We start from the raw sequence: 57,489 nt of genomic DNA, 5'->3' as shown, positions 1-57,489 counted from the left end.
TGGCCAGAAATCATCACGAACGGTATGATGGAAATGGATATCCAGACGGGCTTTCCGGTGTCGAAATTCCCATTCATGCACGCATCACCGCAATGGCAGACAGCTATGATGCCATGAATTCCCGCAGAATTTACCGAAATGCACTTCCTCCGGAAATGATCCGGGAGGAAATCAGTAAGAACCGCGGGAAACAGTTTGATCCGGAAATTACAGATGTATTTTTAAAGCTATTAGATGAAAAGCGTGTTGTTCTCCACAATATCCGCATACAGGAAATAACAGCTCCACCAGAGGCTGACCACACCATTAACAAATTCATTTCAGAAGTAGTCAGCACCATAAAGAACCAGGAGGATTCAAAGAATTATGATTTCCTGACCGGTCTTCCTATGAGAAGCCTTGGAGAGCGGCTTATTGCAGAATTCATGCAGGAACATAACGGCTGTCTTATTTTCCTTGATATGGATAATCTGAAAAAAATCAATGACGTTTATGGACACATGGCCGGTGACCGCGCCTTAAGGAATCTGGGAACCCTGCTTTCACGCTATACAGCCAACGGTATTGCCTGTCGTCTTGGTGGAGATGAATTTCTTCTGTTTCTGCCAGACATAAGTGCTGAAAATGTGTCGAAACTAACGACACGGCTTTTCCACCACTTCCATTCCATCGCAGAAGCTGATCCTGAAATCAAAGATGCTGCTCTGTCTGCCGGTTTGTATATGTGCACTACCAGCGATACCTTTGCAGACTGTTATTCCAAAGCAGATAAGGCATTATACAATGTAAAGCAAAATGGTAAAAATCACTTTTCCTTTTATCATCAGATCAGTCATTCCTCTTCCGATTCACCAGGTACTGCCAGGGATCTTCAGCAGGTGGCAGACGCGCTTCGCAAAAGTGGCAGCTATGCAGGTGCTCTTGAACTGAATTACCGGGATTTTTCCAGACAGTATGAATATATGCAACAGCTCATTATCCGAAGCGGAAGCCGCTGCTACCTGGTAATGCTCACACTGGAAGCCACTTCGGACACTCCCGCTCATATTGAAGAAATTGAGCAGACACTTTCCCATATGGAACAGGCTATCCAAAACACCATCCGGCGTGTGGATATCTGTACCAGATACAGTTCCATGCAGTATCTGATCATCCTGTTTCAGCCGGTTGAATCTCAGATTCCCAATATTATGGAACGTATTTTTATGCAATACTATAGAAAGGCAAAAAGCACTAACTTTCTGCCCACATATAAATATCTGTCTATGGCAGAAAATAATATGGATACAAATCAAAAATAAAAGCTTCTGACAGATACAGGATTTTTCAGTCCTGTGTCTGATTCAGAAGCTTTTATTTTTGGGGGATGACCATATCACTTTGAATATTTCTCTACTTTTTCCTCATACTCTTCCTGACTTGTTATCTCATGCTTCACAATATGCCCATGGTTCTTTTTCTTTGCAGTCAGATTCCTGCCAGGTCTTGGTGCATACTGATCCTCCGGAATCTCCAACGCATTTGCCACTGCATGAATAACCCCATTGCTGCTGTAGGTTGCTCCACTTACTGCATCTACATTCAGACTCTGCTCAGCCTTCATCTGTTCGATTACAGCTGGTGCTGCCCTGAAAAAGTATTCCTCTGTATCACAATAGGAAAGAATGGAAATATCCGTTACCTTCTGTTTTTCAACTGTAACCTGAACCTCCACATCCCCTCGAAATGCATCGGCCGAGCCGGTATAAATGCCATCTGTCAGATTCTGAAAACGTCCAGCCTCTATAAAGGATTGCTTATCTTCAGATTCTTCCTGTTCAGGTTTCTTCCCTTCACCTTCGTCATTTCCCAGTGCTTTATTCACAGCTTCAATCAAGCCGTTACTGCTGTAAGTCGCTCCGGAAACTGCATCTACATCTGTATTCTGCCTGCTGATCATCTCCTGGAAAATCCTGTTTTTCGCTCTCTCCATATAAGACTTATCATCTGCATAATCATCCAGTACAAGCTCCGTTATCTTCCCATCGGCAACCTTTACCGTAACCGTCACCTTGCCTCTGTAGCCCTCACCGGTTCCTGTGTAAATACCATTCTGAAAGTTACCTCCAGCATCATTTTCTGCCGTTTTTTTCACTGAATCTGCCGTTTTCTCTTTAGCCAGATTTCCTGCTATAAGGAGCTGTGACACCATGATGGTAGCACAGGTAACGCCCACTCCGATCAGCACTCCATATCTGCTTCTAAAGTGCGCATTCCCTTTCGGACACCAGCTTACACACTTCTGACAGCTGATACATTCTCCTCCGGCAATCCTGTCTTTCTTCGTAAGATCCATCCCCATGGTGCATTTCGAGGTACATAAATGACACTTTCCGCACTCTTCCCGCGGCTTATCAATTTTCAGGAAAGATGTCTGTGAAATCAGTGAATAAATTGCTCCCATAGGGCAAAAATATCTGCAAAAAAATCTCTGTACAAACAGTGAGCCAATAAAGATTAAAAGAAGCAGAACTCCTCCAACTGAAAGCAAAGGCTTCAATCCTGGCCAGTGTCCAAATGAAACATACTGCCCAAACACCTGCCACGGGCCGGCTGTTTTCACAGCTGTTACACCACTCCATATGAATATTATAAAGTAAAAAAGCACTGCATACTTGGCAAATCTGAATATCCGGTCAGCCTTTTTCAGGTTTCTTTTTCCCGGAAATAATGCCCGCAATCTGTGTGATCCAAGCCATAGCAAATCCTGCACTGCTCCAAAACTGCAGAAAAATCCACAGAAAAACCTTCCCACAAGTACTGTTGCCGGCACAGTTGCCAACAGCATCCATACCGAATACTTCACACTTTCCCATGAAATATTTCCCTTGTATATGCAGGAAACAATATTTCCCACAGCTGCGAATTCCCCTTCAAATAAGCCCGGAATTAAAGCGAAGGACAATATCTGGATAACCACTTTGATCCAGTTGATTTTCTTATTTTTCAGAAAGTTTTTTCTGTTCATTCTTTATACTCCTTAGAGCGGGTCTGAAAAAGACTCTAATACAAGTCTTCGATTGTAAGCAGCACCGCATTTTCTCGCGCCGCCCTTTCCTTTACTGACTCTGTGAAACCAGATTTGCTGAAAAACATAAGATACTTTTCCTCTGCATTTTTAAACATTTCTGCAGCCATAACCAGGTCATCATACTCTTCCATAGGCATTGGTTTATTTCGAAACTTACATTCACAGAGCAACACTTTCTTTCCCGTTTTATCAAACGCAAGTATATCAACATCATCCTGCGCTTTTATCAATAGATTATTCCCCCACCATTTTCCCATTTTATATGGAATAAACGGAAGTTTCTTCGCAGGAAAGCTCCAGGCCCAGCATGGAATAATAATTCTGATTTGTAAAAAGGAATCTGTACCAGAACTTATAATAATTATCTGTTATCTCATAAATCCCTTTTTTACTTGTTTCTGGCTCGGTACAGGGAACACACTTCTCAATTAATCGCAGAGTCTGCAATGTAAGCATATATTTGCTGCACTTGCTTTTCTCTTCATGAATTCGATCTGCAATCTCACGAATCTTATTACATCCATTGGAAATCGCCTCTAAAATGGAATTGTATACCGAAGGCTCTCTCAATTCAATCCTCAAAAGTGTCTGGGGTTCATCATTCAAAAAAGTCCCTTCCGTAAGCAGATTATTTTTTATATTTTCCTCCAGTGAAATCTCAGAGGAAAACGCCTCCAGATGTCATTGAAGGATTCGGTTCTGCCAGAAAAGGAAGTTCATCAATAATCAATACCAATTTTTCGTCTGAAATTTTTCCTGTAATATATTCAAATGCAGCTTCCCAATTTTGAAAAGAAGATATAAAAGAGCCTTCGAAAAATGTTTGCACCATCTTGGAAAAGTTCAGAAGATTCAAAGAATCATTCTTCTCTGTGCAGAAAAAAACAGGGCTTTATGTCTGCCGGCAAATTCTCTTAAGCAGCCTCCTCGTTGTCAAATCATAAGCGCCGTAAACAAAATATACTACTTGCAGTAGTATACTTATAAATAGTATATTTTATTCTGTGATATTTTCAATCGATTTTCCATATTATTTTAAGAAAATATGTTCGCCAGTTTCCATATCCTCTACATCCAGGTAAATTGCCCTGCACTTTTGGGGCAATTCTTCCATGTGCATAAGCTCAAGCCAGTTTTTGTTCCAGTCGGTGTGCCAGTGACCGAAATACCAGTGTTTGAAAGATCTGCCCTTCTTGTCGCCGCTGCCATCTGCAAGCATCTCATTAGTCTGGTTCAACTTGTCACATACCCATTGAAAATAGTTCTGAAGGGGTTCTTCTTCCCTGGCTACGTGGTAGTAGCCAAGCGTTTTCACTCGGTATAATGGGCAGGTGTGTGTGATCGCATAGTCTACTTCATAATCTTCTGCTTCCAGATTCTTATTGGAATTGGCGTAATCAGAGTCTGTAGGAAGCTTTTTGGCCATCATCGCAATGTAGTCTCCATTTTTTTCTGCAGCTGGTAATAATTACTCTCTTTTCTTCATATACATTGTTTTGCGTCCTGCGCCAGTTCGTATTATAGCACCCTCATCAACCAGTTTTTTTAATGCTGATTCTACTGAGGAACTTCCAAGACTAGGACATGCAACCAGTGCATCATGTTTCGAAAACTTTCCGAGCGTGTTTTCTGAATATGTCTTTACAACATCATATGCCTTGCTTTTTTTTCCTGTTTTTTCAGCTAATACTATTCTTGCCTCAAACTCTCTATAGCACGATAGAATAATTCCTAACATATATTTAATAAATGGCTTGGGATCATTCTCTCCCTCATACCAGTTTTGATCCGCATTTTGCAAAACTTCATAATATGTTTCTTTTGTATCCGCAATAGCTTTTTCTATACTGATATACTGTCCAACAATATATCCACTTCGATATAGGAGCAATAATGTTAATAGTCTGCTCATTCGTCCATTTCCGTCATTGAAAGGATGAATACATAGAAAATCTAATATAAAATTAGGTATCAGAATGAGCGGATCTACAATACCATCCCCTATAGCTTTGTTATACTCATTGCAAAGTCGTTCTACTGCATCTGGGGTTTCGTAAGGTTCTAATGGCTTAAACAACACCACTTTCTCTCCATTTTCAAGCATCATATCAATCTCATTTGGAGTGGTCTTATATTTACCAGCATAAGAAAATGCAGTATGTTTTAACATCTCACCGTGAAGCTGCAAAATATAATTACTTCGAACAGGAATTGCTTCGTAAGCTTCATGGACAATATTTAGGACATTACGATATCCAAGTATTTCTTCTTCATCTCTATTCCTGGGCGTTGTTTTATCTTCCACAAGCTGTTTTAATCTTGCATTTGTTGTCACAATACCTTCTATCTGATTCGAACTTTCTGTACTCTGTATTTTCGCAATTTCAATCAGGCGATTAAGTTCAACGGGCTTTTGTCTTAGATACAGATCTTGTTTTCCTTTATACTCATGGATTTGTGCAACATATGCCAGAATCTCATTATCCCAGGTCCTTTCCTTAAGTTTGGAATAATCAAATACTCTCATTCCAACTCCTTTCTCCCAAGCTTCTTTTCTTTCTCCCAATATTGGCGCATTTTTGGGAGATATTCAAATATGTTGGGATAATAATATTATTGTCCTTTTTTCTTATCCTTTCAGCAACTGCACTGCCCCGCCACAGACCTTTTCGTGCACATATGCATCTCTGAATTTAATTTAAAGCTTATACTCTTCAATCATGCATTCATGTACTTTCGTTCTCTTATTATAATTCACTCCAACCAGAAGTGCATTTCCAGCATATTCTTCCAGACTTCTGCAATATTCTTTTCTTTTAATCTGGCTGATTGCCCCATCTGCACTCTTGTCCCATTTCAGCTCTACCACAAGTGCCGGTTTATCCTGAAATTTCTTACGTGGAATAAATACAATATCCGCAAATCCCTTTCCGCCAGCCAATTCCCTGTGCATTGTATAAAAATTCCTTGCAGCATATAAAGCAAGAGAAATCGTATAACTCAAGGCGTTTTCATCATTATACTGAATATGAGACGTTTCAAAATGAGCCAGTTGTATTCCTTCCGCAACCTGTTGTGGCCGTCTCTGCCAGATTGCATTTAACGTGTCAGCAGATTGCTTCAGCGCAATTGATACCTCGCCCCAGTCCGATGCAGCTACACTGTTAACATACTCATTTCGCACTTCATTATTCGGAATCTTCACCACCTTATTCTCCGAATCATAAGCCAGATACCCCAGATGAATCAACAATGTCAATACATCATCCTCTGTTCGGAAGGTTGTCATATCGTTGGTAAAGCTTCCCGTATTAACCGGAATCCTTTCCCCTGCAATCATGCTCAAAACATCATCCTTCAGGCCATCAAAATTCATATCAATATAAACCTGCAGGGCCTCGAATGTTTCCGTCTGATTCCAGTAATTCTCTATTTTTCCGAAGAGCATACTGTTTACAACAGAACGCGGACTATAAACAGATGCCGCCATAGAAAATGAATATCCATCATACCAGGCTTTTACTTCTTCCATATCCATCCTGTATTTATGGCACAGATATTCCACTTCCACCTCAGTAAAACCCACATACGGTGCAAGAGGGCCTGGATTTATCATGGAAAATTCATCAAACATATTTAATGCAGAATGGGTTCCATATTTCTTTATTGGCAAAATACCCGTCATATACGCTAAGTGAATACATGCCTTATCCTTCAGCAAGTCTCTCAGGAAATCCAGGTATTTCTCCTGTGCTTCCTTATTCTGCCTGAACTCCCTGAAAATACAGTCCCACTCATCTATAATAACAACAAATGGACACTTCTCAGTCTCATAAATATCCTGCATGGATTCCACCAGATCCGTATCGTCAAAATAATCCACATCCGGATATTCTCGCTTCAGATCCCGCAAAACAAGTTTTTTTACCCGGTCAACCAATGCTTCAACACTATCGCTTCTACTCAGAAACTCCTGCATATTCAAAAAAATGGTATTATACTTATTTCTGTACTTTTCAAAATCAGGACTCTCGGATATTTCAAATTTGGAAAATATTTCTCTGGAATCACAGCCTCTGCTGTAATATGCCGTAAGCATATTCGCAGCCATGGATTTTCCAAACCTCCGCGGGCGGCTGACGCAGACATATCCCTGCACTGTATTCATTACCCGATTCGTGTATCCGACCAAACCAGTTTTATCTACGTAGATTTCAGAATTTACGCTTTTTTCAAAGCTCTCCATTCCCGGATTCAGATATCTGCCCATGGTTACCTCCTGTGTCCTTATCCGTTTCCATATTCTCATAGCATAAGTATATAACATTTTTTTGCTTTTGACTACCTTAGAGCCTGTTTGAAAAGGATTTCCGCAAGATGTGCGCCACACTTTGATCTCCATTCTCTTTTTAGAATATGTTTGAGAAAGGGTTCGTCTATAAACTTCATTTCGCAAAGTTTAATTACACCATCTTTTCTGATATCTTGTTGCCGTAAACATTAAAACAATATTACAATTATTCTTTCACACTATTCTTGTCATGTAGTTCCTTATCTTGCTTCAAAAAACATTTCTGTTCCAGAAGATTTAACTGTTATAAGCTTTGATAATTCCAATGTAACCAAATTGTATGATTCAACCCGAGTTCCTAGTATTAACCACCCGAAAGAGAAGCTTGGAGAAATGGCTGCAAATTTATTGCTTCAATATATTGAAGCTCCTACATCTATTCCTTCCGGACATCCGCAAATTATTTTTCCAGTTTCCAAAGAACAAGAACTTACAATTTTAAACGGAACAATAAACTCTGATTTTTTATAACATCTTTCATTTTAAAATTTCAAAATTATATTTTAAAAGTTAAAATAACCCATACCGCACAAAAGGCAATGAACCATTTCTGATTCATTGCCTTTTACTTTACATACACTGTAATTGCAAATAATAACAACAAAATTTTTCTCTTTCTTCTCAAAAGAAACCATAATGCGTCACCTCAATTTGACCTCTACAGCCGTAACCCTTTAATATCTTTAATCCGTGATAAGATCGTATTGCAGCTACAGCTGATAATGCCGGGCAGTGTATCAATGACGTTGTGCAGGAAGTGCTCCATTTCATCACTTGATGAAGCAACAGCATGTACATGCAATTTGTCTCTTCCTGTGACACGGTAAATCTGTGTGACTGTATCATCTTTGTATAAGATATCTGTCACCTGTGACAAATGATCTGGTTTTATTTCAAGTTCAAAATAACTGGATACAGCACCACTGATTTTTTGAGGATTTATTATTGTTGTATATTCTTCAATTACCCCCTTTTTCTCCATAGCCTGAATCCGGGCTTTTACTGCCACTCTGGAAATGCCGGTTTCTTCACCGATATCTGAGTAGGAGATACGTGCATTTTCTATAAGTAACTGGATAATCTTCTGATCCAGTTCATCTAAATTATCCAGGTACATAAGTGCCCTCCTGCAAAATAATATACGTCAGCTTTATTCGATTTCCCAACCAGCTTTACGGCACAATCTCAAGCCAGTAACCATCTGGATCTACGATGAAATAAATTCCCATTGCTTCATTTTCGAAGCAAATGCAGCCCATCTCTTTGTGCTTCTTGTGCGCAGCCTCGTAATCCTCCGCTTGGAATGCCAGGTGGAATTCGCATTCACCCAGATTATATGGCTGTGGATGATCCTTAAGCCAGGTAAGTTCCAGCTCAAAATCACTTACATCGTTGCTCAGATACACGATGATAAAATCATCGGTAGTCTTTCTTCTTACCTCGTGCAGATCAAGGGCCTCATTGTAAAATTTAATAGATCGGTCCAGGTCTGACACATTATAGTTTTCGTGAATCATCTTAAATTTCATACTTCTTCTCCTTTTGTACATTCTGTGTTTTTAATGCGTGACTTATATTGCGGATATTCAGTAATGAACCGCTTAATTACACTGGCATCATTCCAGTAATGCATTGGAAAAATGACATTGCAATCTACATTTTTAAGGAAATACAGGATCCCGTCAGCATAGTGATCTTCCTGTCTCGGATCTAAGGGAACAAATGCAGCATCAAAATGTATACCCTTAATTTTCCTGATCTCTGCACGATATGCAGAAGTAAGTCTCTGGTTGTCAGCTTTCAGCTCACCATCCCAGTACCAGTCGTTTAAGTCGCCGGCATGATAAATGGTGCCTTCCTTTGTTTTGACAATGAATGCGACACCACTATCGTTAGACAGCAAGGTATCAACTTCAGTACCATTATCCAGATTATAAGTCTGATCATGATAAACATATGTGATCTTCAGATCCGATAAATGATTCCTTTTTCGTATATCATTCGCCAGGACTGCCTGATAAGTCATCCCCATATCATCAAGAATCCCAAAGATTTGTGGGTTAAAATGATCCTTGTGGAAATGACTGCAAAAGACGATTACTTCTTTTTCCTTGTCAAGGTGCGGCAATTCACCCTTGTAATAATCAAAAATATAGTAGCAGTCTCTGGTCTCAATTAAAAATCCACTGTGGTTAATGTAAGTAATTTTCATGATACCTCCCTCATTTCCCGCGTTCTCTTTCGCTATTTCTGACGCAACACGTTGAATGAAAAACTTTTTCCTGTAGCATGTTTGAAAAAAGCTTTCTGCAAAATACAGCCGGATACTATAGACTTGATGATCTTCTGAGCGCCACATAGGATATTAAAAAGTTCGCAAACCAACCTGCTGGTACAGCAAGCCAGACGAATTCAATACCAAAACGCGGTGCAAAAATCAAGGCAACAGACAGGCGAATCGCCAGGTTTACCATGTTTGCAATAAGGAACGGACGCATGATTCCGAGACCACGAAGGACTCCATCGGTTGCCATTTTGATTCCCATAAAAATGAAGAAATAACCAAGCCATCTCATATAATCCCCGGATACCTGATAGGCCAGAGCGGTTCCGTCTTTACCAAGAAACAACGAGGAAATTTGCGTATGCAGCGTTTCAATGACGATGAAGGCAATGGCTGCAAAGCACACATCCAATACCAATGCAGCCTGGTAGCCTTTTTTGATACGCTGGGGTTTGTTCGCACCGAGATTCTGTGAAACATATGGTGAAACTGCATTACCGATAGATACAAAAATCAGGGAAAAAACATTCTCCACCCGCATCGTCGCCGCATATCCCGCAAGCGCCTGTGTGCCGAAAGGATTTACAACTGCCTGCACGATCATCATACCAATAGACACTGTAGACTGCTGGAGAACTGATGGAACCGCAATCTGAAGCATGGAATGCAGCTCCCGCCAGTCAAATCGTTGAAAAGGGCTCTTATATCGCCGCATCCGATATAAGAAAATCAGAAGCGAAAACACGGCGGAAATACCTTGTGCAATCAAGGTTGCAAGCGCCGCACCCAACACGCCGAGATCAAGACCAGCCACCATCCAGAGATCCATAAAAATATTTAAGACTGACGAAAATATCAGGAGTCCCAGTGGAATTTTTGATTCGCCTATGGAAGTAAACATCGTTGAAAGAATGTTGTACATAAACAAAAAAGGAAAGCCCACGAAATAGACCCGCAAATACAGCACTGCGTCATCCTGTATATCTGCAGGGGTTTGTAACGCGCTCATCATCCAATGGGAAAAGCAAAAGCCAAAAATACCAAGGACTATGCTTAGGATCAAAAAACTAAACAAAGACGTTGACACGATGGTTTTCATTTTTCCATACTCCCTGGCACCGAAATAACGGCTCACGAGCACACCGGCACCCACACCGGCACCCAGTGCCACACAAATGAAAACATTGGTCAGCGCTGCACATGCACCGACAGCTGCAAGTGCGGAGGAGCCCACAAACTGACCGACGATAATGGAGTCAGCCATATTGTATATTTGCTGAAAAAAACTGCCAAGAATCATCGGCATTGCAAAGACCGTCAGCGCTTTAAGAGGCGCATCTGTGATTAAATACTCATCTTTTGACATTATCATATGCCTCCACATGTTTCATAATTTCATTTATTCTTCCTTTCATAGGAATTTATTTGTGTATTCGAAATGTAAGTTTTAAGTTACGTTCCGAAACAATTATATGTGGTTGCAACGAATAAGTCAAGTCGCCGTTTACTCTTAGTTACGGTTCCCCCCGTGACCAGTAACACACTTCGCGATGCACAGAAATCATGCATTCGCATGATTTCGCGCTGAGATTCTCGGGTTTTCTGTGAACTTTGTTCACAAAAAACACCTCGCGGAACGTTACCAATAAACAGTAACACTGATCTTTCACCTTATATACTTTGCTATCACCGGTAAAAGTACATTCATATCAATTGGTTTTGCCACATGATCATTCATTCCCATCGATATTGCCTTCTGCCTGTCCTCTGCGAAGGCGTTTGCCGTCATTGCAATAATGGGTATGGAGGCTTTCTTCTCATCTTTCATTCTGCGTATCCTGGCTGCAGCATCATATCCATCCATCACCGGCATCTGAATGTCCATAAGAATCATATCATAATATCCGGAATCTGCTTTCTCCAGCTTATCCAGACACTCTGCTCCATCCTTCGCACGGTATGCAATGATCTTTTGTTCTGCAAGCAGTTCTATCGCAATCTCTGCATTCAGATCATTATCCTCTGCAAGAAGAATACGTTTTCCTTTCAGCTTTTCTAATATATCTGGCTGTTCAGATATCTGATTCCTATATACATCCTCTTCTGAGGCTGTATCAAAAGAAATATCTACAGTGAATTTTGTCCCGGCACCTTGCGTGCTTTCTACCTGAATACTTCCGCCCATCAACTCAATCATGGATTTTACAATAGGAAGACCCAATCCTGTACCAGCGACCTTGTTCTCTGTGGTTGTATGCTCTCTGGAAAATTCTTCAAAGATATGTGGAAGATATTCCTCGCTCATGCCAATGCCTGTATCTTCACAAGTAAAAATAAACCGGGCTTTCCGGGGATCCTCTGAATCTTTCTCATATATCTTTACATGGACCGCATGCCCATCGGACGTGTACTTTATTGCATTGCTGATAATATTCAGCATTATCTCCTGAAGTTTCACTCTGTCACAAAAGATAAACGTATGATATACATCCAAATCTGCCGAATACTGCAGGTTCTTCTTCCTTATATCTTCCTCAAATACTGTGTTTACCGTATGAAACACTGCGTTTATATCCTCAGCTTTCAGCTGCAGCGTTGTAGTACCGCTTTCAATACGGGCTATCTCCAGAATCTGGTTAATGATCGTCATCAGCAGATTTCCGGAAGAACAGATTTTTCCCAGATATTCCTTTGCTTTTTCCTCGTTCTGAAGATTCTTTTCCAGTAATCCGGAAAAACCTATGATCGCATTCATCGGCGTCCGTATATCATGACTCATATTAAACAGAAATCGCGTTTTTGCTTCGTTTGCACTTTTCGCCAGCTCCGCTGCATTCTTAAGATCAACTGCATATTGTTTTTCTCTGTGCTTTTTGCTGGATATCTGATAATAAATTGTAGCGACCAATAATGAAAATATATAAGAAGCGGCAATAGCGAGGAGCCAATATGAAACCGGGATCCACCCATTCGAAGGCACAATATCAAAATACCATGTGTTATTCGGGATCTCACATTCTATCGTCAGGCTGTCTTCCGGCATATCGTCCTGACTCTGGGCAAAAATAACCTTATCTCCACTGCTTCTGTCATAAGACCAGATTTTATAACTGAAATCCGCCTCACTTAAGGATTGCAGATTTATGTCACTCATAAAACGGTCCCAGTCAATCACCTGGAGTACAAATCCCCAGAAACTACTCTCTCCGGAATCATCGGTTCGATAAACCGGTTTAAAAAGTAATGCTCCGGTTCCTCCCTGCTTTAACTGATAGGGGCCGCCAAGTGTATACTCCCCGGTTTCCTTAGCCAGAGCTGCATCCTTTTTCCGTTCATGTTCCCCCAGTACATCCAGTCCAAGAGCCTCTGAATTTCCCTGCATAGGATAGATTTCGGTTATGATTCCTTTCGGTGCCAGCTCAAATGCCTTTACCACACCATCCTCATTTGGGATCTTTTCTGCCAGTTCTGAAAAAGTGTTTTCATCCATATCCGATCCATCAATGATATAATTTCCAAGAAGATCAGAAATCGTTATATAATTGTCCAGCTTTGCCTTGACTCTCCTTATCGTACTTTGTGCCATATAGATTCCCGATGCTTTTTTTTCCTTTTCCTGATATCTGAGCATCTGACTACACGCAAAAAACGCGATCAGGAAAGAGAGGAGGCCGACAATATAGCAGTATTTCTTAATATGTTTAGCAGCTGTATTATTTATTTTCATTGAATTTTCCTCATTATGTTTTCTTCCAACTGTTTTTCAGCGGGCTGTGCAATAAAATCGAATGGTATCTATCTCTTTCTCATCCGATGCCTGATTAATGTCTGATATCAGAGACAGAATCTGATTCAGAAGTTCCAGCTTTTTGTTAAATTGTCTGTAATTAATCTCATGTTCTTCATTCTTATTATCAATTGCCTTAAACTTTTCCATAAAATCTCCCAACACTTATATAGAAAATATTCCCCCATTAATGCCTGAAAACAAAAGGAGAACAGCCGATACATATGTTCGAACTGTTCTCCTACATTACTGTTCACTGGTAATGTTCTTTGTACTCATACCGTCCCGTATCTATATGGCCTCTCACTTATTCATTAGAATAAGTATATTTTTAAATAAAATTTGAAAATACTTTCGTCTCTGCAAAAGTCATTTTCGCCTATACCACTTTCATAATACCACAGACAGTTACGTTTGTCACATAAACGTTTAAATAACTGTGATACGCTTCTTTGCATATCCTTTTCCGACAGTTGCCGTTATATCTGTCGCTTTCAGTACATCATTATATTTTTTTAGAAACTCATAATCTGCTCTTCGTCAAGTCTTTTAAGAATTTCGCATGCCAACTTAACCGCATTATCAAAATCAGCATAAGCTGAAATTCCGTAATGTGTGTGCGCATAGCGAACCGGAACACCAATAACGATGACCGGAACTGCTTTTTCAGTCAGATGTATAACTGCACCATTGGTTGAACCAGCACTGCGAACTGCATCCTGAACCGGGATGCCAAGCTTTTCTGCCAGATCAAGCGCATATCTCTGGTAACGCGGATTGGTGATCATGCGTGAATCAATGTGACGAAGCATCGGGCCACGCTTAATAGCCGTCTGAACCATATACTGCTCAACGCACGTATCATCTGCCGGGCAGCCTTCAAAAACAATTGCGATATCTGGCTTAATTACCTGTGCTGTCACAGTGGCACCACGTACACCAACTTCTTCCTGTGCTGCACATGCGCCAACAATATCCACATTCAAATCCTGACCAGCCAGAGTATGCATGGTCTTAAGAATTGCCGCACATCCCAGACGACAGTCAAAGCTCTTGCCCACCATCAGATCTGTGGTTTCTGAATATGTAAATGTCACATCCGGCACTACCGGTTCACCGATACGAATACCGAACTTTTCAACCGCCTCTTCTTTAGAAACAGCGCCAACATCTACCGTGATATCTTTCATATCCAGAGGTGCTTTACGCTCCTGCTCTGTCATGAAATGCGGAGGCTTACTGGCAGTAATACCTGGAATATATTCTCCGAATCGGTTACGAACCAGGACTTTATGAGCGGGAATATTGTGGTTCACCCAACCTCCGATCTGAATGATGCGGAGAGTTCCGTTCGGGCAGATAGCCTGCACCATAAAGCCAACCTCATCACTATGTGCATCAAGCTGAACAACCGGACGTTTGCCGTTATTTTCTTTACGGCGGATATATAAGTTGCGCATGCGATCTTCTGTAATTTCTCCGAGTCCTTCTGCATAAGGACGAATTGCAGCAACCACTTCATCTTCGAAGCCTGATGTACCGTTTGCATTTGAAATTGCTGCAATCATTTCCAACGTTGTTTTTTTATCCATTCTGACACCTCTTTATGAAAGTTTTAGCTTCTTGAGCTCAACATCTACTTATATGATTTTATATGTTATATTTAACTGTCAATAATCTCCAGTTCCCCTTTTGGATTGACTTTTTTCTGACAATAAAGATTTTTTCGAGCCGCGCTTGATAAACCAAGTATATTCCAAGCCAATATGATTGTCAACAAATCCAACTCGATGTGGTAAATTTCGTGAACTTCTTATAGAGCAAAGAATGCTATGCAAAAATCAATAACGCCGAGTAGGATTTATTATAATCCCGTATCGGCGTTATTGATTGTAATTATCTCATTATTACAGATTTTTTATAACCTATTGTGTCAGATACTATAGACTTGACACGACATTTATTGGATTTCCGCTTGTGACATCATTTCTTTCACTAATTCATAATTACTTGTCCAATATTGTTCGGAAATAAAATAATGTGCTTTTTAGGCTCAGTCCATCTTTTATCCCCAAATATACAATCAGAAATGGCAGCATGAACATGCATACTCGGATCCATATCTTTTTTCTCGTCTATCAATTATCATGATGGATTTGTATTCTGCAATGTAGAATGCCTTTAACATCTGGAACGTGATCTTCACAAAGTATTCGATCAGTCTGGACATGACTGGACCATGAAAATAAAAGACACCAACCGAAGTCAGTGTCATTTCTTCAATCTTTCTATTCTCTCACACAAACATCTCATACATTCCCACCATCACTGGCATGGTCACAATTGACAGCAGTGTCGTAAGTACATACAATGAGCTCGCATATGCCGCATCTTTATCATATAGTTGCGCCATGGATGTCACAGTTGCACAAGCAGGTGTTATGGATGCAATATATACAGTCAGGAGAATCTGTTTGGAATCATTTATTCCTGCAAATGTATGAATCAGTTTCATTAGAATCAGTACAAATATTGGATAAACAATCAATCGCAATACTGTTGAAAGATAGTTTCTTTTTTTAGTAAATACAATCTTAAGAGGTACGTCCGCAATAACCATTCCGGCAAGCAGCATTCCGATCGGACCAATCATATTATTCATCATATCCATGACATCCTGCACTCCCGAAGGCATCTGGATTCTGCAGACAAACAATATCACTCCTACTATGATTGAAATAATATTTACGTTCAGAAATACTTTTTTCCACTCTAATCTATCTTCTTCGCAAAGCATATTTTTGCAGTGTGTCCAGATCAGAATCAGCTGTACCGCAATATAAGCACTGGAATAAATAACGTACTCCTGTCCAAGCAAATCCTGTACCAGCGGAATTACCAGTATCCCGGCATTTGAATAAATAACAGTTGCACGCTCAATCGTATCCAGCTGTAATACTTGTTTTAATATTGTGGTAAGTATCAGAAATAAAACATGTACCAGAACTGCTGCCGCACATGCCAGGAGCAGTCCTTTTTTTACATCTGGCGTATAGTCCACCTGAAATGCGTCGATAATTACGCATGGAATAACCAGATAAACCATGACTACAGATATGCTTTTACTCTCCGATGACTTCATAAGGCCGGCTTTTACAACCGCATATCCCATAAGCATGATTGCAAAAAGCTTTGCAATCTCTTCCATTAGTAATAAACTGATTTGCATATTTTGTCCCTTCTTTTCTGATGTCTGTTATTTTTAATTATAGCATGCTTTGTCCAGCTACTTGCAGGTCTCCTACGCTGTCTGTGACGGAAGCTGTTTATACCACAGTTCTCCCTTCCATAGTTGGTTTCTTATTTCCAGCTATAAATCTCTACTCATTCGTAAAAAATTATAAGAAAATCCCCGGCATACTGCGGACGTTTCCTTGAAGTAAAATCTATTGTTGTCACACGTCCTTGCTATCCCTATAATAAGTTATGCCGGGGAAAATTGTCTATCTTATTAAATTGTATTTTTTAAATACGGGCTACGCCGGTTCTCTTTGCTGCCTCCGCAACTGCTTTGGCTACCGCCGGTCCTACTCTCTTATCGAATGCCTTCGGAATGATATATTCCGGAGAAAGTTCCTCATCTGCGATCAGATTTGCAAGTGCTTCAGACGCTGCCAGCTTCATTTCATCATTGATCTCTTTTGCTCTCACATCAAATGCGCCACGAAAGATTCCTGGAAAAGCAAGTACGTTGTTGATCTGGTTCGGGAAATCACTTCTTCCTGTGGAAACAACTTTTGCTCCGCCAGCCTTTGCGTCATCCGGGAAAATCTCCGGAGTCGGGTTTGCACATGCAAAAACAATTGCATCCTTATTCATGGTCTTAACCATCTCTGTTGTAACGGCACCAGGTGCGGAAACACCGATAAATACATCTGCGCCGACCAGCATATCTGCCAGAGAACCTGCTTTCTTATCCAGATTGGTCACCTTGCTCATTTCATCTTTGACTGGATTCATTCCTTCCGGACGTCCCTCATAGATTGCACCCTTTCTGTCACAGAGTGTGATGTTCTTAAATCCGGCTGTGAGAAGCAGACGAGCGATAGAGATTGCTGCTGCTCCTGCTCCGTTCATTACAACATGGACATCCTCTTTCTTCTTGCCAACAACTTTAAGTGCATTGGTAAGACCTGCCAGTGTGATGATCGCAGTACCATGCTGGTCATCATGGAAGATCGGAATATCACATTTTTCTTTCAGTTTCTTTTCAATTTCGAAACATCTCGGTGCGGAAATATCTTCCAGGTTTACTCCACCAAAGGAACCGGAGATCATATAGATTGTATTTACAATTTCGTCCACATCGTTGCTTTTAATGCAGAGTGGAAATGCATCTACATCACCAAATGCCTTGAAAAGGACACATTTACCTTCCATAACCGGCATTCCGGCTTCTGGTCCAATGTTTCCAAGTCCAAGAACAGCAGAACCGTCTGTAACTACCAGACACATGTTCCATCTTCTTGTGAGTTCGTAAGATTTGTTTACATCCTTCTGGATTTCCAGACAAGGCTGTGCAACTCCAGGTGTATAAGCAAGTGACAGATCATCCTTATTTTCTACAGGTACTCTTGTTACAACTTCAATCTTACCTTTCCATTCTCCATGCAGTCTTAAAGATTCTTTTGCATAATCCATTTCTATTGTCCTCCCTGGTATCTTAAATTATGTGAAACCGTATGATTCGGCTGCCTCTATTGTTACTGTGAACAGTTGCCTTCTAATCTATTAATAATTTCCTGTAAAGAATTTGCTATCTTTTGGAAGCTCATATCCGTCAAAATATTTATCAAAGTCAAGTTTGAGATATCCACACAGATTAGCAAGTTCGACCATTGTATTATCGTTTACAGGTAATCCATGCTCTCTTCTTTCTTTTTCTGCCAAAACTTCTTTTTCACCATGTGTATAAATACGTTCTTTGCCTTCTGCCTTCGGACTTTCTCTCAAAGCTTCCAGGTATTCTGAAAAATGTCTGCGGATTGCCTGAGGATCACCAAATGCAGCCGGATCGATTGCCATGAATCCATGACAGATTCCAGTTTTATCCGGGAATGTGCAGCAATGATCCGAAGTAACACCCATGGAAAGAATGGAACTGAACAGTTCACATAACATACCATATCCATATCCCTTGTGGCTTCCTGTAACCTCTTCATTTCCACCAAGGGGCATGATTCCGCCGCCCTTCTTTGCAACAATATTGGCAAGGACATCCGGTGCGTCTGTGCTTGCATGACCATCTTTGTCCAACGCCCATCCATTAGGAAGCGGTTTCTCCATTTTGTTGTACATTTCTAGTTTTCCTCTTGTAACTACTGTGGTAGAACAGTCAAAGAAAAACGGATACGGGTCTGCCGGCATAGCTACTGCGATTGGGTTTGATCCAAGCATGGCTTTTTTGCCAAACGTAGGAACCATAATAGCCTCTGAATTGGTGCAAGCCATTCCCAGAAGTCCTTCATCGCACGCCATCTTTGCATAATATCCAGCAATACCAAAATGATTGGACTCACGGACGGTTACGATTCCAACTCCGGTTTTTTTGGCTTTTTCGATGGCTTTTTTCATTGCGTAAACGGAAATAAGCTGTCCCATTCCATTATGACCATCAATCACTGCAGATATCGGTGTTTCAAATACAACTTCAGGCTTTGCCTGCGGATGGATGGTTCCCTTTTCGATTCCCTTATGATAACGCACCATTCTCTGCATACCATGACTTTCTATTCCATAAAGGTCAGCCGTAAGAAGCACATCCTTGATCTGATTGCTTTCTTCCTCTGTAAATCCAAACGCCTTGAATACGTCTCCGCAAAAATGATTCAGTGTCTCATATGACCATTTCACATATCCCATTGTTTCGCACCTCTTTCTGGTATTGCCAGTTTATTTATTGGTATTACCAATTTGCATTTTAATTATATCACTGGTATTACCAAAACACAATAGAGGTCATATCAATTAACTCTGTAAAAATGCCCAAAATTTCTTAGGATTTTTTTTGCATTTCTTCCATATAACGTTCAATCGTATCCATATGTTCGGACATACATCGTTCCGCCTGTTCTGCATCTCCGTTGATGATTGCTTCAACAAGCCGATGATGCTGGTCATCAACCTCTCTGGCAGAATTATTCTTTTTCATAATGTAGTCTCTCGTCCCGGAAACAATATTCTCCGTAAGCTGATCCGCTGCCGCAAGGACACTGTAAATCATCGGGTTATCTGCGATCTTTGCAATCTTCTGGTGAAGTTCGCGATCCAGTTTACCCCGTATCTTTTCATCTTCTGCGGCGTCCAGCCGTGCAAGAATCATCCATAATTCTGCTGCGTTCAGCGGTGTGCACTTCCTCGCTGCAAGAATTGCTGATTCTCTTTCCAGTGCCGCACGAAATTGCTGATTCTGGCGCAGATATCCATTATTTAATTTAAAAAGTATGGATAAGGGGCCGATTAGCCAGGTATCCAGATCCTCTGTAATATAATTCCCGCCTCCCGGCACTGGCTTAACTATTCCCAGCAGTTCCAGTGCTCTCAAAACTTCTCTGACTGCCGGTCTGGACACTCCCATGGTCTCCGCCATTGTCCGCTCCGCCGGAAGGGCAGCTCCCGCTTTGAGACTGCCATTCTGAATGTTCTCTATAATCTGATTTAAAATCCCATCGAAAGCCCGCTCATTCCCAATTTCTCTAAACATAATCCATTCCGTTACTGAAAACTTATAAAAAGTCATAAACCTCTATGTTTCATTCCTTCTTCAAATAATTTTTACGGATGTTTGTTAATCTGTTATTTCGTTTCAATAAAAGTTTTTCCTTTTTGATTACATTATTTGTTTTACAGTAACTTACCCCTTTCTTATTTTTCTCGTAAGAACGAGAGAGACTACGCTGTAATCTGCGTTTCTGTTTTTCTAATTTCTTTACTTTCTGAGTTCTGGATCTGAAATGAATCTGCCACCTTTTTCATAGTTCTCTTCTTCGCTGGCCAAAACCCAGTTATAAGCAAATCTTGATGCACCAGCATACTGAAGCTTGTTTTCCTTGTAATTAATCCCGGAACCGATATCACTTATTATCTCAAATGGCTGTCCTTTTGCCTGAAGATATATTCTAACATTATCAATCTGCCGTTCCAGATCATCTTTTTGTTTATGATTGGAAATGCGACAATATCCAATTGTAATGCGGTTTTTAGATTTTACATTTATTACCTGGTTAAGTTGCTCATCAGAATAATATTTACTCAAGGCATCAACTTTCAATAATATTCTACTCTAATATCTTATAAAATACCATATTTTTAACATCCTGTCATGAAGTCTCTGTTCTTAATAGCTACTGTTCACTGGTAACGTTCCGCGAGGTATTTTTGTGAACAAAGTTCACAGAAAGCCCTAGTTGTCCATCATTCTGCTCATCTCCCATTAAAATATCCTATTTTATTTTTTATGAAGAGTATTGTATTGATAATTATGTTTATTTATTGAAGTTTTGAAAATATTAGATTTCGTTTTCAAAGCTCTAGGAAAGTACAGATTACTGAAAGTACCAGAATATACATTCCAGGATCATAAGTGGTCGCCGTTAAAAAAAGGGATCCTCACAAAATCATCAGTATTCCTTTTCGTACATTTTCCTTCCTATTCTATTTTTACTCTTCATATCAAGCGACATGTCAAGCCTCCAACCACAATCACCATGGTAAATCATTTGTTTTGTCATGCCACCGTCAATACAGATGTTTTCACCTGTGATAAAGCCTGCTTTTTCAGAGCAAAGAAACAGTACCATATTGACAATATCCATAGGATTTCCGACACGATGAACCGGCTGCTGCACTGCATCTGCTCTTGTATATTCGATAAAGTCAGTATCTATCCATCCCGGAGAGATTGAATTGACTCGTACTTGTCCAATATTGCTCAGGAATAAAATCATGTGCTTTTAAATTTGTCTTTAACCATATGTCAGCAATTCTATTAATATCTGGGTTCTGCATCTTTCTGATCATAACGATTATCCTCCATCAGCTTTGATTTCTCCATAACAACCAATCAGTTATATCGTGAATCTCGACTCCTTCATAGCTATATTTTGGATGTTTAGTTCGGGCAATCATCATTTTCGGATAACGTACGGAGCTTCTGATCAAATGAAGCCATGGCACATCACCTCCAGCTTTTCCTTAAAAACATTCTAACTTCTTTGTATTTTTTCTCAAATTTACCACTCTTCACATTTAATATCACTTATCTGTTCGATTGGAATGACCGTTTGATCCGTCATGATTATAGCACGCTCGTATTCGTCTACCTTTTTTACAACACCAGAGCACATAACATAGGATCCGCCGGCTTTTTTTGCATCGGGAATAAAATAAGTTATCGATACCTTCTGTTCTATACCGATATTATTTCTGATTATATTAATTTTTTCGTTCAGTTGAGCAATCGCTTCCTCACTCAGTTCCAATCGTTCATCGGTTAATCTTGCCGTTTCCTTTATCGCAGCATCATGTCCGGTCAAAGCTGCAAAAGGAGCAAATTGCGCTGCCCGATCCTGAAGTGGCATTTGCGGATGATTCTTAGAGACCGGATGTGGTAAATTGATGATATCGTCATAAGAATTATTTTTCATCCTCTTTCAACTCCTTTACGCCTTATGACCGCCAATCTGTTCATTTCTGTCCCTGGCGGTTGCACCTTCCTGAAGATTCATCCCCTTCAGTACAGCATTTTTTCCAAATTTCTTTTTGATACTGAGCATCGCTTCCTGCATACGTTTTTCACGATTCAGTGCAGCCTCTTCCTCTTCCTGCTTTTTCCTTTGCGCCACATAATCCGTAAAAAGATCCAGCTGTTCATACACTTCTTCTTTCTTCACAGAACTTTCATCCACAAGCCTGTTCGCTGTAATATTGATTCTTCGGATAAGCAAATTTCTGTCAACAATCCTGTCATATAACTCTATTACTGCATCAGTTATCATCTTGGTTGAGGAAGTCTGCCGTTTCAGATTGGTCGTTCCATGTGCATGTTTCGGAATTCTTCTTCCATAGCGGTCAATGGTAACCTCTCCATGATACTGCTTTCTCCTGTCGGCATTATTCAGATTCTCAATATCATAACCAACTGTCAACACGATCTGATCCGTTACAAGCTTCTTATCCACCAAATCCAAAACCATCTGGTCCGTCATCTCTTTGACGACTAATTTTGCTTTTTCAAAGTCATAAGGACAATGAAGTACCTGCCCGGAACAAACACTGTTCGTTTCCGGCTTATAAGCCTTAACCATTTCCATGGTACAGGGTTCATACCCCCAGGCATGATCGATCAACAGCTCTGCATTAACGCCAAACAGTTTATATAGCAGATCTTCGTTGTATAACTCATTCTCTTTTCCGATGGAACATCTTGCAATATCACCCATTGTATAAAGCCCGTATTCTTCCAGCTTCTTTGCATATCCCTTCCCTACTCTCCAGAAATCCGTAAGTGGTCTGTGACTCCAGAGTTTCCTTCGGTATGACATTTCATCCAATTCCGCAATTCGTACACCATCTTTATCTGCTTTAATATGCTTCGCCACAATATCCATCGCAATCTTGCACAAATACATATTTGTTCCGATTCCTGCAGTTGCCGTTATACCTGTCGTTTTCAGCACATCCTGTATCATGGCCATTGCAAGTTCTCTTGCTGTCATATTATAAGTATGCAGATAATCCGTTACATCAATAAATACTTCGTCAATCGAATACGGGAAAATATCTTCCGGCGCAATATATTTCAGATAAATGCTGTAAATTCTGGTGCTGTATTCCAGATAGAGAGCCATCCGGGGAGGAGCAACAATATAATCAATCTCCAGTGCAGGATTACTATTTAATTCTGCACTGTCATCAGAGGAACCAATAAATGTTCTGTTCGGTGCTTTCCACCTGCGGGCACTGTTGGCTTCTTTTACTTTTTGAACAACCTCAAATAAACGAGCCCTTCCGGGGATCCTATAACACTTTAAGGCTGGAGATACCGCAAGACAGATGGTTTTTTCTGTTCTGCTTTTATCCGCAACCACAAGATTGGTCGTCAAAGGATCCCGATTTCGTTCTTTACATTCCACAGACGCATAGAATGACTTAAGATCGATTGCAATATAGGTTCTTTTCTTTTCCATCATTCTACATCTCCCGATTCTCCTGTGTTCCGTTTCTAATTCTTATTTATTCTGACCGGAAATCTTTCTCATCATAACAATCCGCTCAAGTATTTCCGGCCTGAATTTATCTACGTCATTTGTACGCTTACACACGCCTGCTGCCGCAGCATGTCCACCTCCGCCAAACGCCTGCAGAAGTTCATTTACATTAATCCATTTTCCATCAGATCGGAAGGAACACCGCCAGCGGTTTTCTTCTTCCTCATACATAGTAAAACCTAGCTGAAAATACAGGGATTGTGACTGTTTGTCCTTTTGGCAACTGTTTTTTTACTGTTCCTGGTGGCACCCTATATATTTTACCACCCCTTAAACACTGATACTTGGTAGGCTGCCACATTTTCCGGATTCTCCAACGCTTTTCTCCGCCATGCATTTGGTGAAATTCCCGTTATTTTCTTAAAATTACGCATAAATGTAGATATCACCGGGTATCCTACAGAATTAGACACTTTTTCTATGGAACATTTTTCTTTTGCGAGCATTTCACAGGCCTTCTTAATCCGAACCAGATTTAGATATTCTGATGGTGTAATATTAGCAGACTCTATAAAGATCCTCCGCATATGTGTCTCACTCAGATTACATGCCCTTGCAAAATCCTTTCCCCCGATGTCCTCCATATAATGTAATTCTATATAACTTATAATTTTACGTGTATAATCTGAAGTTTCCCGGGAATTATTCTGAAACTTTATGTTTTCATTATCTAAACGATCAAAAAACAGCACAAGATTAAACGCAAGCGTTGAAACAGTATATCTATAATTTGCTTGTCTCAGCTGTATTTCTTCTATTATCATCTGCATAAGTGCCGCAGCCTTCGTACTTCCAGCATTCTCCAAAACACTTATTTTCTTCGATAGATTCTGTTCAACATAAATATATTTTTCTGGAACATTTACAAAACCTCTTTTTAAAATTTCTTCCACATCCACAAATAAATATTCCCATTTTTTACCACTTAATGCCATAACAGGAAGATCCTGAGAAATTTCATAATAACGGTATTCTGCCTTTTGCATTCTTCTTTCATTTCCTACCTTCCCAAAGCTTCAACAAATGAACTTGCCGCTCTTATTACTTTTTTGTTCAGAGAATAATAATGCCACTTGCCTTCCTTACGGTCATTTACAATCCCACAGTTAACCAATATTTTCATGTGATGTGATAAAGTAGGCTGCGTGATATTGAATTTATCCAGAATCTTACATCCGCATTTTTCTCCGTCTGACAGCATCTGAACAATCTCCAGTCTATTTGTATCTGATAATGCTTTACATATTAGTATCATATCCTTTGCTTCCATTTTCGCCGCCTCACATAGATAATCATCTATATATCAATTTACCATACGCATAGATGCTTGTCAATGTCCTGAAAAGCACAAAATCATAATAAAACTATCTCCATGACTTCCGATTTAATTTATCTATATCCAATGTCAAAACTCTAAACTATCTGCGTCCAAAAGGAAATACTTCATTCCCATGATGACAAATCCCTCATTATTTCTCCAAGGCTTTTTGCTGCCATTTACAATAACAACCTTCTTGAAAGAGTCCGGGATATTACGCAGAGAATTGAACTCCTGAGTCTGCTTTTCTTCTGAAGTCATGTCATAAGCAACCTGGATGTAGTATCTCTGATTGCCTTGGTTAACTACAAAATCAACTTCCAGCTGCTTACGTACACGCTTGCCCTCTTTATCTTTATCAAAGATCTGCACAACACCCACATCAACATTGTAGCCACGAATCAGTAGCTCGTTATAAACAATGTTCTCCATGATATGAGTAGGCTCCTGTTGCCTGAAATTCAAACGGGCATTTCTCAGACCCAGATCGGTAAAGTAGTATTTCATATTTGCACCGATATACTTTCTGCCCTTAATATCGTATCGGCTTGCTTTAGAAATCAAAAACGCATCTGCCAAATAGTCGATATGATTGGAAATCGTTTTGTTTGTATAACTCATCTGACGCTCACTGGCAAAGGTATTAGCAATCTTTGAAGGGTTGGTCGGTGCACCGATTGCAGATGCAAGCACATCAACCAGAATGCCAATTTCATCCACATTTTGGATCTTGTTTCTTTCAATTACGTCCTTCAGATAAACATTTGCAAAGATATTTTTCAGGTAATCTGCCTTCTGTCGTTCGCTCTGTAAACCTACGACCTGCGGCAATCCGCCATAGGTCATGTAGTCATCCCATGCATCGTCGTAATCACCTTTATAGATAGAATAAAACTCTGCAAAAGAGAGGGGATAGATTCTGATCTCATCACCTCTGCCACGAAACTCGGTCACAATGTCGCTGGACAAGAACTTAGAATTGCTTCCGGTGACATACACATCAATGTTGCTCATGCGGAGCAGGCTATTCAGCACTTCCTCAAATCGTGGCATGAACTGTACTTCATCCAGAAGAAGATAATACTTATCATCATCCTTCATGGCATCTTTGATGTACTTAAAGCACACCTTGGGATCTCTTAATTCCTCATTCTCAATACCATCCAAGGCAATCTCAATAATATGATCGGCATCAACACCATTCTCCTGTAAATATCTCTTGAAAATATTAAACAGCAAAAAAGATTTGCCGCATCTACGAATACCGGTAATCACCTTTATCATTCCATTATCTTTTCGCATGGTCAACTGCTGTAGATAAGCATCTCTTTTAATTTCTATCATTACATTCCTCAATTCCGTGCTTTTGCACACTTTTTAGTAATAATATTCTATCATAGAACAATCTGAGCTTCAATATCTATTCCCATCTTATGTGTATCCGCACATTTTTATGTAATATAAGATAAATATCTTTTCATTTTTTTGATTGCAGTGTCAAAATCGACTACTAAATCATTTGTTTTGTCATACCACCGTCAATACAAATGTTTTCACCTGTGATAAAGCCTGCTTTTTCAGAGCAAAGGAACAATACCATATTGGCAATATCCATAGGATTTCCGACACGATGAACCGGCTGCTGCAGTGTAACTTTCTGTTTGCGGCTGACTCATACGGTCATGGGAAGATGAAATATTAACAATGGCAGCTCCTTCAGAGAAATATGGCTGAAATAGTTTTGCCAGATAAAATGGTGCCGTAACCGATACAAATACTCTGCTGTTTCCAAATTTACATTTTCCCGTTTAAAATGCTGGACTACATCACCAATATGAAATCTACATTCTTCCATTAGCTGCCTATCCTCCGATTTCTTACTTCCACGCTTTCCAGATATCCGGCTGATATCCAAGAGTGGATTGTTTTCCATTACGAACCACCGGTGTTCTAATCACCTGCGGGTTTTCCAGTACCTTCTCAAGTTTATCTTCCTCTGCAATGTACTTAATGAGCGCAAGCAGATCCTTATCCTTGCCCTCCCAGTTGATCATATTTTCCAGTCCACCATTTGCCTGGGCAACCGAATTGAATTCGCCCTTACTCATGCCCTTTTCTTTCATATCAATAAACTGAAACTTAATCCCACGTTCTTTAAAGAAACGTTCTGCTTTCTTTGTATCATTACACTTCTTTGTTCCAAAAATCTGTATATTCAAATTAATTCTCCTTGTCCATCGCCATATGTATCATTTTGTAAAGCGGACATTCCAGATCCGCATTCAGTTATATTATCTTTCCAGACAAATGATCAATTTCATGCTGACAGATCTGAGCCGTCCATCCGGACAGCTTCTGCCGCTGTTTTTTCCAGTTGAAATCATAATACTCTACTTCTATTTCCTGGTACCGGGTCGTCTTACGAACACCATCCAAGGATAAACAGCCTTCTTCTGTCTCATACATGTCACGTTTTGAAACGATCACCGGATTGAACATCACAACATCTATGAAGCCCATATTTACAATGATGATATTCTTCTTTACACCAATCATGTTTGCCGCCATACCCACACAACGCTCCCGGTTCGCCTGCAGCGTATCCTGCAGGTCTTTTCCAACTTGGATATCTGCTTTCGTGGCCGGTTCGGATGGTTGGCCTAAAAAGAAAACGTCTCTTACAATTTGCTTTACCATTTACTTTCTCCCTGTAGCTTTCATTCTGCTTTTTCCAATTTATTATTTACATCGAGACAAACTTTGTCTCCTTCATTAATATTACGCTCATAGAGCTCGGCATCCTCTGCTTTTACTGTCACTTCTTTTCCAGAAGAATCCACAAGAGTCACTAGTGCCATGACTGGTACATCATCTGGTCGTTCTTCACAACCAAAATCCAGGTCTTCATCGATTCGTTTTACTGTATACATCATACTTTAATTCCTCTTGAGATAATATTAAGAATCAGTTTTCTACATACCTTTTCCAACTTTCCACCACTTCATTTTCCGTTACAGCCATCCTTACATTGCCATCGTTATAAAATCCATATAAAATAGACAAGAGGTACAGTTTAAACCTCTTGTTCATTATTATACCTTACATGTAATAAATTGTCATAAATAACTTTCCGTATTTTGTTGCTTTCCTTGTTTCTTCCCATCAGCCAAAGCAAATAGCCGAGACCCTAATCTGCCTCAGCTATTCTAAACTGTATCATTCAGTTTCAAAAATCAAACTCATCCGGATCCAGTCCTGCATCTTCCAAAACTTCTCTTCTTTCATCCGGATCCATAAATTCCAACTCATCATAATCCAGCCTTGCATCCGCAAAAGTATCGATCTCATCGTCGTCATCAAAGATACTTTTTTCATCATCCTTCATCATTTCGTCCATGAACTGAAACTGTGCAGCACGTTCCCAACTATCCAATTTCCCGTCTCTGTTAAAATCAAACATCTTATCAAATCCAAACATAATTTTTCCTCCCTTAATCTTCCATAAACTCGAAATACTCTTGCTCACTGGCAAATAAAATGTATTTGCCTTCTACATATCCCATATATCCGTTGCTTGTGTCATAACCTTTCATTTGCCAGTCCTCTTTGGATTTTTCTTCTTTTTTGATGTTATCATCTTACAATAAATGGCTGTACAAAAATCCCGACAACCAACCGGCTAAACTTCCTTGAGCATTCTTTGATATAAACCCTAAAATGATAATTTTACAAAGTCTATTACTTGTTGTTAGTTCATAATTTATGTATAATAAAATTCATATAAGAAATACACGCTCTGCATGCAGCCTGGAACATAGATGCTCTGCATGTTTAGCGATATACGAGGAGGAAATTCTCATGGGTAAACAATCCACCAGGGAAAACAAAACAATTTATCAGCTTTGCCGAGAAGCGGCAGGACTTACAAGAGCAGAGGCCAGTGAAAAAATGGATGCGGTCTCTGATTCAAAAATTGAAAAATTTGAATATGAAACACAAGAACCTACGCCTTATGATATCCTCCAGATGGCAGATGCCTATAAAAGACCAGAGCTTTGCAATTATTATTGCTCTCACAAATGCGAGATCGGCCATCGTTATGTCCCAGAAATAGAAGTGACCGATCTGTCAAATATCATTTTGGAGACAATTGCCAGTCTAAATGAAATCAATCCTCTTACCGGTCGTCTGATCCAGATTGCCCGTGACGGTAAGATCAGCGATGATGAAATGAAAGATTTTGCTTATATCAGTAAAAAACTTGATGAAATTTCTTTAGCCATAGACTCTTTGAATCTTTGGGTAGATAAGACAGCCGGAGAACAGGGGCTTAATCTTGAGCTCTTAAATGCCGAGAAAGAAAAATTAAAATAAGCCATAACTCGACGAAAGGCAATGAACCATTTCTGACTCATTGCCTTTTACATTACATACGCTGTAATTGATTGACGATACTTTCTGTTCTTCGAATAGCTTCTTCTACCTGTCTTTTTGCATTATTGATTCGATCCTGGACCACCCAGTCCACAACAAAGCCATCAAAGAAATAATCCGCAAAAGAAAGAAAATCTCCAGTATCGATATTCAAGTTACATACCATATTTACATCATTTAATTCCCTGCTGAAATTACGAAGATCATACTTTGCCTGTTCCATATTCCGTTTGGCCTGATCCATTTTAGAATGTTTTAACATCGTAGTGAAAAAGCCGCCGCCAAACATATCTACCAGGCCCCAGTTCTTTGCACTGTTTAAATTTTCTTTTGCTGCCTGAAGACTGTTCAAAGCTCTGCGCCCAGCTTCAATTGCTTCTCTCTTTTCTTTTTCAATATCATATCCCATTCGTTTTCTCCTCCTGATCCATTATGAATGTGACGTCACCAAAGCTATAATGCCACCGACAATCAATAATGGAAAAGCAATGTACATCAGTCCACCTACAACCATGCCAATCAATATCACCGGGAAGAAAATAACTGTGCAAAGTAGTTTCATAATTCCCCAGGATGCTCTTAACCCAAAAACAAAAAATTTTCCGACAAACCAAATTATACAAATTGTAAATAATAACGATAACATTTTTTTCTCCTTCTGAAACTCATTTTGATATGTGTCTTTCATTTTTTCTGTTCTTTTTCTGCTGAATATTCAGATGCGTTCTTTATACCAAGCTTATTACTGAATGCCGAATTTTTCTCCATCTTTTCTATTATCCGGATTAATCGAATTCTCTGTGCCACTTCCATCTGATCACCCCATTTATATTCTGCTTTTTTTGTTGATATTGTCACTATAACAAATTTCTTTTTCATAATACACATCCACCATGAGGAATTGCATCTTTATATTTCTCGAAATTTGAGAATTCTGTCTTTATATTCCTCTGCATGAATTGTTCCTGAAGATGAATTGATTAAAGTCATATTGGAAAATGATGAACTGAAAAATCCAGCAATACATTTGGAAAATAAGCGTAAAATACATTCTCTTGTAACCATCAAAACGCCGGTATAGGATTATAAAAATCCTGTATCGGCGTTATTAATTGGTTTATTGCTTCCTCTAATATCTCACTACGGTTCGTTATTCCTTATTCATACTTTTTATATATTCTTCCGTTGCAGCAATATCTGATCCTACTATTGGATCACCTACAATATTTCCTGCATTATCTACAAATATGGTTGTCGGAAATCCTATAATTCCGGACATGTTGTAAATAAAAGAATCATCCTTCAACATAAGAATCAAAACTTTCACTCCACCAGACAATTCGCGCGGCGTTATGGCTCCCAGTATAGGACTGTCAATAACATGTGAACTGATAACTGTGCAATGATCCACATCCTGAATCATTTTATTATCTTCATACACATAGACTTCCGCTTGTGACATCATTTCTTTCACTAATTCATAATTACTTGTCCAATATTGCTCAGGAATAAAATCATGTGCTTTTAAATTGGTCTTTAACCATATGTCAGCAACTCTATTAATATCTGTATTCTGCATCTTTCTGATCATAACGATTATCCTCCATCAGCTCCCGATTTCAGAGCTTCATTTCCAATACTGATTTTACCGTACTTTTTAGGCTCAGTCCATCTTTTATACCCAAGCAATATTGCTTCCATTTCCTTTCTGCCGGACTGTTAGTCCCTTTTCTTGAAAAAATATAAAAAATAGAGCACATAGATAGATTCTACATGCTCTTACGCTTTATATTCTGTTTTTATATCTTATTCTCTTTAGACAAATTTTTTTTGATTCTGTTTATTACACCAGTTTACAACTTTATAATTAATAGACTTGCTGACGAATCAGCTGTTTTAAAGCCTTTGTCATTGCACAATAACAGATATTGATCAGATTTACCAGCATTTCAATACCCTTGCAGCTTCGTACCATATACCTGCAAAGTGACCAGAAGGTTTTCTGCTCATAGTAGCTTGTTTCAATATTCCACCGGAACGAGTACAAAAACAGCGGAATATGTTTCATCCTGTCATTCTTCCATACAGGTATGCAAAGCATAATACTTACAAAGCAGTGTCCATTCAGATAATTGGAACCATTATGTGCGGCATGGTCAAAGAGTTTTGAAACATTCTCAAACCGAGTTCCGGCCTTTGCTACCATGGTATCGTATCATCCACACAAAGAAATATCGGCTGTGTTGCCAGTGAATCCGGTATCATTCTCAAAGCAACTTTAGCTGTGATATTCATAAAGTGGGAATAATCAACTTTTGCATAGGAACATGCGTGGTAAAAGGTATTGAGGGATTTTGTGGTAATCCCAGACAAAAAGTGCTGATATAAAAATCGAATGGAATGTACAGATTCCAATGTTAGTATTGATAAAACGAGTAAAAACAAAGTATCTGCTGTTGGAGCAGAAAAAGTTTCAAAATAAATCAAAAAATATTTGTGAAGTCTACCAGTCAGAGTCTTTTCGTTGTATAATGTCTTTGTCGTACAGGGGCACTTTCCTTTGTAATGTTTTGGAGCAAACTCATTATACATCAGAAAGCCCTGTACGATATTTTTTTATGAAAAAGTTGTAAAGTGGTGTAAAGATTAATGATCTTTGTATTGGCACCGAAAATATATTTATTTCTCCGCAGCTTTTCTTCCAGGATGGGAGAGTGCCGCGGAGAATTTTTTGCGAAGAAAGAATTGCTATAGCTTTTGTATTTCCGGGAAAACCTTTATCTAAGAAAAAAATACAATATTAACATGAATATCATGAATATAATATTGGAGGCTGTGAATATTCCCAAATACTTCCCTCTCAGATTCCTGTTCTCTTTTGCAATATATTTGAAACTTATCAGGCTTGCCATGGATGCAATCAGAGTGCCGAGACCTCCAATATTGGTTCCGACAATTAAAGCCCGGTAATTATCTGTAAAGCCGGATAAAAGAAGCGCAGCGGGAACATTGCTCATAATCTGACTGGCAAGAACAGCAGTAAGTGTTTCCCTTCCTGCCATGATTCTTTCCAGAAAACTGCTGAATTGCGGAATCCTTCCAAGGTTGCCGATAAAAATAAATAATGCGATAAAGGTGGCAAGCAGGGAGTAATCCACCCTGCTTATATTTTCCCTGTTTCTTAGCAGCATATATATAAGAACCAATACAAGAGGAATCTGGTATGGAATGATACGTGCAACAGTGAGCAGGCAGATTGTAAATAAGATCAGGTAAGCGGCCAGGTATTCCATGTTAAGTTCTTTTCTGTCAGAGAATCCCAAAAGAGTTTTATTTTTTTCGGAACCGCATACGTGAGGTGCTTTGGCAGCGGCTACCTGTATCCATATCAGAAGAAGGATAAGTGCTGTGGCGGAATAGGGAAGCATCAGGGTTATTAATTCTGCCGCGGACATCCCTGCTCTGGCATATAGATAAAGGTTCTGCGGATTTCCGATTGGTGTGAGCATGCTTCCGAGATTAGCAGCGATTGTCTGCATGGCTACTATTTTAAGAAGCCAATAATTGCCCAGTTCCTTTGGCAGTTTATGCACAATGATCAGTGCAAGAGGAACAAAAGTAATCAATGCCACATCATTGGTGATCACCATTGACAGGAAGAAACATAAGAGTACCAACAGCCTGATCACACCCACAGTTCCCGATGTTCCCATCAGCAATTTTTTGGCGAGTATATCAAAAACACCAACAGCCTTCAAACCAGCTACAATTGCCATCAAACAGAAGAGGAGCCCGAGAGTCCTGAAATCGATATAAGTAAAATAAGCCTTATCCGGTCTGACCCAGAACATAGAAAGAAGCGCCAGGATCACTGCAATTGACAAAACGGTTTCTTTCCTGAAAAAAACATATAATTTTTGTAACATAATATTTCCTTTCCGGTCTGATACGACCGCGTATAAGTATATCACAGAAACATCCAGAAAAAAAGAATATCATTTTGTATTGTGGATTTCCAGTTTTATCAACTCTTTTTAAATGATGGGGACGATGCCAGTAGAATAGATTTTTTATCATCATTGGTAGCCAACTTGGCTACCATTTCACCACATATAACAATCAAACTCGTACTCTCTATTTTTTCTCCAGGGATTTGGCCAGGGTAGATAAAAGTGCTGCCATTTCCGGATTTGAAAGAACCTTGGCTAATAATTCCGCATCAACATCCGTTGGAAGCTCAACAGTCTTGCCGGCAGCATGGGCATGCATACTCGGATCCAGATCTTTTTTCTCGTAAAAAGCTTCTTCAAAGAGCTCTGCATTCTTCCTGCGGTCGTCATCAATAATATGAGAATACACATCCGTAACCATATTGATCTGTGAATGACCGGAGTCTCCCTGCACGGCCTTCCTCAATCGCCTCATCAGAAATATCAACGCAATCCCAGGTGAGTCCGAGCATTTCTCCCATACGCATAGAACAGGAAAATGCCAGATTTAGAGCCAGCTTCAAGCGCTCATCCTCACAAACTTCCAGTGCATGCATCAGCGTTTCTGCTGTCCAGATCTCACGCTTTGCGCTCTTGTACTTTGGAACAGTTGCATAGATTGCCGGATTTTTCGGCATCAGTTCCCACTTTACCACCTGTTGAAAACAGCTCCGAAGCAGTTTATGGATATCCCGGATCGTTGCCGGTAACACATACTCTGACTACCGTTTTCCGGTGGCCGGATTGACCACAGCCGGAGTCCTGAGCAGTCGCTGATAATACTTTTCGATAAACCTGGTATTGATATTTTCAAGCTTATCCCCGCCAATAATCGGAACGATATAATTATTGATCATACTCACATTTGAAGAATATGTAGACAAAGCCCAGGCCTCTTTTCCGTATAAAGTAATATACTCCTCCATCAAATCTTTTACGGTCTTACAATGAGGCACAACCATTTGCCCCACATCTGCACGATATTCGATTTCTTTTTTACGCTTCTTCGCTTCCTGCATGGTCTTATATGTTTCCCATTTCTGCCTGCGCTTTCCGGTTTTATCCTTATAGCTGTAAACAACACAATATCTTCCATTTCTTTCTACTAATGATGCCATGTTAAACCTCCACTTTCTCTCTGCCTTGCAGCCAACCCTCAAACTCCTGCCTTGGAATTCGAATCGTTTTGCTGCTTTGTACTGCTTCTACTTTTTCTTTTTTAATCCATTTGTGCACGGTTGCCGGATTTACTCCTGCCAGAACTGCTGCCTCATTTACTGTCAGATAAACATCATTTCCTATATTCTTGCTATGACCATCCCGTTCCAGAACCACTCTTCTATAAGCTTCAATCCTGCGATTATCTTCACCCTTCACTGTCTCTGGCATTTCGTCCGATACGACATGATAATCATCCTGGCTACCATACCATTCATAAAAACTCTTCTTTGTCACTCGTCTTCGACCATCAACCTCAATGGTTTTCAGAATCTCTGACTGATTCAGAAGACCATATACAGTAGATCTGGGAACGCCTAATAAGCCGGCCATCTCCGGCATAGCCATGGAGCTTTCTACAATGTCACGAACTTTCTCCCGGTCCTCGGCATTTCGGTACCGTTTCTGACTTCGATACCATTTATCAAATGCTTTTTTTGGGTATCGTTTCCAATAGTTCACCAAAACAAATTCCACACCGGCCTTTTTCATTTTTTCATAAACCAGACCCTCAGATATCTGAAGCATCTCTGCGATATCCCGTGGTGAATAGGAACTTTTCTTCAGTTCCAGTCCTGGCTCTTCTCCTGTGACCTTATGGTATTTCACCTGATTGGCATACCACTTTTCAAAGCTTTCCAACTCCACACGCATTTTGCCAAGGATCACTTCTGTTTTGAAAAAGTTCTTGTGCACCAGCCAGTATCGGTCTGTTTTCTTCAGCCCCAGAAGTCGTCCCATTTCTGGTACGGACATATATTTCTTTTCCAGAGGAGGCTGCCTTTTATATGCGCTCTGGCTTTCTATCTCTTTCACCAGTTCATGGAATTCCTCTTCCTTTGTTAATGGATTGTAATACAACTGTGACACCTCCTACATTACTAACATAACGCATCTGCAGAAAAAGCGTTAGGATGTCATCGTTTACACAAAACAAATCATTCTAAACGCTCTTTCTATTGATGCTGATCCAGCCACTCATCAAAGCTTTTCTTGGAAATACGGTACTTGCCACCGACCATCACCCAACTGAATTTCTTTTTCTTGAGCAGCTCATAAATACACTGTCTGCTTACACCCAAAATCTCCTGCAGTTCTGCTACTGAATAACATCTCTTGTCCATATCTGCCATCTCACTTTCTCTACTTGTTTATTCAGTTTCTAAATACAAAAAACACGGAGAAAGTTTAGGCAAGGAAACAAAAAATTATAAAAATGTTGTTTATCCTTCCATGTACATGTTTCGCATCTTTCTGAGAATCGTATTAAGTCTCTGACTCAGTGCTCCTTTTGTAACACCAAGGATTTCTGCCACATCCTTCTGTTTCATGTCATCAAAATATATCGACTTAATGATGAACTGTTCCTGAAGACTAAGCTTGTCGATCTTTTCATGAAGAATTCTGCTCTCCTCTTTCAGAATCATCATTTCTTCCATGCTCATCTGCGTGTCGTCTGACATATCGGCAATAGAAAGCCCATCGCTGTTGGCACTGAAAGCGCAATCCAGGATTTCACATCTCCTGGTTTTACGCTTCCATTTCTTATCTTTCTGATCCGCAGGCTCCTCTTTCTCTTGTTTATTTTCCAAATCCTGAAAATCTTCCATCTGATCATCTTCTTCTGACTCCGGTGCCCACTTACGGCTACGGTAAATTTCATTTCGATACTCGGCAAACATTGCCATTGCTACTTCCTTGGAGATCTCATAGAATACTCCATCAATCTTTGCATAATATTTTCCTTCGTATTTATATGGATGCTGTACGTACATCTTCTTTTCCTCCTGAATTTGAAATCTTGTTTTCTGTTTCAAATCCAGGGGCGGAGATGCACGTGATCCGCTGATGCATCTGATCATGCCTGATTCCCTTCCCAATCACGCGGTCATAGACAGACCCGTGGCTTTGGCTGGAAATCATTGATTTTCAGGCATCAAAAAAAGCCCCATTGAGTATTTAACCCAATAGAGCTTTAAAAAATTTTATTAAATTGTCCTGCTGATCTTCTACTTCCAGCATAATCATTATATCAGGCGGAAGTATCAGAGGTATCCCAAATACAGGCTATAAAGTATCAATTACGCTTCTTATATCATTTTGTTTTCATAATCTTGTAACTCATGGAAAATATCATCCACATATACAACATCATTTTCTATTCTATATAACATAAAATATCTGTGCTGTTGAAAATTTATTCGACGATATCCCAGACTCTGTAAACGTGGATTGTCGCATACTTTCAAACTACTCGCTACATACTTTAACTTTTTAATAGTATTCTCAAAATCATCAAGCACATTTTTCGCTGCTTGCTTATTTTTCTTAGCGAAAAACAGATACTGTATAAACTGATTCAAGTCTTCTTCTGCTTCAGCTGTTACAACTATTTTATAATCCATATTTTCCTCTTATATCTGAAATCACATCATCTGCATTTCGGTAATTTCCCCTTTTTGAAGATTCTCTGGATTGTTCCAGTCTTTGAAGCATCTCTTCTTCTGTCATAGATGTATAAGGATTATGCACAGTTCGTTTTATTTCAAATGGAAATCCATTATATGCAACCGCCTGCGTTAAAAACATCCTTATTGCTGATGTCGTGTCAGTTCCAAGATCTTTAAAAAGCTGATCTGATTTATTTTTCAAATCATCGTCTACCCTGATCTGAATTGTACTTGCCATTTTAGATACCTCCTTTTTTCTTCATTATAATGCTATTTCATTACTAATTCAATACAATTGTATTGATATTTCACTTATTTCTTTGCACTTATCTAAGATAGTAGGTATGGAATCTTAGATTACAATTGAGGTAGGTACAATAAAAATACAATCGGCACAACTTTTTCTTTCTGTACTCATTCAGTTCCTGACGTCCAATGATTGGGATGCCAGGATAACCACCTGTCTGTGTCCTGATTGCCGGAGAGCTTGTCTGGGTGCACAATTCCGATTTATCCAATTAAACAAATTCTTTTTTATTTTTTCTTTTATCCTATCACACTCGCACCAAATGGCATGAAAGAGAGTCTTGCCATCTTGAAAAACTGCTTTCCAAATGGAATTCCAACTATCGTAATACACCATATACAACCAACTATCAGGTTTCCAAGTGCCATTTCCCATCCAAAAAATATAATCCATATAAGATTTACCAGAAACGAAAACATGCCATTTCCATATACGATTTCTTTTCCAAACGGCCAGAATGCCAGGGTTGCAAATTTAAAGCATTGCAGACCTACCGGAATTCCAATAATTGTAATACACCATATGCATCCTGCAAAAATCCATGCCAGTCCACCCAGTAATCCTCCAAATATAAACCAAAGAATATTACCTATAGTTCTCATGACAATACATCCTCCTTATCCAATGTTTAATATTCTTTTGCAATTTCCTCTGTTATCTCATATATCTCTTTAAATTTTTCTAAGTCCTCCGGCGATCTGATCAGCATGATTTCTTCGATTTTTCCGGTCCGTATGTCTTTGAACCCTGCTACTTCTTCTCCGGTACAAATACTTGCACGAATAACTGGTTTCATATGTTCTCGGTCATATGTTTTTTTCATGATTTTCTTTTTGAATAATCCCATACTTCATCCTCCGAATAATTACAGTAACAAGATCAACTATTAATTTCTGGAACATTTTTCTGCATCGATTGCCAGTACAAACATCAGCGCATCCAACGCATTTCCTGGATCCTGCACATCAATAACATATGTATCAGTCATATGAAACAGTTCTTTACTAACCCGTGCAATTGAATAACCGCTTCGATCAAGAATGCTATAGTTCCATTCCATAATGGTTCCATCAATATGCCATCCATTGTAATCAATATTATAATGTGGCGTCAGGAATGAGAATTCTTTGCTCAGGCATCCAATATAACTGCCATTTTTATAAATCTCAAATTTAGGAAGAAAAGTAAGTACTTTCTGAACAACCATTCCTACTTCATTTCCATAGGCATCATAAATTACAAGTTTATGTCCCCAGGACAACTGACCTTTTACTACATAAACAGTGTTGCCTGCTTCATCATAAATATCATAGCTGTCAAACCATGAAAATAGCCTTTGTTTAAATAATAACTTCATAACTTTTCACCGCTCTCTCCAACAGATATAATTGGTTCTTTACACTTCTTCGATATTGGCTACGTGGATTTTTCCATCAGGTTGTGTATGGCTTTTCCATTGTTCTTTTGTTATGACATTTGTATGGCCAACTCTTACCTCATTAAGCAATGGTACTGGAACCTCATCGCAAGTATGATGATAAATAAATCCAAGTTTCTCCTGTACTCTTTTGGACTTTTTATTTCCGTCATAATAGCCACACCATATTGTAGTCATTTCAAGCGTTTCAAATCCTCGTTTCATAAGCGCATATGCCGCTTCTGGCATATACCCTCTGCCCCAGAATGGTTCTCCCAACCAGTAACCAAGTTCACATTCATCATCTCTATCTGTCATATCTGTATGTCCGTTTAGTTTTAGTTCAACAGCTCCTATTGCAACATTATTCTCTTTTTCACAGATTGCATAGCATTCTGCTCCGGTGAAAATATTGTCAATAACATATTTACTTGATTCGATATCCTTGTGAGGAGGCCATCCGGCAATTGGCCCTACTTTTGGATTTTTTGCATAAGTAAACAAACTTTCTGCATCATCTTGCGTCCACTTTCTTAAAATTAATCTTTCAGTTTCTAGTATCATTTTAAAATATATCCCTTCAGTATTCAATTTCGATTTATCCAATTAAGACAATTCTTTAGGTTAGAATCGATGATGGAGTAAACGAAAAAGCAGTTTTGACATTTCAGTGAACTGCCCCTTCGTTTACTCCATTTTCGATTTGACCTAATTGAACAAAGTGAGCGTCCGAGTAGCTACTACCTATGGACTTTTAATCTTTTGTTCTTATCCATGATTATACAGGATTTCCTGTGCAGACGCTACAGAAATCAAGAATTTTCAGATAAATAGGTATAACAATTAAACCTCAGGATTTTGAGGCTTAGAAAACATATAAAAGATTTGGATTTTAACACCTTTGCGGTATTCTCAGTTGTGGTTTTCCAAGATGTCCACCGCAGGATTTACATACATAGATGTTTATCCCGTATAGCTGTTTCAATATTTCTGGCATCTCCTTATCCCTGAGCTTTGAAAGATATTTTTTGCATCCGAGGAGATTCCGGCATAAAGTGAGCTTTTTGTGTCTCTTCAGGATTCTTATTCTGATATTTCAGAAAATAAGAGACATAGTTTTTATAGCAGTTGATGGAACGTTCTTTAAGGTTACGGATTTTTCCGGCTTCCTCAAGCTGTTCTAAATATTTTTCATACATAATAAAATCCTCCATATAAAATCAGTAGTTATCCGGAACACTGCTTTATATGGAGGTGCATTTTGGTCATAAAACCGCTTGCCAACCAAGCGGAAGGGTGGTATTCTTTTCATAGGCAGTGGGAAGGTCGATCCTGTTTGATTGTTTCGTTGTGGTGACTTAACAATACTACTTTTAGGACTTGCTTTCCACTGTTTTGTTATAGAAAAAAGAAAATCGCTATGCCATAGCCTTGGTAGGCCATCGCGCAGCGATTTTGTTCAATTTATGTTTGCAGGTTTGGGAGAGATTGTTTCTTTTCCCGCCTTTTCTCTGATTTACATCCCCGAATAAGGGGTGACAACAGAGCGGAACTCAAATGTTAGCTGGACTTTTTCTCACATGCTCTGATTTGATCTCATATATAAATCCAGCAGAGATTTTGCTCTCCACCGGTCTGCTTTTATCCTAATTATGTTCCCCTTGCATTGATTTTGCTAATAATGTCAGACAGGGATAGTCCACAGCTGGAAATTAGTTTTTCATTTAAGTAATTATTTCAGTCCCAAAAAGACATATGAATTTTCACAGCCTGCTTCTTCTAAGGAATTAAAAAACAGACCATATAACAACTTTATATGCTCTGTCTTTTTATTCCTACAAATCTTCGTGCAGTTTTACATCGCTATTATCTGCCATGCATTGTTTCAAGGCAATGATCATTTTTTCCGCATCCAGTGGCTTTGCAAGATGAACATTCATTCCAGCCAGCCGGCTGTTGATAATGTCTTCTGCAAAAGAATTCGCGGACATTGCAATGATCGGAACCCTCCTGGCATCCCTTCTTTTCATTTCCCTGATTGTCCTTGCCGCATCCAGACCATTCATCCTCGGCATCATAATATCCATATAAATTACCCCAAAATAATCCGGTGCAGATTTCTCGAAGATTTCAACTGCTTCCTGCCCGTCTACTGCACATGTAACTTCCATACCGCTGTCTTCCAGTATACATCTGGAAATTTCCATGTTCAACTCATTGTCTTCCACAACCAATGCCCGCATGCCTTCTACCGAATAATCATCAAGGCTTACTGGCTTATCTGATAAATTACTGTTTTTATCCTGTGTGCCAATTTTGAACGGAATTTTTACAATAACTGTTGTCCCGACACCTGCTTTGCTCTTCAGTTCAATACTTCCATCCATTCTGTCCACGAGTTGCTTCGTAATTGCAAGCCCCAGTCCGGTGCCTTCATACCTGGATCTGCTTGTCTCGCTTTCCTGAGAGAACATATCAAAAGCATGTGCAATAAAATCTTCACTCATACCCACCCCCTGGTCTTTACAGTAGAAAGTGAAATTTGCTCTGTCATCATCCAGAGTTTCTTCCTTAACCCCCAACGTGAGCACACTACCCGACTGACTGAATTTTATGGCATTGTCCATAATATTCGACAGAATCCTTCCAAGATATACCGGGTTTCCAACCAGAGTGCTGTGACTGTATGTACCATTTTTCCAGTCAATCTCATACCGGATGCCTTTCTTGGCAGCCCGCTCATCATAAATCTGATTCAGTTCCTGCAGTACCTCTGTCAGATCAAATAAAAGCTGCTGGTCCTTCAAATCCCCGCTCTGTAGTTTATTCATATCCAACACATCATTTACCAGAGACACCAGATATTTCAGGGATTCCATTACCTTTTCTCTGATCTTCTGCTGCATCTGTGGATCATCTGCGTACTGATTTCCCATATTTACCATACCGATAATACCGTTCAGTGGTGTACGGATATCATGACTCATCGTTGCCAGAAACCTTGTTTTCATTTCGGCTTCCCGCTTTGCTGCTTCCGCAGCAAAGTTAAGATCCTCTTCACGTCTCTTGGAATCGCTGATACTACGGACTGTACATAAAACATGGGTTACATTTCCAGACTCATCCCGTTTTTTTACAGTAAAAAGCATCCTGTGCCAACTGCCATCACACATTCTGTATTCTGTAGAAATATATTCTTCCGTCTTCAATCTTGCTGAAAGTGTAGAGACATCCAGAAATGGACGGATCAGCGAACGGTATTCAGATGCAACCATTGTATCACAAAGCTGATACAGTTTCTCCGATGCACTGCCTCTGTTTCCTGTCAGTTTGTGTATTTCACTGTCATTTGATATCTCTTCAAAAAAATCTTTCTGCACATCAATCCTGTAGATAGAACAGTAACTCTTAGCAATTGCTGAGATTATTTCATTACTCAGCCGTGCTTCATCCAGTGCCTGCTTTAATTGATTCTGGATCGTAGTTTCTTTTTCCATGATATCATCAATATGCCGAAAACCCACCAGTGCGAAAAAATGTTTCTCATCCTCGTATATTTTGGCTGCCTGTGCCTCAAAAAATTCATGCTGGTTCGGATTCGGTTTACTTCTATAATGGTATGTAATGCGCTCCTTCCGGGAAAGCTGTTCCTTTAGATGCCCTGTCGAAATCCAGTCCTTAAATTCCTGTCTTTCTTTCTCATACAGATATTGAACCGCATATTGGTCAGCAGAAGAATTGAAATTATCACCCTGTTTCAGATTCATTTTTTTTACGTTGGTTCCATCGTTTATATGGAGAATTTCAAAGGAACCGGTATTTAATTCAACATAATAGACAGCCGTAAAATCTGCACATATCTTATCCAAAAGCCGTCTTTCCGCCATCTGTTCTTCCAACGTACTTTTCAGTTTTCTGTTCCTCATATGTACCATTACAGTCAGGATAAGAAGCAGAACGATCAGCACAGTTATAAAAACCAAAACAGTCACAGACTGCGGTTGCTTCGGAAATAAATTAATTTCTGTCATAACAAAATCCTCTCTCTATGTTTCCTGTCTGCTTTTCCCATGCATCTGGAAGGCTCCTGATTGCTGCGGTTGCCTCATAATCATTTATGACAGGCATTTTGCTTTCTCAACTCTTCGCTTATGGTCTGCTTAATTTTTTCCGCATCCAGCGGCTTTGCAAGATGTGCGTTCATTCCTGCTTCCATACACTTTTCTGCATCTTCCCTAAATACATTTGCAGTCATAGCAATGATAGGGATTATTTTTGCATCCTGCCGTTCCAGGTCTCTTATTGTTCTTGCAGCAGTAAGACCATCCATCACCGGCATCATAACATCCATTAAAATAACATCGTATGTTCCCGGTTCGGAAGCTTCAAAATGCTGAACAGCTTCTAACCCATTGTTCACTGTTTCTACTTTAGCCCCATTTTCCGTCAGCATAAATTCTGCTATTTCCACATTCAGCTCATTATCTTCAACCAGCAATACCCGGATATCTGATATATCTGCATCAAAATCTTCTTTTTCTTCTGGCCGTGCATTCGTATCAATTTTAAATGGAAGTATTACAGTAAAACAGCTTCCTTCACCAAGCTTGCTTTCAACTGTTATGGTTCCGCCCATCTTTTCTACAAGTTGTTTCACAATAGGCATTCCCAGACCTGTCCCATTATAATCAGAACGTGGGGAATTGTCTGCCTGTACAAATGGAGTAAACAATTCATTTTTTATAAATTCTTCTGACATTCCAATTCCATTATCTTTTATTTTAAATTCACATGTCATGTGATCTTCTAATCTTTCAATCGTTCTCATACTCATGTAAATAAAACCATTCACCTTATTGTACTTCATACTGTTTGTAAACAGATTCATCAATATTTTTTTCAGATGAACTGCATTGCTCCAAACATATATACCACTGTAATCATCATGTTCTCCTATAACATGAAGTCCTTTTTCTTCTGCCTGAAAAGATAGTGACTCCGTGATTTCCTGACATACCTGGTCCAGATTGATGGATTCATCACTAAAAACCACTGTATCTGATTCTAACTTTGCCATATCTAAAACATCATTTATCAATGATAGTAGCAGTTTCGATGACTCATGTATTTTATTCATGCAATCCTTTGCCCGCTCAGCATCATTTCCGCTTTTCTCAAGAATCGTAAGCATGCCAATAATACCATTGATCGGTGTTCTGATATCATGAGACATATTATTTAAAAAGGAGCTCTTAGCCTTATTGGCACTCTGCGCTTCTGCAAGTGCATTATGTAATTCCTGCTGTTTTTCTTCAAGTTCCTGATTCAGTTTTAATGCCTGTTCAGCAGATTTCTTGGATCTTTCCTCCGCACGTTTTGACTTCTTCCAAGAACGAAGAATGATACACAGAACAACGAAAAAAGAAATTCCAACGATAAGTGAAACTGTCAGTAAATTATCCTGAATAAAATCCCTCGCTGTAACTTTTCGTGAGGAAGCATTATACGAAACTACTGCACCTGAAAATTGAGTTGTAGGCATAGATGTCAGTGTTTTATTCAGAATGGACAAAAGAACCGGTTCTCCCTGCTGAATAGCAAATGGAACATCAGCTTCTTTTGTCAGGAAAACACTATGAAGCTTATTATTTTTCAAATAGTCTGAAACAGTACCTGAATTGCTTACAATACAATCCGTCTCCCCTTTCTGCATTGCTTTTACTGCTGCATCTGATGTTTCATATTCCACAACCTTCCATTGCGGATAATTGTATGAAAGATATGCTTTCAATACAAAATCATCTTTTTCAACAGCAACTATATTCTCTTTATTTTCATCAAAAGAATCCTTTGCCGTAATTGCTGCCATATTGAGAGTCAATAGCGTATCCGACAAAGCAAATCCATTTGTTTCTGCAAAGTATGGATTCTGGTTTGCATGAAAAATCAGGTCTATTTTTCCATCCAGCAATGCCTGAAGCAGTTCACTTCTTGTCTCATATCCATTTAATTCAAATTCCAGAGTCTGACCTTGCAGACAATTTTCTGCAAGATCCACATAATCTGTAATAACACCTGTCAGTTTACCTGTTGATGGATCTACACTGCTGATACCTCCATCCTGATTCAGATACCCTATCCGGATTGCACCATGCTGCCCGATCCACTCACTTTCTTCTTTTGAAAGAAACGAGCTGCTCTGTGCAGAAAGATAACGCCTGTAGAGATCATCTGTGTAAAATGGGTTGTCATCCTTGATTCTGCGCATAGCACTATCCAGTGCTTCTTTGATATCCGGACGTTCTGGATTTATAGCGAAATAGATTTCTGTCTCTCCAATACTTGTAAGCGGTGAAATATCCGATTCTTCCCAACGGGATTCTTCTACCGAAACGAAGCAGTCAATTTCATGTTTCGACAGTTTGTCCATAACTTCTGCGGTATTAGAAACATTGACATGCTGCATATGCAGACCATACTTTAACTCCCATTCGTTAAGCACATCCTCCGTTATATTATCTTTAAACACACCAATATTTTTTCCCTCAAAAGAATCCAGATTTCCTGCTGTAAGATCCATATTGGATGCATCCGTATAGATGTAATATTTCTCTTCCCCCATAGGCATATCGGAAAAAAGCATATTTTCAGCACGTTCGTCTGTATAGGAAATGTCACCAAGAATATCAATCTCTCCATTTTCCAACTGTGTAAAGCAGTTTTTCCAATCACTTGTTATGTATTTATATGTCCATCCTGCATAACCTGCAATATCTTGAAGATACTCATAACCATAGCCGCTTCTTTCTCCCTTTTCATTGACGGTATTATAAGTTTCTTCAAAAGATCCTACCCGGATAACATTGTCAGAGTTTTCTTTGGCAAATGTAGGAACGGATAAAACAATAAAACATATAATTGTGCAAAATATAATGTAACAAAATTTGAAATTCATTATATTCTGTACTAATTTGCACTTCTTCATCTTTCTCCCCTCCTCTAGGCTACAGTTGCTTGCTTCCAGATTTTAATTTTACATTCATTAATTGTCAATAACCTCCCCGCTATTTTTCCAAACAGCTTCTGTATTACTTATTCAAGTGCTCTACCATAAAAAAGCACTGCCAAACAGACAGTGCAACCTCATTTCATGCAACTGGCTGCCATTTTACAGGCCCTATAGCTTTGCGTCCCAAACTTTCATCTGGTTTGCCGATTTCCTTATTATAGCTTTAATACTTATGCAAAAAAACTGATTTCATTATACTTTAATGCTCTAGTATACACAAGAAAACATTACCGTTTTAACGACAAAAATAAAAAAAGAACAGCCGATACATATACTCGAACTGTTCTTCTACTTCCGAAGACCACGCAGCATTGACATCACTGTTTCCTGCTCATTTGTACTCAGATTATTCCATATCCTTAAAACTTCTTTCTGTTTTTCTGTCAGATTCTCTGAATTACCTTCCTAAAAAAACTGTGATAATGTCACGCCCAAAGCTGTACATATTTTTTCAAGTGTGATCAGCGACGGCAGGTTTTCCTGCGCCATGATTCTTCCCAGTGATGACTGGGAAATTCCAAATACACATAAGCATGATACAATAGAGGCATGCTGAAGGAGGATCTCATATGGCAAAGCAACATGACAAACAATTTAAACTTGATGCAGTCCAGTACTATCAGGATCACAAAGATCTCGGAGTACGTGGATGTGCAGAAAATCTTGGCATCGGATACAGCACATTAACAAAATGGCTGAAAGACTTCCGGGAATCAGGTGATATTCCTGTTCGTGGTTCTGGTAATTATGCATCTGATGTTCTCACTATCGGAATCGTACTCTGTCTGTTCTACATAATCTGCGGAACAGTCTCGTTTATACGGATAAAAAAATAAACTGAGCCACGGCTGTTCCAACATGAAATCAGCCGTGGCCTTATTTATATCATTTCACTCTTTTTTGAAATAGAACAACACCACAGCAACAACTCAAATCGACTTAAAATTCCAGACTATTCGCATTCAGCAAGAAATACTTCATTCCCATGATGACAAAACCTTCATCATTTCTCCAAGGCTTTTTGCTGCCATTTACAATGACGATCTTCTTGAAAGAGTCCGGGATATTACGCAGAGAATTGAACTCCTGCGTCTGTTTTTCTTCCGAAGTCATGTCATATGCAACCTGGATATAGTATCTCTGGTTTCCTTGATTCACCACAAAGTCAACCTCCAACTGCTCGCGAACACGTTTGCCCTCTTTATCCTTATCGAAGATATCCACGACACCCACATCAACATTGTAGCCACGGATCAGCAGCTCGTTATAAACAATGTTCTCCATGATATGAGTAGGTTCCTGCTGTCTGAAATTCAGACGTGCATTTCTCAGTCCCAGATCAGTAAAGTAGTATTTCAGATTTGCACCGATATACTTTCTGCCCTTAATATCGTATCGGCTTGCCTTGGAAATCAAAAAGGCATCTGTCAAATGATCGATATGCTTGGAGATGGTTTTATTAGCATAAGTCATCTGGCGCTCACTGGCAAAGGTATTGGCAATCTTTGAAGGGTTGGTCGGTGCGCCGATTGCAGATGCAAGCACATCAACCAGAATCCCAATCTCATCCACGTTCTGAATCTTATTTCTTTCAATAACATCCTTCAGATAGACATTTGCAAAGATGTTCTTCAGATAGTCCGCTTTCTGTCGTTCGCTCTGGAAACTTACGATCTGCGGCAATCCTCCGTAGATCATGTAGTCATCCCAGGCATCATCATAATCGCCGTCATAGACAGAATAAAACTCTGCAAAGGAGAGAGGATAGATTCTAATCTCATCACCTCTGCCACGGAACTCGGTCACAATGTCGCTGGACAGAAACTTGGAATTACTTCCGGTGACATACACATCAATATTGCTCATGCGGAGCAGGCTGTTCAGCACTTCCTCAAATTGTGGCATGAACTGCACTTCATCCAAAAGGAGATAATACTTCCCGTCGTCTTTCATGGCATCCTTGATGTACTTGAAGCATACCTTGGGATCTCTTAATTCCTCGTTCTCAATACCATCCAATGCAATTTCAATAATATGATCAACATCAACGCCGTTCTCCAGTAAGTATCTCTTAAAGATGGTAAACAGCAAAAAGGATTTGCCACATCTACGAATGCCGGTAATCACCTTTATCATTCCATTATCTTTTCGCTCGATCAGCTGCTGTAGGTAAGTGTCTCTTTTAATCTCCATCGTTACACTCCCCATTTCCGTGCATCTACACATTTTTTAGTAATGAGATTCTATCACAGAACGACCTGAATTTCAATATGTATTCCCATTTTATGTGCATCTACACACTTTTATGTAATGTTGATAAATATATTTTCAGATTTTTTTGATTGCAGTGTCTATAATCGATTACTCCAATCATTATTATAGGTAAACAACAAAAAGGAAATTCACTCCTGTTGCTAATCTGTTACTGGAAGAAATAAAAAAGATCATCGTTTTACCATAATCGTGAAACGATGACCTTTTTGTGATTTGAACACAGCAAGACAAACTGGAATTGTACTACCGAATAAAATTAGTCAGTACTTTTTCTTCTGTATCGGGCATTTCAATCCCTTGCTTTTTTCCAAGTGCAATACATTTTAATAACCATGCCATATTATTAGCAAGTGTTCTCATTGTCTGCATTCCCTCTAAATCCTGTCTCACATCATCAGGTGTAAATCCGTGTACCCGATTCCAATACTGCGATGAAACAACAGGCATACTATTCATCGTAAAGTATTTGTTTAACTGATCAAAGGTTGCTGATGCTCCACCACGTCTACAGCTAACAACAGCAGCACCAAGTTTTCCCTCAAACTTACCACTTCCTGCAAAAAATGCCCAATCAAGAAATGATGTAATCTGTCCACTTGCCCCCGCATAATAGACTGGAGAACCTAATACGATTCCATCTATTTCTGGTAGCTTTGCAATGAATTCATTAACACGATCATCGACAAAACATTTCCCGCTTTTTTCAGGCGATACAACCTGCTATTGGCTTTACACCTAAATACATAATCTCTGTTTTAATTCCATTTGCCTCAAGGGTATCTGCAACTTCTTTTAATGCTGTGTATGTGCACCCTTCCTTGTGGGGACTTCCATTTATCCATAGTACTTAACAAACTTTCTGAAAACGAAAATGAATGATATATTTGGTGGCTACACCCCAAGCCCCTGTAGAATCAATAATGCCGGCACTGGATGCCAAAATCCCGCACCGGCATTATTAATTGTAATTCTTTTTTCTACTCAAATAAATTTGTCGGTAATTTCTTTTTCTCTACATCCTACAAGCCCAAGTAAAACTAACATATAAAGACCAAATAATAGTACTCTTTTCAAACTTATAATTCCTTTCCAAGTTCATATGCTTTCTTCATCACATCCACATGGCTTGCAGCTGTATTTGCAGCATCAATTCCACCGCCACTTACGATGCCTTTTAAGGAAGCCTTTTCAAAACAATCTGCCCAGCCTTGCAGACCATTGTAGGCTTTTTCAAATGTACTTTCATCATTCTCAGCGGCAGTTGCAATCATATAAATATCTCTGAATGAATAATCTGTCGAATACAAAGGATTCAATCTATCAAGAAGTGTTTTCATCTGACCGCACATCTCATAGTAATAAATTGGTGTTGCATAGACAATGACCTCCGCATCCTTTACCTTTGCCATAATATCTGCAACATCATCCTTCAATACACATATTCCAGTCTTCTGACAGGATAGACACCCGACACAATATTTTATATCTTTTCCTTTCAAAGAAAGAAGTTCCACATCATGCCCAGCTTCTTTTGCTCCCTTTGCACACTCCTTTGCGAGTACATAAGAATTGCTGCCTCCTCGAAAACTTGTAGATATGATCAATACTTTTTTTGCCACAATTAAATTTCTCCTTTTTCAGCGTCTTTTTTAACCTTACGTATAACTTTCGCAGGCACTCCTGCCGCAATCATATTGGCCGGAACATCTTTTGTTACAACTGCTCCGGCTGCAATGATCGAACCTTTACCAATCGTAACCCCTGGAAGAACCGTTACATTTGCTCCAATCCATACATTTTTTTCAATATGAATCGGCTGAAATATCATACCAGCTCTTTTCTCAGGATCTTCCATATGATTGATTGTTGCCAGTACTGCATTATGTCCAATCAGGACTCCATCCTCTATATAAATACCACCCTGATCCTGAAACTTACATCCTGCATTAATAAAAACATTATTACCTATATGGATATTTCGCCCACAATCCGTATAAAACGGAGGAAACATTCCAAAACTCTCATCTATTTTCTGCCCGGTAAGTTCTGACATAAGCTGTACAATTTCTTCTTTTGTATGATATTTGTTATTCAGCTCCATCGTTATTTTTAATGCCCTTTGAGACAGCTCATGCATGATCAGATGGTCTTCACTTCCACCGTCTACAGTATATCCGGGCTTCATATTACTCAAATATTCTTCAAATGTCATGATTAACCAACCCCGTTTTCTTTAAAAAATTTCTGGATTTTATCAAATGGGATTACATCCAGATTATCGTAAAGATCTGTATGAACAGCCCCTGGAATTGTCAGCAGCTCTTTATTGGATGTGTACTTGCTGTCCTTGATCATATTTTCATAAGCATCTTTTCCAAAATAATAACTGTGCGCTTTTTCTCCATGAACGATAAGGACTGCACTTCTGATTTCATTACAGTACTTTAATATTGGCTGATTCATAAATGACATACATCCAATACTGTTCCAGCCCCCATTGGAATTCAGGCTCCTTTTATGATAACATCTGCCTTTATAATACTCACTATAATCTTTTACGAAGAGAGGGGCATCTTCGGGAACCGGAAGTGGAACACAACCACCGCTTCTGGAATACTCGCCTTTACGGTATTCTTGTGTTCTGAGGGCATTCAGTGACTGTTTCTTTGCATAACGTGCTTCTTCACTGTCCTCAGAATCAAAGTACCCATTTGCATTTACCCTTGTCATATCATACATGGTAGATGCTACAGTTGCTTTTATTCTTATATCCAATGCAGTTGCGTTAAGAGCCATTCCACCCCATCCGCAGATTCCAATGATTCCTATTTTATCCGTATCCACATCTTCCCGAACAGAAAGAAAATCAACAGCAGCCATGAAATCTTCTGTATTAATATCCGGAGAGGCCATGAATCTTGGATTTCCTCCACTTTCCCCCGTAAAAGAAGGATCAAATGCAATCGTTAAATATCCTTTTTCAGCCATCGTCTGCGCATATAATCCAGAACACTGTTCTTTGACTGCACCAAATGGTCCGCTTACGGCAATCGCAGGATATTTCCCTGACACATTTTTCGGTTTATACAAATCTGCAGCAAGTGTGATTCCATAACGATTTACAAATGTCACTTTCTTATGGTCTACTTTTTCACTCTGTGGAAAAGTTTTATCCCATTCAGATACCAGCTTTAATTCTTCTGTTTTTAACATATTTAACATCCTCCATATGCAAAATTTCTTGTAATTACACTAACAATAGTATATGATATAAATATCTTACAGTCTAAAGTTAACTTTAGGTCAAGCATAAATTTGAAAGAAGGTTTTTTATGTATACAATCGGTCAGGTCTCTGCAATGTTTAATCTTCCTGTTTCTACATTAAGGTATTATGACAAGGAAGGCTTTTTCCCTAATCTGGAACGCAAGGGAAATATCCGTTATTTCAGCGATAATGAATTAGAAGCACTTCGTATCATTGAATGTCTGAAGAAATCCGGTCTTGAGATAAAAGATATAAAGCAATTTTTTATCTGGGTATCTGAAGGCAGCTCCAGCTATGAAAAAAGGAAAGAATTATTTGAAACCAGAAAATCAGCTGTTGAAACTGAAATTCAGGAACTTCAAAAAACTCTCTCCCTCTTAAAATTCAAGTGCTGGTATTACGAAACAGCAATGAAAGATGGTAACGAAGATGCTATAAATGCCATGTTGCCTGACAAACTTCCAAAAAATATACAGAAACTATATGATAAAGGGCATGACTGATTTTTGCTTTCTCCATCAAACTGGAATTTATTTGGAAGATTTTATTATCCATTCATCAAGAAATTTCATTTGTTCATCCGTATGAAACCAATGCTCTCCATTTTTCATAATAGAAAGTGTTGAATTAGTCCTCTGTACAAATTCAAATATCGTTCCATAAGCGGTAAGATTATCTTTTTCACCATACAAAATGTGCGTTGGGATTTCCCATATAATAGGATTTTCTCTTGCATAGCAAAGATAATCCCATGAAAGAGTCTCTCCAAAGGTTGTCTGAATTTCTTTTTTCTCTTTGAGTTCATCCTCTGTAACATTTGCCCAAATCATCATATCAGCAATAAGCCTTTCCATATCTACAACGGGCGAAATAAAATATGCTTTCTCTATTTGCTGATTTGATAAGGCATTGATAGCAAAATACGCTCCAATGCTATTGGCAATTACTTCAACAGTCTTGTAGTTTCTATAAATTGAATTAAAAAGTAATGGAAATTCTTCTTTTGCTTCCCATGGAAACTGTGCAATATAGTCGAGACCAATCACATCACAATTACTAAAGAGCGGTTTGTAATGAATAGCTTCTTCAGCATTACCACCTTTTCCATGTATATAAATAACTGCTTTATCCACAATAGTTATCCTCCACAAATTCAAATTTAATAGCGCAAAAGGAAATATATGACATACACCCAACTAAGTAATCCATGAAAAATCGCCCAGCCGACAGACTTCCACGTTGTATAACTAATAACCATAGCTAATGCACTTCCAAAAGTTATTCCTGATTTTACCGTTTTCTTGACAGTCATTGATTTATTATCTTCCATGTTTGTTTCCTCCACAAAATACCGATTTGCACTTCAAATCGTTTTCTTTATTCTATCATAGCATCCATTATTCCGCCATCAGTCTTTCCAGGTATCCATGACAATGATAAACTGGCCTGCTCCTGGCAATTCTTGCAGCATTTCATCAAGAGTTTTCTGTTTCACATATTTCTGCACATACACCCAACAGGCAACGCTACTGGCTTCTGATACAATGTCAGCTATGGTTTTGCGCATAAGCTCTTCAAATTCAGCAATTTCTTCTTTTGGGACAACATCATACAGTGTTGGTGCCTGATGACTTAATTTTACTCCATTTTCATTTGCATCTTTAAGCAGATTCTTAACTTTTTCTCTCGAGTTCTCCGGTACTTTCATGTACTCCCAGATAAATGCTACCACATCAGACGGTGTGTCTTTTTTGATTGGTGGTAATTGTATAAAATCATTCTTTTCACTCATTTTCATATCCTCCTCAAGATAAAATAAAATCAATAATAGATGCGAAAGCGATAAGACCCCTTGAAGACGACGAGGTAGATAGGTCAGAGGTGGAAGCACAGCAATGTGTGGAGCTGACTGATACTAATAGGTCGAAGGCTTAACCAAGCCAAAAGCACTTGACAATTGGCAAGTCGAAGACGAAGACAGAGTCTAGTGCGTTGGTTGTTCTGTGAGCGAAGCGAACAGAACTTCCATAACAAGGCAGTCTGGGTAGAAAGATTCGGATGGAAGAAATAAATTTCTGTGTGTGGTTTTGAAGGTATATGAGATAAGAGCCAGGAGCAAAAGCTTCTGGTTTTTTTATTGTCTGGATACAAAAGTTTCTCAAAATCTGTTATAGTAAAAAAAGAAAAGCGGAGGAGGGGAATATGGTGACAATCAAGGAAATTGCAGAGGAACTGGGAGTCAGTACAACTACCGTTTCTAATGTGATCCATGGGAAAACAAGAAAAATGTCAGCAGAAACGAGAAAAAAGATCGAGGAAGCGTTGGTACGTTATCACTATGTTGCCGATTACAGAACGGAAAAAGAGACAGAAGAATTAAAATTTATTCTGGTAAGCTTTTGTCTTGGAACGAAAGAAAATATTCTCATGGATCCTTTTTGTGGAGAAATGCTTGGAACGATTGAAAAAGAACTTCATCTTTATCACAGAAATGTGTGGTACGATTCTTCTTTAAATGAAGACGAACTGATTCGGAAAAGTCAGGCTTTTCAGGTAGAAGGAGTACTGGTTTTGGGACAGAATCCAAAGACCTGTGAGTACTTGTCAAAATGTATGCCAAAACCGGTGGTCTTTATTGATTCAGAGGAAGGGGATTATGATAATGTCAGCGGTCAGAGTGTGGATGGTGCCAGAAGCATGGCAGAGTATCTGCTCAGTCAAGGACATGAAAAAATCGCTTTTTTCTGTGACGAACGGATGGATTATGGAAGTACGAAAGAAAAGCTGCAAGGAGTAAGAGAGGCTTTAGAAGCTGTGGGGAAAAAACTTGAGGAGAAAGATATTTTTGTGGTGCCGGAGGAGCGGCTTCTGCGTTCAGAAATTTTCAGAAGCTTTGTTCCAAGAGCAAAAAAACAGGAATATACGGTAGCTTTTTTCTGCTCGGATTACTATGCCTGTGAGGCTATGGATGTATTCTCTGCGCAGGGATTAAAACTTCCGGAAGAACTTTCTGTGACAGGTTTTGATGATAATCCTCTTGCAAAACTTGTGACGCCCAGGCTGACAACCATCCGTCAGTATCCTTCTCTTCGAGCGAAGGAAGCGGTAAAACTTCTTATGAAAAGGATACGGGGAGAAGCAGTAGCCGTACATAGTTATAGTTTTCCGCTGGAACTGATCGTGAGGGAGAGTGTGAAAAACAGAAACTTTGGGCAGAAGTAACAAAAAGTGGTTTTCATTTTTGTTAAAAGATCTGGTTTTGGAAATAACCGGTTGAATAACCGGAAACAACCATTTAGGCTATATCTCAGCAAAAGAAATTTCCAAGGAGGTTATTCAAATGAAAAAGAAACTGATTTGTGCGTTGATGACAGCTGCAATGGCTGGTTCTCTCGTATCTGGTCTGACTGTGTCTGCAGATTCTGACAGCCAGGTAACGATTTCCCTTTACACCACACTGCCCAACAAGGATGCTCAGTTTGAGCAGTTATGTGAGGAATTTATGGAGGAAAATCCGGATATCAAGGTCAACTATATTGCCTATGACAGCAGTGAGAAACAGAAATGGATGACTCTTTACGCAAGCGGCGATGCGCCAACCATTTCCATCATGGATCCGGTCGATATCCAGCAAAATATTGAGAATATGGCAGCATATGATCTGACAGAAGATTCCTGGATCACGGATCAGGTAGATGAATCCTATCTCGATGTGTTTAAAGGTGAAGACGGAGAACTTTATGCAGTTCCCAACTGTGTGACAGCCATGGGTATCGTTTATAACAAAACCGTCATCGAGAAAGCTACCGGTGAGACTTTCGATCCTTCTACGATCAAGAGTAATGCAGACCTTGAGGCTCTCTGTGAGAAAATTCAGGCAGGCGGCGTGGCTCCGATCATGTTTACCGGTGTGGACTGGTCTTTGGGATCTCACTATCTCAGCCAGGTATTTTCCGGTATTCAGGGAGATACGGAAGCACAGCAGAATTTCATCAACAGTCTGAAGGATGGTTCCGCAGAACTGAAGAGCAACGATGCCTGGAACAGCGTGATGGACACCTTTGATATTATTGCAAAATACAATTATAATGCCAATGACCCGCTGGTTGGAAACACAGATATTGATGGTCAGGCCATTGCAAAAGGTGACGTTGCCATGTGGTTTATGGGTGACTGGGCATGGAATTATATAAAAGATTCTGCTTCCGCAGATGACGAATTCGGTTTAATGCCCTGTCCGCTGACCGGAAAGGAAGAGGATGCGGTAAATACAGAACTTGGCGTTTTCTGTTCCAAAGGTTACTGCATTGATGCAAGCCAGAATTCAGAGGAACAGCAGGAAGCAGGAAAGAAACTGGTAGAATTTTTCTGTGTGGAGAAAGCACAGGAGATGTCCGATCTTCTGGATATGGCATTGCCGTTCAGTAAAGTGGATGTTTCTTATGATAATCCGCTGGTTGCTTCTACTCAGGATTATATTGCAAACGGAGCAGTATCCAGTACCTATGCATTCAGCCGTCTCCTGCCGTCAGATTTCTGGTCAGAAAACGGAGCCGTTATGCAGCAGTATCTTACCGGTATGATGGATCGGGATACAGCAGCTGATGCAATCCAGACCTATTGGCAGAATCAGAAATAAGAGACAGGCAGGAAAAGGAGAAAAACATGCTTCAGTTTACTAATAGCCTGGATTCACTGATGCTTCAGAAAAAGGGAAAGAGCCGTTGTATCAATCAGGAAAATCCGAAAGGTGAAAAGGGAAAAGGCGGAATGGCAGCAGGAAGCCTCGGCGCAGGCAGAAAAGGCTCTCCCTGCATGCAGAAGATCATTCCAGGAGAAACAAGAGTATTGGCTGAAATGGAAGGACCGGGTGTGATACAGCATATCTGGATGACTGTGACAGACCGTACGGAAAAAGATTATTACGTGTTGCGTGATCTGGTTTTGAGGATTTACTGGGACGATGAAGAAGAACCGTCTGTGGAAAGTCCATTGGGAGATTTTTTCTGCTGTGGGTTTGCAAGAGAATGTCTGGTAAATTCGCTCCCGATCGTGGTGAATCCTTCCAGAGGCTTCAATAGTTATTTTCAGATGCCTTTCCGAAAAAAAGCCCGTATTACATTGGAAAACCAGCATGAAGCAGAAGTACCGGCATTTTTCTATCAGGTTGATTATACTCTTTATGATGAGCTTCCGGAGGATATGGCTTATTTCCATGCACAATGGAGACGGGAGCGTCTGACGGAGCTGAAGAAGGACTATACGATTCTGGATGGCGTAAAAGGAAAAGGTCATTACGTTGGTACCTACCTGGCCATTGCAGCCCTGGAACGTTACTGGTGGGGCGAGGGAGAATTAAAGGTTTATCTGGATGGTGATGAAGAATATCCGACCATCTGTGGTACGGGAACAGAGGATTATTTTGGCGGCGCCTGGAGCTTTACAAGAACAGAAAATGGCGTGGCCAAGGAACAGACGTATTGCACACCTTTTATGGGATATCCCTATTATTCCAGAGAAGACGACACAGTCTATAATCCCTATCATATGAATGATACACCAACGGAACGTGGTTTTTACCGTTGGCACATTTTGGATCCGATTCTTTTTGACGAAGACATCCGTGTGACGATCCAGCAGATCGGTGTCTGCCACAAAGGTCTCTTTGAACGGCAGGACGATGTATCCAGTGTTGCTTACTGGTACCAGTCAGAGCCGCATCAGCCTTTTCCGAAATTGTTATCCAAAGAAGAGCGCTGGCCGAGATAAGAATTGATCAGAGATGAAAAAGAGCAGGAACTTTTCCGGGAAAAAGTTTCTGCTCTTTTTCTGTGAATGCAGGCGAAGATATTTGGATTTGATTTTAAATACTGTCAAGCGTTTTTGAAAATGTCCTAAAATAATTGAAGTATTAGCCCCGGCTTTT

General features: G+C 39.5%; 67 protein-coding genes, 5 pseudogenes and 1 riboswitch (1 of these 73 only partly in view). Of the genes and pseudogenes, 8 read left to right on the top strand and 64 right to left on the bottom strand.

Going from position 1 to position 57,489, the window contains the following annotated elements; all coding sequences use genetic code 11:
• Positions 1-1,301: the 3' portion of an HD domain-containing phosphohydrolase gene (locus LIZ66_RS02430; RefSeq protein WP_227200159.1), read on the top strand. It extends 580 nt beyond the left edge of the window; only the last 1,301 of its 1,881 coding nucleotides appear in the window; the start codon falls outside the window, past its left edge; its stop codon occupies positions 1,299-1,301.
• 74 nt (positions 1,302-1,375) lie between these two features.
• On the opposite strand, the gene LIZ66_RS02425 is transcribed toward LIZ66_RS02430, so the two are convergent.
• The 7 genes from LIZ66_RS02425 to LIZ66_RS02395 form a co-directional block, all read right to left on the bottom strand.
• Positions 1,376-3,007 carry an FMN-binding protein gene (locus tag LIZ66_RS02425; protein ID WP_195991927.1) on the bottom strand — a complete coding sequence of 544 codons (1,632 nt, stop codon included), beginning with the start codon at positions 3,005-3,007 and terminating at the stop codon, positions 1,376-1,378.
• Between the two features lie 35 nt (positions 3,008-3,042).
• A complete protein-coding gene (locus LIZ66_RS02420) occupies positions 3,043-3,300 on the bottom strand; it encodes a restriction endonuclease (protein ID WP_173770566.1) in 258 nt (85 codons plus the stop codon).
• A gap of 28 nt (positions 3,301-3,328) precedes the next feature.
• Positions 3,329-3,676: an AAA family ATPase gene (locus LIZ66_RS02415; protein ID WP_173717191.1), complete on the bottom strand. Its 348-nt coding sequence runs from the start codon at positions 3,674-3,676 to the stop codon at positions 3,329-3,331.
• A 52-nt stretch (positions 3,677-3,728) separates the two neighbouring features.
• A complete protein-coding gene (locus LIZ66_RS02410; protein WP_227200161.1) occupies positions 3,729-3,926 on the bottom strand; it encodes a hypothetical protein in 198 nt (65 codons plus the stop codon).
• A gap of 174 nt (positions 3,927-4,100) precedes the next feature.
• Positions 4,101-4,499: a hypothetical protein gene (locus LIZ66_RS02405; RefSeq protein WP_187565364.1), complete on the bottom strand. Its 399-nt coding sequence runs from the start codon at positions 4,497-4,499 to the stop codon at positions 4,101-4,103.
• A 39-nt stretch (positions 4,500-4,538) separates the two neighbouring features.
• Entirely contained in the window at positions 4,539-5,597 is a 1,059-nt protein-coding gene (locus LIZ66_RS02400; protein ID WP_173717194.1) for a Fic family protein, read from the bottom strand.
• A gap of 171 nt (positions 5,598-5,768) precedes the next feature.
• Positions 5,769-7,340 (bottom strand): AAA family ATPase, encoded by a 1,572-nt coding sequence (locus LIZ66_RS02395; RefSeq protein WP_173772939.1) that lies wholly within the window; start codon positions 7,338-7,340, stop codon positions 5,769-5,771.
• Between the two features lie 240 nt (positions 7,341-7,580).
• Here LIZ66_RS02395 and LIZ66_RS02390 point away from each other — a divergent pair, with 240 nt between their 5' ends.
• The gene (locus tag LIZ66_RS02390; RefSeq protein ID WP_173717201.1) at positions 7,581-7,892 is read left to right on the top strand and encodes a substrate-binding domain-containing protein; all 312 of its coding nucleotides are present in this window, start codon (positions 7,581-7,583) and stop codon (positions 7,890-7,892) included.
• 187 nt (positions 7,893-8,079) lie between these two features.
• Here the strand turns inward: LIZ66_RS02390 and LIZ66_RS02385 are convergent, their stop codons facing one another.
• The 27 genes and pseudogenes from LIZ66_RS02385 to LIZ66_RS02265 form a co-directional block, all read right to left on the bottom strand.
• Positions 8,080-8,538, bottom strand: a complete 459-nt coding sequence (locus LIZ66_RS02385; RefSeq protein WP_226836792.1) for an Lrp/AsnC family transcriptional regulator — start codon at positions 8,536-8,538, stop codon at positions 8,080-8,082.
• Positions 8,539-8,593: 55 nt separating this feature from the next.
• Positions 8,594-8,950: a VOC family protein gene (locus LIZ66_RS02380; protein ID WP_148463109.1), complete on the bottom strand. Its 357-nt coding sequence runs from the start codon at positions 8,948-8,950 to the stop codon at positions 8,594-8,596.
• Positions 8,947-9,633 (bottom strand): MBL fold metallo-hydrolase, encoded by a 687-nt coding sequence (locus LIZ66_RS02375; RefSeq protein WP_148463110.1) that lies wholly within the window; start codon positions 9,631-9,633, stop codon positions 8,947-8,949. The genes LIZ66_RS02380 and LIZ66_RS02375 overlap by 4 nt, the downstream gene beginning before the upstream one ends.
• Before the next feature lie 115 nt (positions 9,634-9,748).
• Positions 9,749-11,071: an MATE family efflux transporter gene (locus LIZ66_RS02370; protein ID WP_227200163.1), complete on the bottom strand. Its 1,323-nt coding sequence runs from the start codon at positions 11,069-11,071 to the stop codon at positions 9,749-9,751.
• Positions 11,072-11,371: 300 nt separating this feature from the next.
• The gene (locus LIZ66_RS02365; protein ID WP_227200165.1) at positions 11,372-13,432 is read right to left on the bottom strand and encodes an ATP-binding protein; all 2,061 of its coding nucleotides are present in this window, start codon (positions 13,430-13,432) and stop codon (positions 11,372-11,374) included.
• Positions 13,433-13,468: 36 nt separating this feature from the next.
• Positions 13,469-13,642, bottom strand: coding sequence for a hypothetical protein (locus tag LIZ66_RS02360; RefSeq protein WP_227200168.1), 174 nt, complete (start codon positions 13,640-13,642; stop codon positions 13,469-13,471).
• A gap of 365 nt (positions 13,643-14,007) precedes the next feature.
• On the bottom strand, positions 14,008-15,084 hold the full coding sequence (locus LIZ66_RS02355; protein ID WP_148463113.1) for a M42 family metallopeptidase: 1,077 nt from the start codon (positions 15,082-15,084) through the stop codon (positions 14,008-14,010).
• A gap of 704 nt (positions 15,085-15,788) precedes the next feature.
• Positions 15,789-16,721 carry an AEC family transporter gene (locus tag LIZ66_RS02350; RefSeq protein ID WP_173770557.1) on the bottom strand — a complete coding sequence of 311 codons (933 nt, stop codon included), beginning with the start codon at positions 16,719-16,721 and terminating at the stop codon, positions 15,789-15,791.
• Positions 16,722-17,017: 296 nt separating this feature from the next.
• Positions 17,018-18,193, bottom strand: a complete 1,176-nt coding sequence (locus LIZ66_RS02345) for an NAD(P)-dependent malic enzyme (RefSeq protein WP_118577849.1) — start codon at positions 18,191-18,193, stop codon at positions 17,018-17,020.
• Positions 18,194-18,283: 90 nt separating this feature from the next.
• Positions 18,284-19,414 (bottom strand): Ldh family oxidoreductase, encoded by a 1,131-nt coding sequence (locus tag LIZ66_RS02340; protein ID WP_118577848.1) that lies wholly within the window; start codon positions 19,412-19,414, stop codon positions 18,284-18,286.
• 133 nt (positions 19,415-19,547) lie between these two features.
• Positions 19,548-20,255, bottom strand: coding sequence for a FadR/GntR family transcriptional regulator (locus LIZ66_RS02335; protein WP_173717412.1), 708 nt, complete (start codon positions 20,253-20,255; stop codon positions 19,548-19,550).
• Between the two features lie 225 nt (positions 20,256-20,480).
• The gene (locus tag LIZ66_RS18700; protein WP_243110272.1) at positions 20,481-20,612 is read right to left on the bottom strand and encodes a helix-turn-helix domain-containing protein; all 132 of its coding nucleotides are present in this window, start codon (positions 20,610-20,612) and stop codon (positions 20,481-20,483) included.
• Positions 20,589-20,801 (bottom strand): annotated as a pseudogene (locus LIZ66_RS18515) (recombinase family protein); the annotation flags it as partial. The pseudogene LIZ66_RS18515 and the gene LIZ66_RS18700, both read right to left, overlap by 24 nt.
• 370 nt (positions 20,802-21,171) lie before the next feature.
• Positions 21,172-21,423, bottom strand: a complete 252-nt coding sequence (locus LIZ66_RS02325; RefSeq protein ID WP_330589509.1) for an SDR family oxidoreductase — start codon at positions 21,421-21,423, stop codon at positions 21,172-21,174.
• Between the two features lie 4 nt (positions 21,424-21,427).
• Positions 21,428-21,571, bottom strand: a complete 144-nt coding sequence (locus LIZ66_RS02320; protein ID WP_173717410.1) for a GNAT family protein — start codon at positions 21,569-21,571, stop codon at positions 21,428-21,430.
• Between the two features lie 15 nt (positions 21,572-21,586).
• Positions 21,587-21,691, bottom strand: a pseudogene (locus LIZ66_RS19755) (ATP-binding protein); the annotation flags it as partial.
• Between the two features lie 92 nt (positions 21,692-21,783).
• Positions 21,784-22,197 (bottom strand): hypothetical protein, encoded by a 414-nt coding sequence (locus tag LIZ66_RS02315; RefSeq protein ID WP_173717409.1) that lies wholly within the window; start codon positions 22,195-22,197, stop codon positions 21,784-21,786.
• A 15-nt stretch (positions 22,198-22,212) separates the two neighbouring features.
• Positions 22,213-23,739, bottom strand: a complete 1,527-nt coding sequence (locus LIZ66_RS02310; RefSeq protein ID WP_227200193.1) for a Y-family DNA polymerase — start codon at positions 23,737-23,739, stop codon at positions 22,213-22,215.
• Between the two features lie 42 nt (positions 23,740-23,781).
• Positions 23,782-23,991, bottom strand: coding sequence for a DHHA1 domain-containing protein (locus LIZ66_RS02305; RefSeq protein WP_227200170.1), 210 nt, complete (start codon positions 23,989-23,991; stop codon positions 23,782-23,784).
• 89 nt (positions 23,992-24,080) lie between these two features.
• Positions 24,081-24,806 carry a helix-turn-helix domain-containing protein gene (locus LIZ66_RS02300; RefSeq protein ID WP_195992941.1) on the bottom strand — a complete coding sequence of 242 codons (726 nt, stop codon included), beginning with the start codon at positions 24,804-24,806 and terminating at the stop codon, positions 24,081-24,083.
• A 14-nt stretch (positions 24,807-24,820) separates the two neighbouring features.
• Entirely contained in the window at positions 24,821-25,090 is a 270-nt protein-coding gene (locus LIZ66_RS02295; protein WP_148463117.1) for an ArsR/SmtB family transcription factor, read from the bottom strand.
• A 135-nt stretch (positions 25,091-25,225) separates the two neighbouring features.
• Positions 25,226-26,479, bottom strand: a complete 1,254-nt coding sequence (locus tag LIZ66_RS02290; protein ID WP_227200195.1) for an ATP-binding protein — start codon at positions 26,477-26,479, stop codon at positions 25,226-25,228.
• Positions 26,480-26,648: 169 nt separating this feature from the next.
• Positions 26,649-26,738, bottom strand: a complete 90-nt coding sequence (locus LIZ66_RS18950; protein ID WP_334292312.1) for an SDR family oxidoreductase — start codon at positions 26,736-26,738, stop codon at positions 26,649-26,651.
• 277 nt (positions 26,739-27,015) lie between these two features.
• On the bottom strand, positions 27,016-27,357 hold the full coding sequence (locus tag LIZ66_RS02280) for an arsenate reductase family protein (RefSeq protein WP_118577843.1): 342 nt from the start codon (positions 27,355-27,357) through the stop codon (positions 27,016-27,018).
• 67 nt (positions 27,358-27,424) lie between these two features.
• Positions 27,425-27,835, bottom strand: a complete 411-nt coding sequence (locus LIZ66_RS02275) for a peptide deformylase (RefSeq protein ID WP_117990283.1) — start codon at positions 27,833-27,835, stop codon at positions 27,425-27,427.
• Positions 27,836-27,855: 20 nt separating this feature from the next.
• The gene (locus LIZ66_RS02270; protein ID WP_227200172.1) at positions 27,856-28,071 is read right to left on the bottom strand and encodes a hypothetical protein; all 216 of its coding nucleotides are present in this window, start codon (positions 28,069-28,071) and stop codon (positions 27,856-27,858) included.
• Positions 28,072-28,364: 293 nt separating this feature from the next.
• Complete coding sequence (locus tag LIZ66_RS02265; RefSeq protein ID WP_227200173.1) at positions 28,365-28,616, bottom strand: hypothetical protein; 252 nt, start codon at positions 28,614-28,616, stop codon at positions 28,365-28,367.
• A 380-nt stretch (positions 28,617-28,996) separates the two neighbouring features.
• Here LIZ66_RS02265 and LIZ66_RS02260 point away from each other — a divergent pair, with 380 nt between their 5' ends.
• On the top strand, positions 28,997-29,512 hold the full coding sequence (locus LIZ66_RS02260; protein ID WP_227200174.1) for a helix-turn-helix domain-containing protein: 516 nt from the start codon (positions 28,997-28,999) through the stop codon (positions 29,510-29,512).
• Positions 29,513-29,564: 52 nt separating this feature from the next.
• Here the strand turns inward: LIZ66_RS02260 and LIZ66_RS02255 are convergent, their stop codons facing one another.
• The 21 genes and pseudogenes from LIZ66_RS02255 to LIZ66_RS18940 all read right to left on the bottom strand — a co-directional run bounded on the left by LIZ66_RS02255 (position 29,565) and on the right by LIZ66_RS18940 (position 46,598).
• The gene (locus LIZ66_RS02255) at positions 29,565-29,981 is read right to left on the bottom strand and encodes a hypothetical protein (protein WP_118568242.1); all 417 of its coding nucleotides are present in this window, start codon (positions 29,979-29,981) and stop codon (positions 29,565-29,567) included.
• Positions 29,982-30,002: 21 nt separating this feature from the next.
• Positions 30,003-30,260 carry a hypothetical protein gene (locus tag LIZ66_RS02250; RefSeq protein WP_226836784.1) on the bottom strand — a complete coding sequence of 86 codons (258 nt, stop codon included), beginning with the start codon at positions 30,258-30,260 and terminating at the stop codon, positions 30,003-30,005.
• Positions 30,257-30,451, bottom strand: a complete 195-nt coding sequence (locus LIZ66_RS02245) for a hypothetical protein (RefSeq protein ID WP_227200175.1) — start codon at positions 30,449-30,451, stop codon at positions 30,257-30,259. The genes LIZ66_RS02250 and LIZ66_RS02245 overlap by 4 nt, the downstream gene beginning before the upstream one ends.
• A 271-nt stretch (positions 30,452-30,722) precedes the next feature.
• Complete coding sequence (locus LIZ66_RS02240) at positions 30,723-31,163, bottom strand: DUF4869 domain-containing protein (protein ID WP_227200176.1); 441 nt, start codon at positions 31,161-31,163, stop codon at positions 30,723-30,725.
• A 276-nt stretch (positions 31,164-31,439) separates the two neighbouring features.
• A complete protein-coding gene (locus LIZ66_RS20325; RefSeq protein WP_330663529.1) occupies positions 31,440-31,778 on the bottom strand; it encodes a hypothetical protein in 339 nt (112 codons plus the stop codon).
• 571 nt (positions 31,779-32,349) lie between these two features.
• Positions 32,350-33,498, bottom strand: a complete 1,149-nt coding sequence (locus LIZ66_RS02230) for an SLC13 family permease (RefSeq protein WP_119241833.1) — start codon at positions 33,496-33,498, stop codon at positions 32,350-32,352.
• Positions 33,499-33,706: 208 nt separating this feature from the next.
• Positions 33,707-34,679, bottom strand: a pseudogene (locus LIZ66_RS02225) (tyrosine-type recombinase/integrase).
• Between the two features lies 1 nt (position 34,680).
• Positions 34,681-35,640: a helix-turn-helix domain-containing protein gene (locus LIZ66_RS02220; protein WP_227200177.1), complete on the bottom strand. Its 960-nt coding sequence runs from the start codon at positions 35,638-35,640 to the stop codon at positions 34,681-34,683.
• Positions 35,641-35,735: 95 nt separating this feature from the next.
• Positions 35,736-35,912: a helix-turn-helix domain-containing protein gene (locus LIZ66_RS02215; protein WP_117768279.1), complete on the bottom strand. Its 177-nt coding sequence runs from the start codon at positions 35,910-35,912 to the stop codon at positions 35,736-35,738.
• Positions 35,913-36,002: 90 nt separating this feature from the next.
• Positions 36,003-36,554, bottom strand: coding sequence for a sigma-70 family RNA polymerase sigma factor (locus tag LIZ66_RS02210; RefSeq protein ID WP_227200178.1), 552 nt, complete (start codon positions 36,552-36,554; stop codon positions 36,003-36,005).
• A 315-nt stretch (positions 36,555-36,869) separates the two neighbouring features.
• Positions 36,870-37,184 (bottom strand): type II toxin-antitoxin system RelE/ParE family toxin, encoded by a 315-nt coding sequence (locus LIZ66_RS02205; protein WP_118577834.1) that lies wholly within the window; start codon positions 37,182-37,184, stop codon positions 36,870-36,872.
• A complete protein-coding gene (locus LIZ66_RS02200; protein ID WP_195379373.1) occupies positions 37,174-37,467 on the bottom strand; it encodes a type II toxin-antitoxin system RelB/DinJ family antitoxin in 294 nt (97 codons plus the stop codon). The genes LIZ66_RS02205 and LIZ66_RS02200 overlap by 11 nt, the downstream gene beginning before the upstream one ends.
• A 308-nt stretch (positions 37,468-37,775) precedes the next feature.
• Positions 37,776-38,138: a YccF domain-containing protein gene (locus LIZ66_RS02195; protein WP_059086556.1), complete on the bottom strand. Its 363-nt coding sequence runs from the start codon at positions 38,136-38,138 to the stop codon at positions 37,776-37,778.
• A 26-nt stretch (positions 38,139-38,164) separates the two neighbouring features.
• Positions 38,165-38,383 (bottom strand): aspartate dehydrogenase, encoded by a 219-nt coding sequence (locus tag LIZ66_RS02190; RefSeq protein WP_118577832.1) that lies wholly within the window; start codon positions 38,381-38,383, stop codon positions 38,165-38,167.
• Between the two features lie 39 nt (positions 38,384-38,422).
• Positions 38,423-38,893: an LURP-one-related/scramblase family protein gene (locus LIZ66_RS02185; protein ID WP_173716680.1), complete on the bottom strand. Its 471-nt coding sequence runs from the start codon at positions 38,891-38,893 to the stop codon at positions 38,423-38,425.
• 39 nt (positions 38,894-38,932) lie between these two features.
• Positions 38,933-39,559 carry a GNAT family N-acetyltransferase gene (locus tag LIZ66_RS02180; RefSeq protein ID WP_306797052.1) on the bottom strand — a complete coding sequence of 209 codons (627 nt, stop codon included), beginning with the start codon at positions 39,557-39,559 and terminating at the stop codon, positions 38,933-38,935.
• Between the two features lie 286 nt (positions 39,560-39,845).
• A pseudogene (locus LIZ66_RS20320) lies at positions 39,846-40,025 on the bottom strand (IS91 family transposase); the annotation flags it as partial.
• Positions 39,955-40,152, bottom strand: coding sequence for a phage integrase N-terminal SAM-like domain-containing protein (locus LIZ66_RS02175; protein WP_227199271.1), 198 nt, complete (start codon positions 40,150-40,152; stop codon positions 39,955-39,957). The gene LIZ66_RS02175 and the pseudogene LIZ66_RS20320, both read right to left, overlap by 71 nt.
• Before the next feature lie 636 nt (positions 40,153-40,788).
• A complete protein-coding gene (locus LIZ66_RS02170) occupies positions 40,789-42,984 on the bottom strand; it encodes an ATP-binding protein (protein ID WP_173719345.1) in 2,196 nt (731 codons plus the stop codon).
• 80 nt (positions 42,985-43,064) lie between these two features.
• Positions 43,065-45,938, bottom strand: a complete 2,874-nt coding sequence (locus LIZ66_RS02165; protein WP_227200180.1) for a response regulator — start codon at positions 45,936-45,938, stop codon at positions 43,065-43,067.
• 163 nt (positions 45,939-46,101) lie between these two features.
• Positions 46,102-46,177, bottom strand: a riboswitch (cyclic di-GMP riboswitch).
• Positions 46,178-46,427: 250 nt separating this feature from the next.
• Positions 46,428-46,598, bottom strand: a complete 171-nt coding sequence (locus LIZ66_RS18940; RefSeq protein WP_227200182.1) for a helix-turn-helix domain-containing protein — start codon at positions 46,596-46,598, stop codon at positions 46,428-46,430.
• Here LIZ66_RS18940 and LIZ66_RS02155 point away from each other — a divergent pair.
• Entirely contained in the window at positions 46,592-46,858 is a 267-nt protein-coding gene (locus LIZ66_RS02155) for a helix-turn-helix domain-containing protein (RefSeq protein ID WP_227200184.1), read from the top strand. The genes LIZ66_RS18940 and LIZ66_RS02155 overlap by 7 nt on opposite strands.
• A gap of 103 nt (positions 46,859-46,961) precedes the next feature.
• Here the strand turns inward: LIZ66_RS02155 and LIZ66_RS02150 are convergent, their stop codons facing one another.
• The 5 genes and pseudogenes from LIZ66_RS02150 to LIZ66_RS02130 form a co-directional block, all read right to left on the bottom strand.
• The gene (locus LIZ66_RS02150; RefSeq protein WP_227200186.1) at positions 46,962-48,215 is read right to left on the bottom strand and encodes an ATP-binding protein; all 1,254 of its coding nucleotides are present in this window, start codon (positions 48,213-48,215) and stop codon (positions 46,962-46,964) included.
• Between the two features lie 324 nt (positions 48,216-48,539).
• Positions 48,540-49,134: pseudogene (locus tag LIZ66_RS18935) on the bottom strand (flavodoxin family protein).
• Positions 49,135-49,372: 238 nt separating this feature from the next.
• Positions 49,373-49,915, bottom strand: coding sequence for a flavodoxin family protein (locus LIZ66_RS02140; protein WP_117497759.1), 543 nt, complete (start codon positions 49,913-49,915; stop codon positions 49,373-49,375).
• Between the two features lie 2 nt (positions 49,916-49,917).
• A complete protein-coding gene (locus LIZ66_RS02135; RefSeq protein ID WP_117835391.1) occupies positions 49,918-50,508 on the bottom strand; it encodes a sugar O-acetyltransferase in 591 nt (196 codons plus the stop codon).
• 2 nt (positions 50,509-50,510) lie between these two features.
• Positions 50,511-51,509 carry an alpha/beta hydrolase gene (locus tag LIZ66_RS02130; protein WP_173716686.1) on the bottom strand — a complete coding sequence of 333 codons (999 nt, stop codon included), beginning with the start codon at positions 51,507-51,509 and terminating at the stop codon, positions 50,511-50,513.
• Positions 51,510-51,628: 119 nt separating this feature from the next.
• On the opposite strand from LIZ66_RS02130, the gene LIZ66_RS02125 reads away from it, so the two are divergent.
• Complete coding sequence (locus tag LIZ66_RS02125; protein WP_055154026.1) at positions 51,629-52,066, top strand: MerR family transcriptional regulator; 438 nt, start codon at positions 51,629-51,631, stop codon at positions 52,064-52,066.
• A 27-nt stretch (positions 52,067-52,093) separates the two neighbouring features.
• Here the strand turns inward: LIZ66_RS02125 and LIZ66_RS02120 are convergent, their stop codons facing one another.
• The 3 genes from LIZ66_RS02120 to LIZ66_RS02110 all read right to left on the bottom strand — a co-directional run bounded on the left by LIZ66_RS02120 (position 52,094) and on the right by LIZ66_RS02110 (position 53,361).
• A complete protein-coding gene (locus LIZ66_RS02120) occupies positions 52,094-52,696 on the bottom strand; it encodes an alpha/beta hydrolase (protein WP_148463806.1) in 603 nt (200 codons plus the stop codon).
• A 26-nt stretch (positions 52,697-52,722) separates the two neighbouring features.
• On the bottom strand, positions 52,723-52,893 hold the full coding sequence (locus LIZ66_RS02115; RefSeq protein ID WP_015535374.1) for a hypothetical protein: 171 nt from the start codon (positions 52,891-52,893) through the stop codon (positions 52,723-52,725).
• Positions 52,894-52,971: 78 nt separating this feature from the next.
• Positions 52,972-53,361, bottom strand: a complete 390-nt coding sequence (locus tag LIZ66_RS02110; RefSeq protein WP_148463807.1) for a hypothetical protein — start codon at positions 53,359-53,361, stop codon at positions 52,972-52,974.
• Between the two features lie 404 nt (positions 53,362-53,765).
• Here LIZ66_RS02110 and LIZ66_RS18690 point away from each other — a divergent pair, with 404 nt between their 5' ends.
• The 3 genes from LIZ66_RS18690 to LIZ66_RS02095 all read left to right on the top strand — a co-directional run bounded on the left by LIZ66_RS18690 (position 53,766) and on the right by LIZ66_RS02095 (position 57,332).
• Positions 53,766-54,785 carry a LacI family DNA-binding transcriptional regulator gene (locus tag LIZ66_RS18690; RefSeq protein WP_148463808.1) on the top strand — a complete coding sequence of 340 codons (1,020 nt, stop codon included), beginning with the start codon at positions 53,766-53,768 and terminating at the stop codon, positions 54,783-54,785.
• Between the two features lie 118 nt (positions 54,786-54,903).
• On the top strand, positions 54,904-56,202 hold the full coding sequence (locus LIZ66_RS02100; RefSeq protein WP_177968725.1) for an ABC transporter substrate-binding protein: 1,299 nt from the start codon (positions 54,904-54,906) through the stop codon (positions 56,200-56,202).
• A 26-nt stretch (positions 56,203-56,228) separates the two neighbouring features.
• Positions 56,229-57,332 (top strand): glycoside hydrolase family 172 protein, encoded by a 1,104-nt coding sequence (locus LIZ66_RS02095; protein ID WP_148463802.1) that lies wholly within the window; start codon positions 56,229-56,231, stop codon positions 57,330-57,332.
• On the opposite strand, the gene LIZ66_RS02090 is transcribed toward LIZ66_RS02095, so the two are convergent.
• Positions 57,303-57,489: hypothetical protein (locus LIZ66_RS02090; protein ID WP_227200189.1), on the bottom strand; the 187-nt coding region annotated here is incomplete at its 5' end. The genes LIZ66_RS02095 and LIZ66_RS02090 overlap by 30 nt on opposite strands.

Source organism: Blautia faecis (assembly GCF_020554845.1).
GTDB lineage: Bacteria > Bacillota > Clostridia > Lachnospirales > Lachnospiraceae > Blautia_A > Blautia_A faecis.
Note: the sequence above shows the minus strand (reverse complement) of the source record. Positions and strands in the feature narration are given on the sequence as shown.

Coding starts and splice junctions, on each gene's coding strand:
- LIZ66_RS02425 (WP_195991927.1), bottom strand. CDS start 3,007: ATGAACAGAAAAAACTTTCTGAAAAATAAGAAAATCAACTGGATCAAA.
- LIZ66_RS02405 (WP_187565364.1), bottom strand. CDS start 4,499: ATGATGGCCAAAAAGCTTCCTACAGACTCTGATTACGCCAATTCCAAT.
- LIZ66_RS02400 (WP_173717194.1), bottom strand. CDS start 5,597: ATGAGAGTATTTGATTATTCCAAACTTAAGGAAAGGACCTGGGATAAT.
- LIZ66_RS02395 (WP_173772939.1), bottom strand. CDS start 7,340: ATGGGCAGATATCTGAATCCGGGAATGGAGAGCTTTGAAAAAAGCGTA.
- LIZ66_RS02385 (WP_226836792.1), bottom strand. CDS start 8,538: ATGTACCTGGATAATTTAGATGAACTGGATCAGAAGATTATCCAGTTA.
- LIZ66_RS02380 (WP_148463109.1), bottom strand. CDS start 8,950: ATGAAATTTAAGATGATTCACGAAAACTATAATGTGTCAGACCTGGAC.
- LIZ66_RS02375 (WP_148463110.1), bottom strand. CDS start 9,633: ATGAAAATTACTTACATTAACCACAGTGGATTTTTAATTGAGACCAGA.
- LIZ66_RS02370 (WP_227200163.1), bottom strand. CDS start 11,071: ATGTCAAAAGATGAGTATTTAATCACAGATGCGCCTCTTAAAGCGCTG.
- LIZ66_RS02365 (WP_227200165.1), bottom strand. CDS start 13,432: ATGAAAATAAATAATACAGCTGCTAAACATATTAAGAAATACTGCTAT.
- LIZ66_RS02360 (WP_227200168.1), bottom strand. CDS start 13,642: ATGGAAAAGTTTAAGGCAATTGATAATAAGAATGAAGAACATGAGATT.
- LIZ66_RS02355 (WP_148463113.1), bottom strand. CDS start 15,084: ATGGATAAAAAAACAACGTTGGAAATGATTGCAGCAATTTCAAATGCA.
- LIZ66_RS02350 (WP_173770557.1), bottom strand. CDS start 16,721: ATGCAAATCAGTTTATTACTAATGGAAGAGATTGCAAAGCTTTTTGCA.
- LIZ66_RS02345 (WP_118577849.1), bottom strand. CDS start 18,193: ATGGATTATGCAAAAGAATCTTTAAGACTGCATGGAGAATGGAAAGGT.
- LIZ66_RS02340 (WP_118577848.1), bottom strand. CDS start 19,414: ATGGGATATGTGAAATGGTCATATGAGACACTGAATCATTTTTGCGGA.
- LIZ66_RS02335 (WP_173717412.1), bottom strand. CDS start 20,255: ATGTTTAGAGAAATTGGGAATGAGCGGGCTTTCGATGGGATTTTAAAT.
- LIZ66_RS02320 (WP_173717410.1), bottom strand. CDS start 21,571: ATGATCAGAAAGATGCAGAACCCAGATATTAATAGAATTGCTGACATA.
- LIZ66_RS02315 (WP_173717409.1), bottom strand. CDS start 22,197: ATGAAAAATAATTCTTATGACGATATCATCAATTTACCACATCCGGTC.
- LIZ66_RS02310 (WP_227200193.1), bottom strand. CDS start 23,739: ATGGAAAAGAAAAGAACCTATATTGCAATCGATCTTAAGTCATTCTAT.
- LIZ66_RS02305 (WP_227200170.1), bottom strand. CDS start 23,991: ATGTATGAGGAAGAAGAAAACCGCTGGCGGTGTTCCTTCCGATCTGAT.
- LIZ66_RS02300 (WP_195992941.1), bottom strand. CDS start 24,806: ATGCAAAAGGCAGAATACCGTTATTATGAAATTTCTCAGGATCTTCCT.
- LIZ66_RS02295 (WP_148463117.1), bottom strand. CDS start 25,090: ATGGAAGCAAAGGATATGATACTAATATGTAAAGCATTATCAGATACA.
- LIZ66_RS18950 (WP_334292312.1), bottom strand. CDS start 26,738: ATGGTATTGTTCCTTTGCTCTGAAAAAGCAGGCTTTATCACAGGTGAA.
- LIZ66_RS02275 (WP_117990283.1), bottom strand. CDS start 27,835: ATGGTAAAGCAAATTGTAAGAGACGTTTTCTTTTTAGGCCAACCATCC.
- LIZ66_RS02270 (WP_227200172.1), bottom strand. CDS start 28,071: ATGATGTATACAGTAAAACGAATCGATGAAGACCTGGATTTTGGTTGT.
- LIZ66_RS02265 (WP_227200173.1), bottom strand. CDS start 28,616: ATGTTTGGATTTGATAAGATGTTTGATTTTAACAGAGACGGGAAATTG.
- LIZ66_RS02260 (WP_227200174.1), top strand. CDS start 28,997: ATGGGTAAACAATCCACCAGGGAAAACAAAACAATTTATCAGCTTTGC.
- LIZ66_RS02255 (WP_118568242.1), bottom strand. CDS start 29,981: ATGGGATATGATATTGAAAAAGAAAAGAGAGAAGCAATTGAAGCTGGG.
- LIZ66_RS02250 (WP_226836784.1), bottom strand. CDS start 30,260: ATGAAAGACACATATCAAAATGAGTTTCAGAAGGAGAAAAAAATGTTA.
- LIZ66_RS02245 (WP_227200175.1), bottom strand. CDS start 30,451: ATGAAAAAGAAATTTGTTATAGTGACAATATCAACAAAAAAAGCAGAA.
- LIZ66_RS02240 (WP_227200176.1), bottom strand. CDS start 31,163: ATGATCAGAAAGATGCAGAATACAGATATTAATAGAGTTGCTGACATA.
- LIZ66_RS20325 (WP_330663529.1), bottom strand. CDS start 31,778: ATGGTAGCAAAGGCCGGAACTCGGTTTGAGAATGTTTCAAAACTCTTT.
- LIZ66_RS02230 (WP_119241833.1), bottom strand. CDS start 33,498: ATGTTACAAAAATTATATGTTTTTTTCAGGAAAGAAACCGTTTTGTCA.
- LIZ66_RS02215 (WP_117768279.1), bottom strand. CDS start 35,912: ATGGCAGATATGGACAAGAGATGTTATTCAGTAGCAGAACTGCAGGAG.
- LIZ66_RS02210 (WP_227200178.1), bottom strand. CDS start 36,554: ATGTACGTACAGCATCCATATAAATACGAAGGAAAATATTATGCAAAG.
- LIZ66_RS02205 (WP_118577834.1), bottom strand. CDS start 37,184: ATGGATTATAAAATAGTTGTAACAGCTGAAGCAGAAGAAGACTTGAAT.
- LIZ66_RS02200 (WP_195379373.1), bottom strand. CDS start 37,467: ATGGCAAGTACAATTCAGATCAGGGTAGACGATGATTTGAAAAATAAA.
- LIZ66_RS02195 (WP_059086556.1), bottom strand. CDS start 38,138: ATGAGAACTATAGGTAATATTCTTTGGTTTATATTTGGAGGATTACTG.
- LIZ66_RS02190 (WP_118577832.1), bottom strand. CDS start 38,383: ATGGGATTATTCAAAAAGAAAATCATGAAAAAAACATATGACCGAGAA.
- LIZ66_RS02185 (WP_173716680.1), bottom strand. CDS start 38,893: ATGAAGTTATTATTTAAACAAAGGCTATTTTCATGGTTTGACAGCTAT.
- LIZ66_RS02175 (WP_227199271.1), bottom strand. CDS start 40,152: ATGTATGAAAAATATTTAGAACAGCTTGAGGAAGCCGGAAAAATCCGT.
- LIZ66_RS02170 (WP_173719345.1), bottom strand. CDS start 42,984: ATGACAGAAATTAATTTATTTCCGAAGCAACCGCAGTCTGTGACTGTT.
- LIZ66_RS02165 (WP_227200180.1), bottom strand. CDS start 45,938: ATGAAGAAGTGCAAATTAGTACAGAATATAATGAATTTCAAATTTTGT.
- LIZ66_RS02155 (WP_227200184.1), top strand. CDS start 46,592: ATGGCAAAGCAACATGACAAACAATTTAAACTTGATGCAGTCCAGTAC.
- LIZ66_RS02150 (WP_227200186.1), bottom strand. CDS start 48,215: ATGGAGATTAAAAGAGACACTTACCTACAGCAGCTGATCGAGCGAAAA.
- LIZ66_RS02135 (WP_117835391.1), bottom strand. CDS start 50,508: ATGACATTTGAAGAATATTTGAGTAATATGAAGCCCGGATATACTGTA.
- LIZ66_RS02130 (WP_173716686.1), bottom strand. CDS start 51,509: ATGTTAAAAACAGAAGAATTAAAGCTGGTATCTGAATGGGATAAAACT.
- LIZ66_RS02125 (WP_055154026.1), top strand. CDS start 51,629: ATGTATACAATCGGTCAGGTCTCTGCAATGTTTAATCTTCCTGTTTCT.
- LIZ66_RS02115 (WP_015535374.1), bottom strand. CDS start 52,893: ATGGAAGATAATAAATCAATGACTGTCAAGAAAACGGTAAAATCAGGA.
- LIZ66_RS02110 (WP_148463807.1), bottom strand. CDS start 53,361: ATGAAAATGAGTGAAAAGAATGATTTTATACAATTACCACCAATCAAA.
- LIZ66_RS18690 (WP_148463808.1), top strand. CDS start 53,766: ATGGTGACAATCAAGGAAATTGCAGAGGAACTGGGAGTCAGTACAACT.
- LIZ66_RS02100 (WP_177968725.1), top strand. CDS start 54,904: ATGAAAAAGAAACTGATTTGTGCGTTGATGACAGCTGCAATGGCTGGT.
- LIZ66_RS02095 (WP_148463802.1), top strand. CDS start 56,229: ATGCTTCAGTTTACTAATAGCCTGGATTCACTGATGCTTCAGAAAAAG.